Annotated in this window: 52 protein-coding genes, 1 tRNA gene and 1 pseudogene (1 of these 54 cut by a window edge); 28 read left to right on the top strand and 26 right to left on the bottom strand. The window is 71.6% G+C overall.

Annotated elements, in window-relative coordinates:
* On the top strand, window positions 1-1274 hold the 3' portion of the coding sequence (locus tag DEP02_RS13140; protein ID WP_112467500.1) for an LCP family protein. It extends 217 nt beyond the left edge of the window; the window shows 1274 of its 1491 coding nt (coding positions 218-1491); its start codon lies beyond the left edge, outside the window; its stop codon occupies window positions 1272-1274.
* Window positions 1275-1568: 294 nt separating this feature from the next.
* On the opposite strand, the gene DEP02_RS13135 is transcribed toward DEP02_RS13140, so the two are convergent.
* Window positions 1569-2126: an acyl-CoA thioesterase gene (locus tag DEP02_RS13135; RefSeq protein WP_112467499.1), complete on the bottom strand. Its 558-nt coding sequence runs from the start codon at window positions 2124-2126 to the stop codon at window positions 1569-1571.
* A 118-nt stretch (window positions 2127-2244) separates the two neighbouring features.
* On the opposite strand from DEP02_RS13135, the gene DEP02_RS13130 reads away from it, so the two are divergent.
* Complete coding sequence (locus tag DEP02_RS13130; RefSeq protein WP_112467498.1) at window positions 2245-3549, top strand: LCP family protein; 1305 nt, start codon at window positions 2245-2247, stop codon at window positions 3547-3549.
* Window positions 3550-3656: 107 nt separating this feature from the next.
* Here the strand turns inward: DEP02_RS13130 and DEP02_RS13125 are convergent, their stop codons facing one another.
* From DEP02_RS13125 to DEP02_RS13115, 3 genes are all read right to left on the bottom strand, one after another.
* Entirely contained in the window at window positions 3657-4019 is a 363-nt protein-coding gene (locus DEP02_RS13125) for a four-helix bundle copper-binding protein (RefSeq protein ID WP_112467497.1), read from the bottom strand.
* A 330-nt stretch (window positions 4020-4349) separates the two neighbouring features.
* Window positions 4350-5219, bottom strand: coding sequence for a serine hydrolase domain-containing protein (locus tag DEP02_RS13120; RefSeq protein ID WP_112467496.1), 870 nt, complete (start codon window positions 5217-5219; stop codon window positions 4350-4352).
* Window positions 5220-5273: 54 nt separating this feature from the next.
* The gene (locus tag DEP02_RS13115; RefSeq protein WP_112467495.1) at window positions 5274-6431 is read right to left on the bottom strand and encodes an acyl-CoA dehydrogenase; all 1158 of its coding nucleotides are present in this window, start codon (window positions 6429-6431) and stop codon (window positions 5274-5276) included.
* Window positions 6432-6617: 186 nt separating this feature from the next.
* On the opposite strand from DEP02_RS13115, the gene DEP02_RS13110 reads away from it, so the two are divergent.
* Window positions 6618-7961 (top strand): UDP-glucose dehydrogenase family protein, encoded by a 1344-nt coding sequence (locus DEP02_RS13110; protein WP_112467494.1) that lies wholly within the window; start codon window positions 6618-6620, stop codon window positions 7959-7961.
* 607 nt (window positions 7962-8568) lie between these two features.
* Here DEP02_RS13110 and DEP02_RS13105 read toward each other — a convergent pair.
* From DEP02_RS13105 to DEP02_RS13095, 3 genes are read right to left on the bottom strand one after another with little or no spacing between them, the layout of a single operon-like run.
* Complete coding sequence (locus DEP02_RS13105; RefSeq protein ID WP_112467493.1) at window positions 8569-9747, bottom strand: dipeptidase; 1179 nt, start codon at window positions 9745-9747, stop codon at window positions 8569-8571.
* A 5-nt stretch (window positions 9748-9752) separates the two neighbouring features.
* A complete protein-coding gene (purE, locus tag DEP02_RS13100; protein ID WP_112467492.1) occupies window positions 9753-10292 on the bottom strand; it encodes a 5-(carboxyamino)imidazole ribonucleotide mutase in 540 nt (179 codons plus the stop codon).
* Window positions 10289-11482 (bottom strand): 5-(carboxyamino)imidazole ribonucleotide synthase, encoded by a 1194-nt coding sequence (locus tag DEP02_RS13095; RefSeq protein WP_112467491.1) that lies wholly within the window; start codon window positions 11480-11482, stop codon window positions 10289-10291. The genes purE and DEP02_RS13095 overlap by 4 nt, the downstream gene beginning before the upstream one ends.
* A 257-nt stretch (window positions 11483-11739) precedes the next feature.
* Here DEP02_RS13095 and DEP02_RS13090 point away from each other — a divergent pair, with 257 nt between their 5' ends.
* On the top strand, window positions 11740-12303 hold the full coding sequence (locus DEP02_RS13090; protein ID WP_112467490.1) for a GtrA family protein: 564 nt from the start codon (window positions 11740-11742) through the stop codon (window positions 12301-12303).
* Window positions 12304-12411: 108 nt separating this feature from the next.
* On the opposite strand, the pseudogene DEP02_RS13085 reads toward DEP02_RS13090, so the two are convergent.
* From DEP02_RS13085 to DEP02_RS13075, 3 genes and pseudogenes are all read right to left on the bottom strand, one after another.
* A pseudogene (locus tag DEP02_RS13085) lies at window positions 12412-12864 on the bottom strand (GNAT family N-acetyltransferase); the annotation flags it as partial.
* A 38-nt stretch (window positions 12865-12902) separates the two neighbouring features.
* Window positions 12903-14174: a sensor histidine kinase gene (locus tag DEP02_RS13080; RefSeq protein WP_112467489.1), complete on the bottom strand. Its 1272-nt coding sequence runs from the start codon at window positions 14172-14174 to the stop codon at window positions 12903-12905.
* 53 nt (window positions 14175-14227) lie between these two features.
* Window positions 14228-14905, bottom strand: coding sequence for a response regulator transcription factor (locus tag DEP02_RS13075; RefSeq protein WP_112467488.1), 678 nt, complete (start codon window positions 14903-14905; stop codon window positions 14228-14230).
* Window positions 14906-15421: 516 nt separating this feature from the next.
* On the opposite strand from DEP02_RS13075, the gene DEP02_RS13070 reads away from it, so the two are divergent.
* Complete coding sequence (locus DEP02_RS13070; protein ID WP_112467487.1) at window positions 15422-16960, top strand: peptide MFS transporter; 1539 nt, start codon at window positions 15422-15424, stop codon at window positions 16958-16960.
* Window positions 16961-17071: 111 nt separating this feature from the next.
* Here the strand turns inward: DEP02_RS13070 and DEP02_RS13065 are convergent, their stop codons facing one another.
* Window positions 17072-17620, bottom strand: coding sequence for an ATP-binding protein (locus tag DEP02_RS13065; RefSeq protein ID WP_112467486.1), 549 nt, complete (start codon window positions 17618-17620; stop codon window positions 17072-17074).
* 256 nt (window positions 17621-17876) lie between these two features.
* Window positions 17877-18254 carry an STAS domain-containing protein gene (locus DEP02_RS13060; protein WP_112467508.1) on the bottom strand — a complete coding sequence of 126 codons (378 nt, stop codon included), beginning with the start codon at window positions 18252-18254 and terminating at the stop codon, window positions 17877-17879.
* A 251-nt stretch (window positions 18255-18505) separates the two neighbouring features.
* Here DEP02_RS13060 and DEP02_RS13055 point away from each other — a divergent pair, with 251 nt between their 5' ends.
* The gene (locus DEP02_RS13055) at window positions 18506-19444 is read left to right on the top strand and encodes an RNA polymerase sigma factor SigF (RefSeq protein WP_112467507.1); all 939 of its coding nucleotides are present in this window, start codon (window positions 18506-18508) and stop codon (window positions 19442-19444) included.
* 264 nt (window positions 19445-19708) lie between these two features.
* Window positions 19709-21262, top strand: a complete 1554-nt coding sequence (locus DEP02_RS13050; RefSeq protein WP_112467485.1) for an RICIN domain-containing protein — start codon at window positions 19709-19711, stop codon at window positions 21260-21262.
* A gap of 26 nt (window positions 21263-21288) precedes the next feature.
* Here DEP02_RS13050 and hutI read toward each other — a convergent pair whose 3' ends face one another.
* From hutI to hutU, 4 genes are read right to left on the bottom strand one after another with little or no spacing between them, the layout of a single operon-like run.
* The gene (gene hutI, locus DEP02_RS13045) at window positions 21289-22461 is read right to left on the bottom strand and encodes an imidazolonepropionase (RefSeq protein ID WP_112467484.1); all 1173 of its coding nucleotides are present in this window, start codon (window positions 22459-22461) and stop codon (window positions 21289-21291) included.
* Between the two features lie 26 nt (window positions 22462-22487).
* Complete coding sequence (locus DEP02_RS13040) at window positions 22488-23876, bottom strand: formimidoylglutamate deiminase (protein WP_112467483.1); 1389 nt, start codon at window positions 23874-23876, stop codon at window positions 22488-22490.
* Window positions 23873-25075 (bottom strand): allantoate amidohydrolase, encoded by a 1203-nt coding sequence (locus DEP02_RS13035; protein WP_112467506.1) that lies wholly within the window; start codon window positions 25073-25075, stop codon window positions 23873-23875. Before DEP02_RS13035 ends, DEP02_RS13040 begins: the two co-directional genes overlap by 4 nt.
* 59 nt (window positions 25076-25134) lie before the next feature.
* A complete protein-coding gene (hutU, locus tag DEP02_RS13030) occupies window positions 25135-26799 on the bottom strand; it encodes a urocanate hydratase (RefSeq protein WP_112467482.1) in 1665 nt (554 codons plus the stop codon).
* A gap of 219 nt (window positions 26800-27018) precedes the next feature.
* Here hutU and DEP02_RS13025 point away from each other — a divergent pair, with 219 nt between their 5' ends.
* The 5 genes from DEP02_RS13025 to DEP02_RS13005 all read left to right on the top strand — a co-directional run bounded on the left by DEP02_RS13025 (window position 27019) and on the right by DEP02_RS13005 (window position 30720).
* Window positions 27019-28416 (top strand): type III PLP-dependent enzyme domain-containing protein, encoded by a 1398-nt coding sequence (locus DEP02_RS13025; RefSeq protein ID WP_112467505.1) that lies wholly within the window; start codon window positions 27019-27021, stop codon window positions 28414-28416.
* A gap of 170 nt (window positions 28417-28586) precedes the next feature.
* Complete coding sequence (locus tag DEP02_RS13020; protein WP_112467481.1) at window positions 28587-28979, top strand: hypothetical protein; 393 nt, start codon at window positions 28587-28589, stop codon at window positions 28977-28979.
* Window positions 28976-29809: a MarR family transcriptional regulator gene (locus DEP02_RS13015; RefSeq protein ID WP_112467480.1), complete on the top strand. Its 834-nt coding sequence runs from the start codon at window positions 28976-28978 to the stop codon at window positions 29807-29809. Before DEP02_RS13020 ends, DEP02_RS13015 begins: the two co-directional genes overlap by 4 nt.
* A 13-nt stretch (window positions 29810-29822) precedes the next feature.
* Window positions 29823-30326, top strand: a complete 504-nt coding sequence (locus tag DEP02_RS13010; protein WP_112467479.1) for a roadblock/LC7 domain-containing protein — start codon at window positions 29823-29825, stop codon at window positions 30324-30326.
* A gap of 19 nt (window positions 30327-30345) precedes the next feature.
* A complete protein-coding gene (locus DEP02_RS13005) occupies window positions 30346-30720 on the top strand; it encodes a roadblock/LC7 domain-containing protein (protein ID WP_112467478.1) in 375 nt (124 codons plus the stop codon).
* A 21-nt stretch (window positions 30721-30741) separates the two neighbouring features.
* Here the strand turns inward: DEP02_RS13005 and DEP02_RS13000 are convergent, their stop codons facing one another.
* On the bottom strand, window positions 30742-31344 hold the full coding sequence (locus tag DEP02_RS13000) for a hypothetical protein (protein WP_112467477.1): 603 nt from the start codon (window positions 31342-31344) through the stop codon (window positions 30742-30744).
* A gap of 98 nt (window positions 31345-31442) precedes the next feature.
* Window positions 31443-32489: an SGNH/GDSL hydrolase family protein gene (locus DEP02_RS12995; protein WP_198668417.1), complete on the bottom strand. Its 1047-nt coding sequence runs from the start codon at window positions 32487-32489 to the stop codon at window positions 31443-31445.
* A gap of 161 nt (window positions 32490-32650) precedes the next feature.
* Between DEP02_RS12995 and DEP02_RS12990 the strand changes: the two genes are divergently transcribed.
* Window positions 32651-34036 (top strand): cystathionine beta-synthase, encoded by a 1386-nt coding sequence (locus DEP02_RS12990; protein ID WP_112467476.1) that lies wholly within the window; start codon window positions 32651-32653, stop codon window positions 34034-34036.
* 119 nt (window positions 34037-34155) lie between these two features.
* Here the strand turns inward: DEP02_RS12990 and DEP02_RS12985 are convergent, their stop codons facing one another.
* Window positions 34156-34584, bottom strand: coding sequence for a hypothetical protein (locus DEP02_RS12985; protein ID WP_198668420.1), 429 nt, complete (start codon window positions 34582-34584; stop codon window positions 34156-34158).
* Window positions 34585-34816: 232 nt separating this feature from the next.
* Here DEP02_RS12985 and DEP02_RS12980 point away from each other — a divergent pair, with 232 nt between their 5' ends.
* The 3 genes from DEP02_RS12980 (at window position 34817) to DEP02_RS12970 (ending at window position 38206) form a co-directional block, all read left to right on the top strand.
* Window positions 34817-35659: a MurR/RpiR family transcriptional regulator gene (locus DEP02_RS12980; RefSeq protein WP_112467474.1), complete on the top strand. Its 843-nt coding sequence runs from the start codon at window positions 34817-34819 to the stop codon at window positions 35657-35659.
* 222 nt (window positions 35660-35881) lie between these two features.
* Window positions 35882-37102, top strand: a complete 1221-nt coding sequence (locus DEP02_RS12975) for an acetyl-CoA C-acetyltransferase (protein ID WP_112467473.1) — start codon at window positions 35882-35884, stop codon at window positions 37100-37102.
* Between the two features lie 306 nt (window positions 37103-37408).
* Entirely contained in the window at window positions 37409-38206 is a 798-nt protein-coding gene (locus DEP02_RS12970) for a hypothetical protein (protein ID WP_112467472.1), read from the top strand.
* A 58-nt stretch (window positions 38207-38264) separates the two neighbouring features.
* Here the strand turns inward: DEP02_RS12970 and DEP02_RS12965 are convergent, their stop codons facing one another.
* A complete protein-coding gene (locus tag DEP02_RS12965; protein WP_112467471.1) occupies window positions 38265-38576 on the bottom strand; it encodes a hypothetical protein in 312 nt (103 codons plus the stop codon).
* Window positions 38577-38677: 101 nt separating this feature from the next.
* Between DEP02_RS12965 and DEP02_RS12960 the strand changes: the two genes are divergently transcribed.
* A complete protein-coding gene (locus DEP02_RS12960) occupies window positions 38678-38905 on the top strand; it encodes a DUF4287 domain-containing protein (RefSeq protein WP_111002953.1) in 228 nt (75 codons plus the stop codon).
* 103 nt (window positions 38906-39008) lie between these two features.
* On the opposite strand, the gene DEP02_RS12955 is transcribed toward DEP02_RS12960, so the two are convergent.
* Window positions 39009-39917 (bottom strand): Bax inhibitor-1/YccA family protein, encoded by a 909-nt coding sequence (locus tag DEP02_RS12955; protein WP_112467470.1) that lies wholly within the window; start codon window positions 39915-39917, stop codon window positions 39009-39011.
* Window positions 39918-40144: 227 nt separating this feature from the next.
* Entirely contained in the window at window positions 40145-41320 is a 1176-nt protein-coding gene (locus DEP02_RS12950; protein WP_112467469.1) for a 4-hydroxybenzoate 3-monooxygenase, read from the bottom strand.
* Between the two features lie 385 nt (window positions 41321-41705).
* Here DEP02_RS12950 and DEP02_RS12945 point away from each other — a divergent pair, with 385 nt between their 5' ends.
* The 8 genes from DEP02_RS12945 (at window position 41706) to DEP02_RS12910 (ending at window position 47085) form a co-directional block, all read left to right on the top strand.
* On the top strand, window positions 41706-42638 hold the full coding sequence (locus DEP02_RS12945; protein WP_112467468.1) for a hypothetical protein: 933 nt from the start codon (window positions 41706-41708) through the stop codon (window positions 42636-42638).
* Between the two features lie 215 nt (window positions 42639-42853).
* Entirely contained in the window at window positions 42854-43342 is a 489-nt protein-coding gene (locus DEP02_RS12940; protein WP_112467467.1) for a hypothetical protein, read from the top strand.
* Complete coding sequence (locus DEP02_RS12935) at window positions 43339-43593, top strand: monovalent cation/H+ antiporter complex subunit F (protein ID WP_112467466.1); 255 nt, start codon at window positions 43339-43341, stop codon at window positions 43591-43593. The genes DEP02_RS12940 and DEP02_RS12935 overlap by 4 nt, the downstream gene beginning before the upstream one ends.
* Window positions 43590-43919 (top strand): monovalent cation/H(+) antiporter subunit G, encoded by a 330-nt coding sequence (locus DEP02_RS12930; RefSeq protein ID WP_112467465.1) that lies wholly within the window; start codon window positions 43590-43592, stop codon window positions 43917-43919. The genes DEP02_RS12935 and DEP02_RS12930 overlap by 4 nt, the downstream gene beginning before the upstream one ends.
* Window positions 43916-44158: a Na(+)/H(+) antiporter subunit B gene (locus DEP02_RS12925; RefSeq protein WP_112467464.1), complete on the top strand. Its 243-nt coding sequence runs from the start codon at window positions 43916-43918 to the stop codon at window positions 44156-44158. Before DEP02_RS12930 ends, DEP02_RS12925 begins: the two co-directional genes overlap by 4 nt.
* Complete coding sequence (locus tag DEP02_RS12920; protein ID WP_112467463.1) at window positions 44155-44898, top strand: MnhB domain-containing protein; 744 nt, start codon at window positions 44155-44157, stop codon at window positions 44896-44898. The genes DEP02_RS12925 and DEP02_RS12920 overlap by 4 nt, the downstream gene beginning before the upstream one ends.
* Window positions 44898-45242: a sodium:proton antiporter gene (locus tag DEP02_RS12915; protein WP_198668416.1), complete on the top strand. Its 345-nt coding sequence runs from the start codon at window positions 44898-44900 to the stop codon at window positions 45240-45242. Before DEP02_RS12920 ends, DEP02_RS12915 begins: the two co-directional genes overlap by 1 nt.
* A 1-nt stretch (window position 45243) precedes the next feature.
* On the top strand, window positions 45244-47085 hold the full coding sequence (locus tag DEP02_RS12910; protein ID WP_112467462.1) for a complex I subunit 5 family protein: 1842 nt from the start codon (window positions 45244-45246) through the stop codon (window positions 47083-47085).
* A gap of 71 nt (window positions 47086-47156) precedes the next feature.
* Here the strand turns inward: DEP02_RS12910 and DEP02_RS12905 are convergent.
* Window positions 47157-47243: transfer RNA gene (locus tag DEP02_RS12905), tRNA-Leu, on the bottom strand.
* 403 nt (window positions 47244-47646) lie between these two features.
* Here DEP02_RS12905 and DEP02_RS12900 point away from each other — a divergent pair.
* Together DEP02_RS12900 and DEP02_RS12895 are read left to right on the top strand one after the other, a co-directional pair.
* Window positions 47647-48471 carry an ABC transporter ATP-binding protein gene (locus tag DEP02_RS12900; RefSeq protein WP_112467461.1) on the top strand — a complete coding sequence of 275 codons (825 nt, stop codon included), beginning with the start codon at window positions 47647-47649 and terminating at the stop codon, window positions 48469-48471.
* A 47-nt stretch (window positions 48472-48518) separates the two neighbouring features.
* On the top strand, window positions 48519-51047 hold the full coding sequence (locus DEP02_RS12895; RefSeq protein ID WP_112467460.1) for an ABC transporter permease: 2529 nt from the start codon (window positions 48519-48521) through the stop codon (window positions 51045-51047).
* Between the two features lie 62 nt (window positions 51048-51109).
* On the opposite strand, the gene DEP02_RS12890 is transcribed toward DEP02_RS12895, so the two are convergent.
* Window positions 51110-52420, bottom strand: coding sequence for an SAM-dependent methyltransferase (locus tag DEP02_RS12890; RefSeq protein WP_112467502.1), 1311 nt, complete (start codon window positions 52418-52420; stop codon window positions 51110-51112).
* 186 nt (window positions 52421-52606) lie between these two features.
* Between DEP02_RS12890 and DEP02_RS12885 the strand changes: the two genes are divergently transcribed.
* Window positions 52607-53047 carry a GNAT family N-acetyltransferase gene (locus DEP02_RS12885; protein WP_112467459.1) on the top strand — a complete coding sequence of 147 codons (441 nt, stop codon included), beginning with the start codon at window positions 52607-52609 and terminating at the stop codon, window positions 53045-53047.
* A 114-nt stretch (window positions 53048-53161) separates the two neighbouring features.
* On the opposite strand, the gene DEP02_RS12880 is transcribed toward DEP02_RS12885, so the two are convergent.
* Window positions 53162-54544: an NAD(P)/FAD-dependent oxidoreductase gene (locus DEP02_RS12880; RefSeq protein ID WP_112467458.1), complete on the bottom strand. Its 1383-nt coding sequence runs from the start codon at window positions 54542-54544 to the stop codon at window positions 53162-53164.
* Window positions 54545-55033: 489 nt separating this feature from the next.
* A partial coding sequence (locus DEP02_RS12875) for a YsnF/AvaK domain-containing protein (protein WP_117434522.1) occupies window positions 55034-55570 on the bottom strand: 537 nt, incomplete at its 5' end.

Here is a 55570-nt window from a genome sequence, read left to right as displayed (position 1 = left end):
TCGACCCCTTCAAGGACATGAAGAACCGCCCGCCGGCCGGTCACGGCATGAACGTGCTGCTGGTCGGCACCGACGGCCGGGACAGGATCAGCGAGCGGGAGCGGCTCCAGTACCGGCTGGGCGGCCACCCCTGCAACTGCACCGACACGATGATGATCGTGCACCTGTCGCAGGACCGGGAACGGGCCAGCGTGGTGAGCCTGCCCCGCGACTCCTACGCCGAACTGCCCGAGCACGTCGACCGGAACACCGGGCGACGGCACGGGCCGCACCCGGTCAAACTCAACGCGGCGTACTCGGAGGGCGGGCCCAACCTGACCGTGCGCACGGTCGAGAGCATGACCAACCTGAAGATCGACCACTACCTGGAGGTGGACTTCACCACCTTCATGCGGACCGTGGACGTGGTCGGCGGGGTGCAGATCTGCACCGCCGAACCGATGAAGGACAGCTACACCGGCCTGGACCTGGCCGCCGGTACACACACGCTCTCCGGCGGCCAGGCCCTGCAGTACGTCCGCTCCCGGCACGTCGACGGGGCGAGCGACCTCGGCCGGATGAAGCGCCAGCAGCGCTTCCTGGCAGCCCTGATCGAACAGGCGACCTCCTCCCGGGTGCTGCTGAACCCCCTCAAGTTCCGGGACGTGGCCGTGGCCGTACTGGGCTCGGTACGGGCGGACAAGGGCTTCCGCACCGACGAACTGCTGGACCTCGGGCGGGCGATGCGGAACTTCTCCCCCTCCTCCTCGGAGTTCACCACCGTCCCGATCGCGCAGACGGCCTACCCGGTCAAGGGCATCGGCTCCACCGTGAAGTGGGACCGGGCCAGGGCCGACCAGCTCTTCCGGGCGCTGCGCGAGGACCGGCCGCTGGCCTCGCACAAGCCCCGGCAGCCGAACCTTCCCGTGCCCGTCGAGGTCGCCCCGCAGCAGGTCCGCGTCCAGGTGGAGAACGGCACCGACACGAACGGGCTCGGCCGGCGGGTGGACACGGAGCTGGCGGCGGCCGGTTTCCTCACGACCAAGGCGCCCCTGGACGCCAAGGAACGGGGGGTCACGCGGACCGTGGTGCTCTACGACCCCCGCTGGGACCGCTCGGCGAAGTCACTCGCCGCCGCCCTGCCGGGCAGCGAGCTGCGTCCGGTGCCGGGGCAGGGCGCCACACTCCGGGTGATCATCGGCAGCGACCACCACCAGGTGCGCGGGGTCCGTGTGGAGAACCCGGCCCAGGCGGCCACCGCGGTAGTGAAGGGCGACGAGGTGACGTGCGGCTGACGGCGGGGGCGGCGAGGCGGTGCGCGGCCGACGGCCGGCACGGTGAGAGACCGTGTGCGGTCGGCCGCCGGCACGGTGAGAGACCGTGTGCGGTCGGCCGCCGGCACGGTGAGAGACCGTGTGCGGTCGGCCGCCGGCGCGGCAGGATCGTGTGCGGTCGGCCGCCGGCGCGGCAGGATCGTGTGCAGCGGGGTCATGAGCGATGGGGCCGTGCGCGGTTGACGGCCGGTACGGCGAGACCGTGAGCGGCCGGCGGCAAAGCCGCGACGGTACCGGTGGCGCCCGCCCCGGCCCTCAGTCCTCGTAACCCTCCGCCGCCCGCTTCTCCCGCAGTTCCTTGATGGCGCGGCGGCGGGCCAGGCGGTGGGTGCGGCGGATCTGGGCCTCCTGGTAGCGGCGCCGGTCCCGGTCGGTCCCCGGCAGGACCGGCGGCACCGGGCGCGGCTTGCCGTCGGCGTCCACCGCGGCGAAGACCAGGTAGGCCGAGGCGACCCGGGTGGTCGGGGTGGACTCGTTCCAGCGCTCGGCCAGGACCCGCACGCCGACCTCCATGGAGGTCCGGCCGGTCCAGTTGACCTGGGCCTTCACATGGACGAGGTCGCCGACCCGGACCGGTTCGAGGAACACCATCTCGTCCATGGACGCGGTGACCGCGGGCCCGCCGCTGTGCCGGCCGGCCACCGCGCCCGCCGCGTCGTCGACCAGCTTCATGATCACCCCGCCGTGCACCGTCCCCAGCAGGTTGGTGTCGTTGTGGGTCATGATGTGGCTCAGGGTGGTCCGGGACGCCGAGGTCGGCTTGCCCGGGATATCCGTCGTTCCGGATTCCGCGGTGGGGGCCTGGTCTGTCATGACCTCCACCTTATGCCGAGGTGGGACACGGGGAATTTGTGTCAGCTTGGCAACAGCGGTGACCTTATTCACCGACGCCTCTGTCAGGCACACGGCCCTGCCCTGCACACTATGGCGCATGAATGATTGGCCCGAGGGGTGGTCTGACGACAACCGCGGCCCGCGGTACGGACGCGGCGGTGCCGGCGCATGGCCGGAGGGCGCGCGTGTGGCGCGTCAGGTGCGGCGCGGCGGTCCGGCACCCGCCGGGTACGGGGGGCCGGGCGGCCCCGGTCCCTCGGCGCCGCCGTACGGGGTCCCGCAGCAGCCGTCGTACGTCGACGGCCGGGGCTACGGCGCCCCCGGCGGCGACCACGGGTACGACAACGGCTACAACACCGGCCAGGTCTACGGCAGGCAGGCCGGCGGGCCGGGCGACGGATACGCCCGCGGGTCCCACCCCGCGCCGAACTGGGGCCGTCGCATCAAACTGACCGCGATAACCCTGGTCACCGTGTTCCTGGTGACCACTGTCGCGACGTACTTCTGGGCCGACTCCAAGCTCAACCGCGAGGTCGACCTGTCCAAGGTCATCGACCGGCCGGAGAAGGGCGAGGGCACCAACTACCTCATCGTCGGCTCCGACAGCCGGGAGGGCATGTCGGCCGAGCAGAAGAAGAAGCTGCACACCGGGTCCGCCGCGGGCAAGCGCACGGACTCGATGATGATCCTGCACACCGGCAGCAACGGCTCCACCCTGATCTCCCTGCCCCGGGACTCGAACGTGGAGATCCCGTCGTTCAAGGGCTCCGACTCCGGCAAGGTCTACCCGGCCACGGGCCGGCAGGTGAAGCTCAACGCCGCGTACGCCGAGGACGGGCCCGAACTGCTGGTCCGCACGGTCGAGTTCAACACCGGCCTGCACATCGACCACTACGTGGAGATCGGCTTCGCCGGCTTCGCGAACATCGTGGACGCGGTCGGCGGCGTCGAGATCGACATCCCGCAGGACATCAAGGACACCAAATCCGGCGCGGACCTCAAGAAGGGCAAGCAGACCCTGAACGGCCAGGAGTCCCTCGCCTTCGTCCGCACCCGGTACGCGCTGGCCGGCTCCGACCTGGACCGCACCAAGAACCAGCAGAAGTTCCTGGCCGCCCTCGCCCACCAGGTGGCCACCCCGAGCACGGTCCTGAACCCGTTCAAGCTCTACCCGACGATGGGCGCCGGCCTGGACTCCCTGATCGTCGACGAGGACATGAGCCTGTTCGACCTGGCCCGCATGTTCTGGGCGATGAAGGGCGTCAGCGGCGGCGACGGCACCTCGATGAACATGCCCATCTCCGGTTCCTCCGGTGGCAACCTGATCTGGGACAAGGCGAAGGTGAAGCAGTTGGTGACCCAGCTGAACAACGACGAGAAGGTCACCGTCAAGGGCGACTGACCGCCCCCAGCCACGGAGAAAGCCCCGCGGTGCCTGTTCCTCGGCGACCGGCGGGGCTTCCTGGCCGTAGCGTCGTGGCTCCGTAGCGCCGTAGCGCCGGGTTCAGGTCACATCCTGGCGCCCGCCATCGTGCGGCACATCTCCGCACAGTGGCGACACGCCTCCGCACAGCGCATCATCATCTTGTCGTCGGGCATGGACATGCACGCCTCCGCGCCCATGTCACAGGCCTTGGCGCACATGCCGCACATCTCCGCCGCCAGCGGCGAGCGGCGCATCAGCATGTCCGCGCACATGCGGGTCGTCTCGGAGCAGTCCATGAGCGCACGCATGATCTGCATCTGCGCCTGGCCGCCCATCTGCATGCAGGAGCTCATGGTCTCCTCACAGATGGTGTGGCACGACATGCACGCCTGGACGCAGTCCTGCATCTCCTTGCTCATGGGGGTCGCGGTTCCGGGCTGGGTCATGGCTCCTCCTGGGGGACGCGGGGGCCCCGAAACGGTCCCCTTCCCCTTCCGTCGTACGCCTGCTCCCGGCCCGGCGCCATCCGGACCGACAGGGACTCCGCCACACCCGTCCGGCGTACTGCTCCGGCTCTCCGGCTCCCCGGTTCCTGGCTCCCCGGTCCACGACTTCCGGCCGATACCGCCGAAGTGGGTGACGTCGACGATCTCCGCCACCACCTCGTCTGCGTCCATGACGAAGTTCAGGGTGCCGGTGAGTAGAACATTGACGTGGACGACGTGATCCGCCGGACAGGTCCTGTCCTCGAACTCCTTTGCCTGCCGCGTACTTGTTCAACTCGGCGAATGCCCGGGACGTGTCTGCAGGAGCAGTCGGGCGCCGAGGCGGTCCGTCGTCCGCGGCCTTCCACCGAGTCGGTGCACCACCACCCACTCGCCGGTGTCGTCGAAGGCCCCTGCGAACACCGACGCGTCACGGGTCGCGCCGTTGTGCCACCGCACGTGGCCCGCCCGCTGCCAGGAGGCGGCCGGCTCACCCAGCCCGCGCTCCACCAACAGCCCGACGACCAGGGCGCCGATCGCCCGGGGAGTCGCCCAGAGCCCACCCGCCGGCAGGATCGCCCCGCTCATGGTCCACGGCGCCCGCGTCCGCCCGAACCACCCACGGGCGGTGAGCAGTCGACCGGTGGGCGGATCGGCCGTCACCTCATCGGCCAGACCCAGCGGCTCCAGAACATGAGTGCGCAGCAGCACCGGATACGGCTCCCCGGCCGCCTCCTCCAGCGCGGCCCCGAGCACGGCGTACCCGAGGTTCGAGTAGACGGTCTCCCGGCCCGCGGGATGCTCGACGACCTCATCGAGCCGCCCCACGAGCCGCCTCAACCGCTCCGGACCGAACCCCGCGTACGGGTCCCTGCTGAGCCCCCACACCTCCGGAGGGAGCCTGGGCAGACCCGAAGTGTGCTCCATCAGATGCCGCAAGGTGATACCCGTCCCGGATGCGACGGGCAGCCAACGCCGCACCGGGTCGTCCACGCCCAGGAGACCCGCCCGCGCCATGCGCACCAGCGCGGTCCCGGTGAGCACCTTGGTCAGCGACCCGATCTCGACGAACCGGCCGCCGTCATGCCCGTTCTCCGCCCGGACCTCCCGCCCCGACCCCAGCACACACACCGGCACGCCCCACCGCACGAACACCCTCATCGCCCCCCGCGAGGGTGCCCAGCTCCTGGGCACCCTCCTGCTGCCGGCCTGCCGTCACGGCAGGTTGCGGGCCATCACGATCCGCTGGACCTGGTTGGTGCCCTCGTAGATCTGGGTGATCTTGGCATCGCGCATCATGCGCTCCACCGGGTAGTCGCGGGTGTAGCCGTAGCCGCCGAGGAGCTGGACGGCGTCCGTGGTGACCTCCATGGCGACGTCGGAGGCGAAGCACTTGGCGGCGGCGCCCTGGAAGGTCAGGTCGCGGTCGCCCCGCTCGGACTTCGCCGCGGCCGCGTAGGTCAGCTGGCGGGCGGCCTCGATCTTCATGGCCATGTCGGCGAGCATGAACTGGACACCCTGGAAGTCGAAGATCGGCTTGCCGAACTGCTTGCGCTCCTTGACGTAGCCCTTGGCGTAGTCCAGCGCCCCCTGGGCGATGCCCAGGGCCTGGGCGGCGATGGTGATGCGGGTGTGGTCCAGGGTGCGCATCGCGGTGGCGAAGCCGGTGCCCTCGGCGCCGATCATGCGGTCCGCCGGGATGCGGACGTTGTCCAGGTACACCTCGCGGGTCGGGGAGCCCTTGATCCCGAGCTTCTTCTCGGGGGCGCCGAAGGAGACGCCCGGGTCCGACTTCTCCACGACGAAGGCGGAGATGCCCCTGGAGCGCTTGGCGGGGTCGGTCACGGCCATCACCGTGTAGAACTCCGAGACCCCGGCGTTGGTGATCCAGCGCTTGACGCCGTTGAGGACGTAGTGGTCGCCGTCGCGGACCGCCTTGGTCTTCATGCCGGCCGCGTCGGAGCCCGCGTCCGGCTCGGACAGGCAGTACGAGAACATCGCGTTGCCCTTGGCGAGCGGGGTCAGGTACCTCTTCCTCAGCTCCTCGGAGCCGGCGAGCATCACCGGCAGCGAGCCCAGCTTGTTCACCGCGGGGATCAGGGAGGAGGAGGCGCAGACCCGCGCGACCTCCTCGATCACGATGACCGTCGCGAGGGCGTCCGCGCCCGCGCCGCCGTACTCCTCGGGTACGTGCACGGCGTGCAGGTCGTTGGCGACCAGCGCCTCCAGGGCCTCCTGCGGGAAGCGGGCCTCCTCGTCCACCGCGGCGGCGTACGGCGCGATCTTCGCCTCGGCCAGCGAGCGGACGGCGTCCCGGAGCATGTCGTGCTCCTCGGACGGGCGGTACAGGTCGAAGTCAGCCGATCCGGCCAAGGTCTCTCACTCCAAAGAAGACGCACACTGACGCTAACTACCGTTAAGTAACTCAAATTTTACTGGCCCGCCCACGCTCGGTGATACGTGAGCTTGGTGACAGCGAGGACATTGCCCGGCGAAGGCCTTGCGCATGCCCCCGATATGCTCGGGCACCGCATCACCATCGTCCCTCCTGGAGCACCCATGAGCCTCAAGATCACCGTGATCGGCACCGGCTACCTCGGCGCGACACACGCCGCGGCCATGGCCGAGCTCGGTTTCGAGGTGCTGGGCCTGGATGTCGTCCCGGAGAAGATCGAGACGCTGCGCCGGGGCGAGGTCCCGATGTACGAGCCCGGTCTGGACGAGCTGCTGCGCCGGCACGTGGCCGGAATCGAGGGCTCGACCGGCCGGCTGCGGTTCACGACGGACTTCGCGGAGGTGGCCGCGTTCGGCGACATCCACTTCGTCTGCGTGAACACCCCGCAGAAGCACGGCGAGTACGCCTGCGACATGAGTTACGTCGACTCCTCGATCGCCTCCCTCGCCCCGCACCTGACCGGCCCCGCCCTGGTCGTCGGCAAGTCGACGGTGCCGGTCGGGTCGGCGGACCGGCTGGCCCGTACGATCGCCGAGCTCGCACCCGCGGGCGAGGACGCGGAGCTGGCCTGGAACCCGGAGTTCCTGCGCGAGGGCTTCGCCGTGAAGGACACGCTGCACCCGGACCGGATCGTGGTCGGCGTGCGCAGCGAGCGGGCGGAGAAGCTGCTGCGCGAGGTGTACGCCACGCCGATCGCCGAGGGCTCTCCCTTCGTGGTCACCGACTTCCCGACCGCGGAGCTGGTGAAGACCGCCGCGAACTCCTTCCTCGCCACGAAGATCTCCTTCATCAACGCCATGGCCGAGGTGTGCGAGGCCGCGGGCGGCGATGTCGCCAGGCTGGCGGAGGCGATCGGCCACGACGACCGGATCGGCAAGAAGTTCCTGCGCGCCGGGATCGGCTTCGGCGGCGGCTGCCTGCCCAAGGACATCCGGGCGTTCATGGCGCGCGCGGGTGAGCTGGGCGCCGACCAGGCGCTGACGTTCCTGCGCGAGATCGACTCGATCAACATGCGCCAGCGCGGGCAGATGGTGGAGCTGGCCCGGCAGGCGCTGGGCGGCGGGCCGTTCCTGGGCAAGCGGGTCGCGGTGCTGGGCGCCACCTTCAAGCCGGACTCGGACGACGTACGGGACTCGCCCGCGCTCAACGTCGCCGGGCAGATCCACCTGCAGGGCGGCCAGGTGACCGTGTACGACCCGAAGGGCATGGACAACGCCCGGCGGCTGTTCCCGACGCTCGCGTACGCCGGTACCGCGATGGAGGCCGTACGGGGCGCGGACGTGGTGCTGCACCTGACCGAGTGGCGGGAGTTCCGCGAGCTGGACCCGGCGGAGCTGGGCGAGGCCGTGGCGGCCCGGGTGATCCTGGACGGACGCAACGCGCTGGACCCGGAGCGGTGGCGTCGGGCCGGGTGGACGTACCGGGCGATGGGCCGCCCGACCGCGTAGCAGGACGTGACGGAGGACGCCGGTTCGGCCGAGGCTCAGTCGGCCGAACCGGCGTCCTCACGCATTCTGCCCCACCGGGCCGGGGCGTGCGGGAGGCACCCCTGGGGATCACCGTTCCTGGGCAGTGAGCGGGAGTGAGTCCGCGCACTGGCACGCCCCGAACGGTTGTGGGCGCACTGGTCGTCCGCTTTCGCATCCCGGGCGGCGACACGGATCGTGTCCGTGGTCCGGGCCGGACGGGCGGCCCGCAGCCGGAGGCTGCTGATGTACACGCCTCACGACCCGGCCTGTGGGAGCGGCCAGAGGCGACGGGGAGGCCCTGAACCATCCCGCTGGTGGAGCAGGGGCCCCGCACTCCCCCAGAGGGGGCACCCCCAGGCACCGCACCCGGCGTCCCAGATCGCACGGCAACGCTGCCCCGACCGGCCCAGCACACCGCAAGGCTGCCAGCCGACCATCACACGATCGAGCTAAACCAGCCTTATACACGCTCCCCGACGAGCAGTTGCCAACCCCTCTTTGGCCCGGTGGCGCCGCACCTTCGCGCGCGCCGCACACCTGCAAGGAGCACCAACGGCACCGGCCGTCCGGTTTCCGGTGCCGGATCTCACCCGTCCAGCTCCCCGATCGTCGCGTTGGACGGGCCGCGTGTGGCCCGCAGGTCGCGGGCGACGTCCTCGGCGGCGCCCAGGACCCGTACCGCGTTCTGCCAGGTCAGCTTGGCCAGGTCGGTTTTCGACCAGCCGCGGTCCAGGAGCTCGGCGATGAGGTTCGGGTAGCCGGAGACGTCGCTGAGGCCGTCGGGGGTGAAGGCCGTCCCGTCGTAGTCGCCGCCGATGCCGAGGTGGTCGATGCCGGCGACCTCGCGCATGTGGTCGAGGTGGTCGGCGACCGTGGCCACCGTGGCGACCGGGCGCGGGTTCGCCTCCTCGAAGGCTCGGTGGACCTTCATCGCCTCGGCGGTGGTGTCGAGGTGGTGGAAGCCGTGGGCGCGCATGTTCTCGTCGGCCGTGACCGTCCAGTCGACGGCGGCCTGGAGGACGAACTTCGGGACGAACGTCACCATCGCCACCCCGCCGTTCGCGGGCAGCCGCTCCAGCACGTCGTCCGGGATGTTGCGGGGGTGGTCGCACACGGCCCGCGCGGAGGAGTGGGAGAAGATCACCGGGGCCGTCGACGTGTCCAGCGCGTCCCGCATGGTCGTGGCGGCCACGTGGGAGAGGTCGACCAGCATGCCCAGGCGGTTCATCTCCTTCACCACCTCGCGGCCGAAGGCCGACAGGCCGCCCACGCCCGGCTCGTCCGTCGCCGAGTCCGCCCACGGCACGTTGTCGTTGTGGGTGAGGGTCAGGTAGCGCACGCCGAGCGCGTACAGCCCACGGAGCGTGCCGAGGGAGTTGGCGATGGAGTGGCCGCCCTCGGCGCCCATCAGCGAGGCGATACGGCCCTGCCCCCGCGCCGCCTCCATGTCGGCGGCGGTCAGGGCGGGGGCCAGGTCGGCCGGGTGGCGTGTGATCAACTGCCGTACGCAGTCGATCTGTTCCAGCGTCGCCGGCACCGGGTCCGGCAGGTCCGCGCGGACGTACACCGACCAGAACTGGGCGCCGACGCCGCCCTCGCGCAGGCGTGGGATGTCGGTGTGCAGATGGGCGCCCTGGTGGGTGGCGATGTCGCGGGCGTCGAGGTCGTAGCGGACCTGTTCGCGCAGCGCCCAGGGCAGGTCGTTGTGGCCGTCGACGACCGGGAACTCGCGCAGCAGCGCCCGGGCTTCCTCCAGTGCCGTCATCGGTGTCACTTCCCCGTGTTGAAGCCGAAGCCGCCGGCCGCGCCCTCGACCCTGGCGCGCAGCCGCTTGCCCTTCTCGGTGGCCTGTTCGTTGAGTTCCTGCTGGAACTCCCGCATCCGGCCGAGCAGTTCCCCGTCGTGCGCGGCGAGGATCCGGGCGGCGAGCAGGCCGGCGTTGCGGGCGCCGCCGACGGACACGGTCGCCACGGGCACCCCGGCCGGCATCTGCACGATCGACAGCAGCGAGTCCATGCCGTCCAGGTACTTCAGCGGGACGGGCACGCCGATCACCGGCAGCGGGGTGACGGAGGCGAGCATGCCGGGCAGGTGGGCGGCGCCGCCCGCGCCGGCGATGATCGCCTTCAGTCCGCGCTCGGCCGCCTGTTCGCCGTAACGGATCATCTCGCGCGGCATGCGGTGGGCGGAGACGACGTCGACCTCGTAGGCGATCTCGAACTCGTCGAGTGCCTCGGCGGCGGCCTCCATGACGGGCCAGTCGGAGTCCGATCCCATGACGATGCCGACAACGGGGCTGCTCTGGCTCATTCGGTGATGGTGCCTCTCAGGTAGCCGGCTGCGTGACGGGCGCGCTCCAGCACGTCGTCCAGATCGTCGCCGTAGGTGTTGACGTGGCCGACCTTGCGGCCGGGCTTCACGTCCTTGCCGTACATGTGGATCTTCAGCTGGGGGTCGCGGGCCATGCAGTGCAGGTACGCGGAGTACATGTCGGGGTAGTCGCCGCCCAGGACGTTCACCATGACCGTCCACCTGGCGCGCGGGCGGGGGTCGCCCAGCGGCAGGTCGAGGACCGCGCGGACGTGGTTGGCGAACTGGGAGGTGATCGCGCCGTCCATGGACCAGTGGCCGGAGTTGTGCGGGCGCATCGCCAGCTCGTTGACGAGGACACGGCCGTCGCGGGTCTGGAACAGCTCCACGGCGAGGTGGCCGACGACGCCGAGCTCCTTGGCGATCCGCAGCGCCATCTCCTCGGCCCGCAGGGCGAGGTCCTCGTCCAGGTCCGGGGCGGGCGCGACGACCGTGTCGCACACGCCGTTCACCTGCCGCGACTCCACGACCGGGTAGGCCACGGCCTGGCCGTGCGGGGAGCGTACGACGTTGGCGGCCAGCTCCCGGACGAAGTCGACCTTCTCCTCGGCGAGGACGGGCACACCGGCGCGGAAGGGCTCGGCGGCCTCCTCGACGGAGTTCACCAGCCACACGCCCTTGCCGTCGTAGCCGCCGCGGACGGTCTTGAGGACGACGGGGAAACCGCCCACCCGTCGCCCACCACCGCCCTTGCCGGAGGGCACTTCGTGCCCGCCCCTTTCGAGCTCCGCCGCGAACGCGGCCACGTCCCGCGGGTCGGTCACGATCCGGTGCCGCGGGCAGGGCACGCCGATCGCGTCGAGCTTCGCGCGCATCACACCCTTGTCCTGGGCGTGCACGAGCGCGTCGGGGCCGGGACGCACGGGGATGCCGTCCGCCTCCAGGGCCCGCAGATGCTCGGTGGGGACGTGCTCGTGATCGAAGGTGATCACATCGCAGCCCCGCGCGAACGCGCGCAGCGTCTCCAGGTCGCGGTAGTCGCCGACGACGACATCGCTCACGACCTGTGCCGCGGAGTCCTGGGGGGTGTCACTGAGGAGCTTGAACCTGATGCCCAGCGGGATGCCCGCCTCGTGTGTCATACGAGCGAGCTGGCCACCGCCGACCATGCCGACTACCGGGAACGTCACGCCTCCAAGAGTATCGGCCGCGCCACCCCGGCCGGATTCCGCGCCTGCACGGGGGCCGTGCCGGCCTGCGCACCGGCGCTCGTACCGGTTGGTTCCGACATCCCTTTCCTGCCATTTCCAGAGCCCTTTCCGACCTGTTTCCCGGCCGGAAGCCCGTCCACAGGCGCGGTCCTGAAGCGCTGGTTAGCATGGCGGAGTTGGCGAGATCAACCGAGACACCGACCGAGACACCGACCGAGACGGGGGCCTGCACGACCATGGGCCATGGTTCCTCAGGGCTTCGAGCCGCGCCCCCGGCGCACCACGGCGCGCTGCGCAGGCGCGTGGACCGGCTGTGGCGCGAGATCGTCAAGTTCGGCGCGGTGGGCGGAGCGGGGCTCCTTGTCAACCTGCTCGTGTTCAACCTGGTACGGCAGGTGACCGGTCTGCAGGTGGTGCGCGCGAGTGTCATCGCCACGGTCGTCGCGATCGTCTTCAACTACGTCGGCTTCCGCTACTTCGCCTACCGGGACCGCGACAAGAGCGGCCGCACCCGGGAACTGACCCTGTTCCTGTTGTTCAGCGTGGTCGGTCTGGTGATCGAGAACGGCGTGCTGTACCTGGCGACGTACGGTTTCGGCTGGAACAGCCCGCTGCAGAACAACTTCTTCAAGTTCCTCGGCATCGGCATCGCGACCCTGTTCCGCTTCTGGTCCTACCGCACCTGGGTGTTCCGCGCCCTGCCGGCCCGGGAGGCGGTGGCGGGCGCGGAGTCGTTCCTGCAGGCCGAGTCGGGACTGCGGACCGAGTCGGGGAAGTCGCGGTCGCGGGCCTTCCGCTAGCGGCCCCCGCCGCACCCCCCCGCCGCCGGGGAGGTTCGTCGCGAAGATCCAGTCGAGGCCGTCCTCACCGGGGCCGTCGAGGTGCGCGGCCCGGACCAGGCCGGCCCGGAGCGCCACGCGCTGGGAAGCGGTGTTGGCCGGACGGATCCGGGCGACCACGGGGAGCCGCGGCACCCGCCGGTCCGCCCAGGTCACGACCGCCGTCGCGGCCTCGCCGGCCAGGCCCCGGCCCCAGGTGGCGGGGTCGAAGCGGTAGAAGAGGTTGAGGGTCCGCAGACCCGCCAGGTCCATGGGCTTGACCCCGCAGAAGCCCAGCGTGCGGGCCGAACCACGGTGCCGGACCACCCAGTATCCGTAGCCGTGGCGCCGCCACTGGTCGTCCCAGCGCTGGTAGAGCTGCTCGGCCTCCGTCCGCTCGGTGAGGGCGTCGGAAGGGTTGTGGGCGCACGCCGCGGGGTCGCTGTGGATCGCGAGGATGGCGTCGACGTCGTCCGGCGTCGGGCGCCGCAGGGACAGCCGGGCGGTCGCCGGCTCCTCGTCGGCCGAGGTGTGCTCGCTCATGCCGTCCCCCCCCCCCGTTCGTCGTCGGTGCGCGCGGGTCAGCGTACCGTCGGCTGCCGCTCCGTCTGCTTCTTCGGCGGCGGGGTGCGGGAGAGGAACAGACCGAAGACCGGGGGCTGGGCCTGGAGGAGTTCCAGGCGGCCGCCGTCGGCCTCGGCGAGGTCGCGGGCGACGGCGAGGCCGATGCCGGTGGAGTTGCGGCCGCTGATCGTGCGCTCGAAGATTCGGGCGCCCAGGTCGGCGGGGACGCCGGTGCCCTCGTCGGTGACCTCCACGACCGCCTGGTTTCCGGTCACGCGGGTGCGCAGCGCGACCGTGCCGCCTCCGTGCATGAGGGAGTTCTCGATCAGCGCGGCCAGCACCTGGGCGACCGCGCCCGGCGTGCCCACCGCCCGCAGGTGCTGCTTTCCGGAGCTGACGATGGCGCGGCCGACGCTGCGGTAGGCGGGGCGCCACTCGGCGATCTGCTGCTGGATGACCTCGTCGAGGTCGAAGGAGACGGCGGAGCCGTTGCGCGGGTCGCGGGCGTTGGTCAGCAGACGGTCCACCACGTCGGTCAGCCGCTCGACCTGGGTGAGGGCGACGTTCGCCTCCTCCTTCACGGTGTCCGGGTCGTCGGTGAGGGTGATCTCCTCCAGGCGCATGGACAGCGCGGTCAGCGGCGTACGCAGCTGGTGGGAGGCGTCGGCGGCCAGGCGCCGCTCGGCGGTCAGCATCCGGGCGATGCGCTCGGCGGAATTGTCGAGCACGTCCGCGACCCGGTCCAGCTCGGGGACGCCGTAGCGCTTGTGGCGGGGGCGCGGATCGCCGGAGCCGAGGCGTTCGGCGGTCTCGGCGAGGTCGGTCAGCGGGGAGGCGAGCCGGTTGGCCTGGCGGACCGCGAGCAGCACCGCGGCCACCACCGTGAGCAGCGCGACCAGGCCGATGATCAGCAGCGTACGGCCGACCTCGCGGGTCACCGAGGAGCGGGACTCCTCCACCCGGACGGTCTCGCCCTGCTCGCCCCTGGCCGTGGAGTGGATCACGTCGCCGGACGGTTTGCTGCCGACCTCGATGGGCCGCTGCCCGGGAATGCCGATCACGGCGTACTGCTCGCCGGCCACCTGGTCGCGCAGGACCTCCGCGTTGACGGTCTCCGAGCCGAGCAGCCGGCTGTCGACGATGCTGGCCAGCCTGACCGCCTCGGAGTCGACCCGTTCCTGGGCGCTGTTGCTGATCGTGCGGGTCTCGACGATCACCAGGGAGAGGCCGAAGACGGCGATCACGACGAGCACCACGGCGAGCGTGGACTGGATCAGTCGACGGCGCATGTCCTCATTACCTGACGAAGGCCCTGGCGGTGGGGCTCGGCTCCCGGCGGGGCTCAGCTCTTCTCGAAGCGGAAGCCGACGCCGCGTACGGTCGCGATGTAACGGGGGTTCGCCGCGTCGTCGCCGAGCTTCTTGCGCAGCCAGGAGATGTGCATGTCGAGGGTCTTGGTCGACGACCACCAGGTGGTGTCCCAGACCTCGCGCATCAGCTGGTCGCGGGTGACGACCCGCCCCGCGTCCCGCACCAGCACCCGGAGCAGGTCGAACTCCTTGGCGGTGAGCTGCAGCTCCTCGTCGCCCATCCAGGCGCGGTGGGAGTCGACGTCGATGCGCACCCCGTGCGTGGCGGGCGGCTGCTGCGGCTCGGTGGCGCCGCGCCGCAGCAGGGCCCGGACACGGGCGAGCAGTTCGGCGAGCCGGAAGGGCTTGGTGACGTAGTCGTCGGCGCCCGCGTCGAGACCGACGACGGTGTCCACCTCGTCGGCGCGCGCGGTCAGGATCAGAATGGGCACCGTGTGGCCGTCGGAGCGCAGCCGGCGGGCGACCTCCAGGCCGTCCATGCCGGGCAGCCCGAGATCCAGCACGACCAGGTCGACACCGCCCTGCGTTCCGGCGTCGAGCGCGGCGGGTCCGTCCTCACGCACCTCGACCTCGTAACCTTCCCGGCGCAGTGCGCGGGCCAGCGGCTCCGAGATGGACGCGTCGTCCTCGGCGAGCAGTACACGGGTCATGAACCGATGGTAGTCCGCCGGCGCCGTCTGCCGGGGTGGTCCTGCAGCGTGATCGTCGCGCGGGCTTCCCACCTTCCCGTCCAGTGGTACAGACCAATGGCCGGGAAGTGTGACCCTTGAGGGGACTCCGCATGGACCTTGGAAAGGCCGGGCAGGGTTCCCCGGCCCCCTGTGATCCGCATCTCAAGTCCTTCCATATCCGGCACTGTCCTGCCGTATGGTGAGTTGAACGCCTGTAGCACGCAGCGGACCTTTGGCGCTCATCTCGACGCCGAAGGTCCTTTTTGTGCGCGGGCCGGCCCCGGCCGGCCCGGAAAGAAATGACCTAGGGCCGGGCCTCTACGCGTGTCGACACGGGCAGAGGCGTGGATCCCGGTGGCCGTCGTCCGCCGCTCCGTGATCCGGAGCGGGCTCCCCTGGGCGTGGGGTGGACCCCGGCCCCGCCGGTGCCGGCCGCCCCCCACACCGGGCGCGTGTCCGCTGATCGAAGCGCGTCCCGACCAGCAAGGAACGACCATGGCGTCCAGCCTGACGAAGGACTCGGTCCACCCGGGCACCCCCGGCTCCGAGAAGACCTTCTTCGGCCACCCCCGCGGCCTGGCCACTCTCTTCATGACCGAGATGTGGGAGCGCTTCAGCTTCTACGGCATGCGCGCCCTTCTCGTCGTCTACCTCCTCTCCGGCGGCCCCGACGCCAAGAAGGGGAGCATGGGCGGCGGGCTCGGCATGGATCTGGCCACCACCACCGCGATCTACTCCGTCTACATGTCGATGGTGTACCTGCTCGCCATGCCCGGCGGGTGGCTGGGCGACCGCCTCTGGGGTCCCCGCAGGACGGTGACGATCGCCGCGATCACGATCATGGCGGGTCACGCGGTGCTGGCACTGCCCGGCGGACAGACGCCCTTCTTCGCGGGTCTGGCGCTGGTCGCGCTCGGCTCCGGCCTGCTGAAGGCCAACATCTCCACCATGGTCGGCCACCTCTACGACGGCCCGGACGACCCGCGCCGCGACGGTGGCTTCACGATCTTCTACATGGGCATCAACATGGGTGCCTTCTTCGCCCCGCTGGTCATCGGCACCATCGGTCAGCAGGTCAGCTGGCACCTGGGCTTCGGCCTCGCCGCCGTGGGCATGGCGATCGGCCTCGCGGCCTTCCTCATCGGCACCCGGAACCTGGCCCCGCAGAGCAGCGTCGTACCCGAGCCGCTGGACGCCGCGGAGCGCGCCTCCTGGCTGCGCAGGGGTCTGACCTGGCTCGCCGTCGCCGCCGTCTTCTACGGCATCGTCGGCTTCACCGGTCACTTCACCCTGAACTGGGCGATGATCCCGCTCACCGTGATCGGTCTGGTCATCCCGGCCGGTGTCCTGCTGCGCATCAAGCGGGACAAGGAGCTGTCGGACGCCGAGCAGTCCAGGATGACCGGCTACATCTGGTTCTTCGTCGCGGCCGCCGTCTTCTGGATGATCTACGACCAGGGCGGTTCCACGGTCCAGGCGTTCGGTGAGACCAGGACCTCCGGCTCGCTGCTGGGCTTCACCTTCCCGTCCTCCTGGTACCAGTCGCTGAACCCGGTGTTCATCATGGCCCTGGCCCCGGTCTTCGCCTGGTTCTGGCTGTGGCTGAACCGCAAGGGCAAGGAGCCGAGCACCGTCGCGAAGTTCGCGGCCGCCCTGTTCTTCGTCGGCGTCTCGTTCTTCTTCTTCCTGCTGCCGCTGGGCATGGCCACGGGCGACGCCGTTGTCAGCCCGATGTGGCTGGTGGGCATCTACCTGATCCAGACCGTCGGTGAGCTGTGCCTCTCCCCGGTCGGCCTGTCGGTGACGACCAAGATGGCCCCGGCGAAGTACGCCAGCCAGATGATGGGCGTGTGGTTCCTCGCGGTCACCGCGGGCGACTCCGTCACCAGTCTGCTGTCCAACCCCGCCGTGGCCGGGGTCGACCTCAGCGGTACGGGAGCGGTCGCCGTGGAGGCCGCCCTCGCCGCCCTCGCCGGCTTCGCGATCTACATGTACCGCCGGAAGGTCAAGTCCCTGATGGGCGACGTGCGCTGAGCCCTGGCCGGCACGGCCTGGCCGGCCGGCACGGCTGACACGCCGAAGGGCCACCGCATCCTCGGGTGCGGTGGCCCTTCGGCATCCTCGGGCGCGGCGCCCCCGGCCGGCTCAGGCGGGCGCCCCCAGCTCGGCCCACACTCTCTTGCCCGTGACGCCCGGGGTGCGTACGACCCCCCAGTCCAGGCACAGTCGCTGGACGATGAACATGCCGTGGCCGCCGGGGCGGCCGGCGCGGTGCGGGGTGCGCGGGGCGGGCTGGCCGGTGCCCCGGTCGGAGACCTCGATGTGGATCACCTTGTTGTCACAGGTGATCTCCAGGTGGTCGGGGCCCTCGGCGTGCAGACAGGCGTTGGTGACCAGCTCGGAGACGACGAGGAGCACGTCCTCGGCGGCGGCCCGCTGGTCGGCGGTCGCGGCGGGCAGCCAGCCCCACTCGTACAGCGCCTGACGGGCGAAGTCGCGGGCGAGCGGCACGACGCCGCTCTGGCCGTCGAAGCTCAGCCTGCGGATCTGGCGACTCCCCGACGGAACCGCCGGCACGGCCGTCGCACCCCCTGTGGACGCCCCTCCCGCCGGTACGCCCCCCTCGGACGCCCCGGAAGCGCCGCTGGGCTCCGGGCCGCGGTCGCCCGGCGAGTAAGGCCGGGTGGTGCTCATCAGCGCTTCACCTCACCGATTCACCAGTTCACGATTCAAAAGTCACCAGTCACTTCGCACGTACACGGTTCAGTACGTCCGCACACACGCCGGAACCCCGGTCGCCGGATCCCGTGCGGGCGGCCGGCCCACTCAGGTTGTCTCCTGCCCGACCGATCCGGTGGAACACCCCCGTTTTCGGCCCGTGGGGCATGACGCCCGGTGCGCGCCGGGCGCGGGAGTTCGGAAAGGACACGTCGACGGTCCGGTGGCCGGCTCAGCCGGCCTCGTCGGCCAGAGCGTCCTCCAACGTGTCGTGCACGCTGAAGACCGCATCGGCTCCCGTGATCTCGAACACACGAGCCACCACCGGCAGCATCCCGGCGAGATGCACACCACCCCCGGCCGCCTCCGCCTTCAGCCGCGCGCCCAGCAGCACGTTCAGCCCCGTGGAGTCGCAGAACTCCAGGCGTGAACAGTCCACCACCAGTCGTGAACGCCCCTTGGCGAGGCACTCCTCAAGCGGTTCGCGCAGCAGGTCGGCCGTGTGGTGATCCAGCTCGCCCGCCGGAGTCACGACGGCACTGGAGCCCTCCTGCCGCACCTCCACCAGAAGCCGGCCCGACTGTGCGCTGCCGACCGTCCCGCGGTCCATGCCGTCTCTCTCTCCCAGGGTCTTGGTCCGATGCCTGACGCCCTCGAACACTACTGCTTCCATCGCCACTTCGACACCTGACAACCGCACACAAACGGACATACCCGCACGTAACGCACTTGCGGCGGTGTTGGGAAAGCGGGTAGGGCTAGTAGAGACCCGTACCCGACACGGCCGGCTTTGGAGGCGCCGCACACCGCAGTGCACGCACTGGCTTCGGCAGCCATATGCCGAAAACGATGGAGGACACCATGTCACCCCGGCTCGACGCATCGCATACCCAGAGGGCGACGTCGGCACCCCCGAAGGAGCACCCGGATCCCATCGAGCTTCACGACGTACGCGCCGAGCGAGCCGATCAGGCCCCACTGGCCCCACTGACCGGACTGGCCGGACTTCCGGACATACCCCCGTACGACGAAGTGGCCCCGGACGACGCCCGCGCGTTGTCCAGAACCCTCTTCGAGCGGCTGGAGTCCCTCGAGGAAGGCACCCACGAATACTCGTACGTCCGCAACACTCTCGTCGAACTCAACCTCGCGCTGGTCAAGTTCGCCGCCTCCCGCTTCCGCTCCCGCAGCGAGCCGATGGAGGACATCATCCAGGTCGGCACCATCGGCCTGATCAAGGCGATCGACCGCTTCGAACTCTCCCGTGGCGTCGAGTTCCCCACGTTCGCGATGCCCACCATCATCGGCGAGATCAAGCGCTTCTTCCGCGACACCTCGTGGTCCGTGCGCGTTCCGCGCCGGCTGCAGGAGCTGCGCCTGGACCTCGCCAAGGCCGGTGACGAACTGGCCCAGCGGCTCGACCGCGCGCCGACGGCGACCGAACTCGCCGAACACCTCGGGCTGTCCAGGGACGAGGTGGTCGAGGGCATGGCCGCCTCGAACGCGTACACCGCCTCCTCGCTGGACGCACAGCCCGAGGAGAACGACTCCGAGGGCGCCCTGGCGGACCGCATCGGCTACGAGGACCACGGGCTCGAAGGCATCGAGTACGTCGAGTCGTTGAAGCCGCTGATCGCCGAACTGCCCTCCCGGGACCGGAAGATCCTGTCCCTGCGGTTCGTGGCCAACATGACCCAGTCGGAGATCGGCGAGGAGCTCGGCATCTCGCAGATGCACGTCTCGCGGCTGCTGTCGCGAACGCTCGGCCGGCTGCGCAAGGGGCTGACGCTCGAGGAGTGACGGGGTGACAGGACGCCTCCGTCCGGTGTCGGAAGCGGCGCCGGGCGGGCCGCGTTCCAGCTCTCCCCGCCCTCACCCCGGGCCGTCGTCTCCACGCAGTCCAGGGCATTCACCGAAAAGCCGTCGGCGCCCCACTGGTTACCCCGGGAAACGTCTTTCCCCACGGGCTTCCTTGCACCACTATGGTCACCCCCAAACTGGCTGGTACGTCAGGAGTCCGGCGACGCTGCCGAGATGGGCGCCGGGGTGCGAGGAGGCGGGTGCATGGCTCGGGCCGACGGTACCGACAAAGGCGTCGAGACCGGGGACGCGGACGGCGGACCGCACGAGGGAGTGTCCGACATGCGGCTCACCGGGCTGCTGGGCGCCGACACACCGACCGTCTATCCGGCGCTGCGGGAACTGCGCGCCCGCCACCTCCCCTCCGTCCTCGCCTACGCCCGGCAGTGCACCACGAGCGAGTCGACCGCACGGCAGATCGCCGCACAGGCGTTCACCCTCGCCGCCCGCGAGACGGCACGCGGCGTGGACCCCGGCGTCCCGGTCCGACCGCACTTACTGCTGCTGACCACCCGGCTGGCCGCCGCCTGGGCACGCGACGAGCGGTCCGGCGGCGTGGACACCGGGCTCCTGCTGGTCCTGAACACGGCCGGCCCCGAGGGCCCCGTACCGCCCCTGCTCACCGCCTTCCAGTCGCTGCCGACCCGTACCCAGGGCCTGCTCTGGTACGGGGCCGTAGAGCAGGAGCCCGAGGACCGGACCGCCACGTTCCTCGGCGTCGGCCGCCAGGACGTGGCGTACGGCGTCCCGCAGGCGCTCAAGGCGATGGCCCAGGCCTCCCTGCGGTCCCGCCTCGCCGCCTCCGACGACCCGCGCTGCGGCGACTTCCGCCGGCTCATCGAGGAGGCGGTACGGCCCGACCACCCCCGTCCCAGCTCCGACCTGCACACCCACATGGCGCACTGCGGCCACTGCACGGCCGCCTTCGAGGAGCAGTCCGCCCTGCGCGACCACCCGCGCACCGCGCTGGCCGAGGGCCTGCTCCCCTGGGGCGGCACCGCCTACGTCACCCGGCGGCCGGCCGAACCGCGTCCGGGCCCCCGCGCGCGGGCTGCCGCCTGGTCGCCCTCCCGCCGCTACGCGCTGGCCTCGGCGGCGCTCGGCGTGGCCCTCGCACCGCTGCTGCTGTTCCTGGTCACCCCTGGCGGCGACCTCCAGGACCAGCACGCGGCGGGCGCCGCGCCCGCGCCCGCTCCGCCGGTGGAGGTCACGGTGACCGCGACCGTGCCGGTGACCCCGCCCCCGCCCTCCCCCTCCGCGACCTCCCGTCCGCCCTCGCCCAAGCCGACGCCGAGCCCCTCCAGGACGGCGCCTCCGAAGCCGGATCCCACCCCCACCCACACGCCCACGTACCCGCCGGGCGCGGCCTACGCCCAGGTGGTGAACGTCGCCACGGGCCGCTGCCTGGACGTGGCCGGTGACTTCGACAACGGCACGGACGTCGTCACCGCCCCGTGCGGGTCCGCGGCCACCCAGCGCTGGCGCGTCGACTCCTACCGCGGGGTGCTGCAGTCGGCGGCCGACCCCGACTTCTGCCTCGACAGCCGCGGCTCCGTGGAGAAGGGGGTCGGCATCTGGACGTGTTCCTCGGTGGAGGGCAGGAACGGCCGGAACCTGACATTCACCGTCGACCCGGACGGCGTGATCCGCCCGGCCGTCGCCCTCGCGACCGGCCTCGCCCCGAACGCCGACGGCGACCTCTCCCTCACCCCGCTGACCGGGAGCACGACACAGCGGTGGCGGGCGGGGGACGCCTGACCTCGGGCGGGGACGCGTGCGCCTGATCAGACCTCGCGCGTCCCCTTCCGCCAGACCTGGGTGACCAGGGGGACGCCCGGGCGGTAGGCCAGGTGGACGTGGCTGGGCGCGTCGAGGACGGCGAGGTCGGCACGGGCGCCGGGGGCCAGTCGGCCCACGTCGTCGCGGCGCAGGGCCCTCGCTCCGCCGGCCGTCGCCGCCCAGACCGCCTCGTCGGGCGTCATGCCCATGTCCCGCACGGCGAGCGCGATGCAGAACGGCACCGAGGACGTGAAGGACGAGCCCGGGTTGCAGTCGGTGGACAGCGCGACCGTGACACCGGCGTCCAGGAGGCGCCGGGCGTCGGGCCACGTGGCGCGGGTGGAGAACTCGGCGCCGGGCAGCAGCGTGGCGACCGTGTCGCCGCTCGCCAGGGCGTCGACGTCCGCGTCCGTCAGGTGGGTGCAGTGGTCGGCGCTGGCCGCGTCGAGCTCGACGGCGAGCTGGACGCCGGGGCCGTGGGTGAGCTGGTTGGCGTGGACGCGCGGGTGCAGACCCCTGGCCCTGCCCGCGGTGAGGATCGCGCGGGCCTGGTCGCCGTCGAAGGCGCCCTTCTCGCAGAACACGTCGATCCAGCGGGCGTACGGAGCGCAGGCCTCGAGCATCTCGCCGGTGACCAGCTCGACGTACGCCGCCGGGTCCTCGGCGTAGTCGGGGGAGACGATGTGCGCGCCGAGGTAGGTGACCTCGTCGGTGTGGCGGGCGGCGATGCGCAGGGCGCGGGCCTCGTCGGCGACGGTCAGCCCGTACCCGGACTTCGTCTCGAACGTGGTCGTGCCCTGGCGCAGGGCCTCGGCGAGGTAACGGGTGAGGTTGGCCTCCAGTTCCGCGTCGGTGGCGGCGCGGGTGGCGGCGACCGTGGTGCGGATGCCGCCCGCGCTGTAGGCCCGGCCGGACATGCGGGCGTTGAACTCCTCGGTGCGGTCGCCCGCGAAGACCAGGTGGGAGTGGGAGTCGACGAAGCCCGGGATCACCGTCCGGCCGCCGGCGTCGACCCGATTGTCAGTGGCGGGTGCTTTCCTGGATTCACCGGTCCACGCGATGCGGTCGCCGTCGATGACGACGGCCGCGTCCCGGACCAGTCCGAGAGGAGAACTGTCACCTGAGGAGGGGTCGTTGGTGACCAGCGTGGCGATGTTGGTGATGACGGTGCTGCTCATGGTGTCCTCGGCGTTGACGGTGGGGTTCAGCCGCGCAGGGCTTCGACGGCGTCCGCCAGCGCTGACGGCACATCGGGTACGAGGGTGTGGGCGCCGTCCCGTACGACGTGACGGCCGCCCACGACCGTATGGCGTACGTCCGCTGCCGTCGCCGCGAATACGGCCGTCTCGGCGCCGAGCCTGGGCAGCGTCCCCGCTGTTCTGACCGAGTCCAGCGCGATCGTCGTGAAGTCGGCGAGGGCGTCGGCGGTGAGGCTGCCCGCGTCGCTCCAGCCGAGGGCCGCGTGCCCGTCGGCGGTGGCGGCCCGCAGCAGGGCGGCGGCCGTCCAGTGGCCGCGGGCGCGGGTGCGCAGCCGCTCGTTCAGCTCCATCGCGCGGGCCTCTTCGAGCAGGTCGATGACGGCGTGGCTGTCGGAGCCGAGGGACAGCGGGGAGCCGGCGCGCTGCAGGGCCGGGGCGGGTCCGATGCCGTCGGCCAGGTCCCGCTCGGTGGTCGGGCACATGCAGGTGCCGGTGCCGGAGCGGCCGATGAGGGCGATGTCCTCGTCGGTGAGGTGGGTGTTGTGCACGCCGGTCGTGCGCGGGCCGAGGACGCCGTGGTCGGCCAGCAGCCGGGTGGGGGTGCACCCGTGGGCCGCCTGGCAGGCGTCGTTCTCGGCGGTCTGCTCCGACAGGTGCACATGGAGCGGGGCCCGCCGCTCCTCGGCCCACCGCACGACCGTCGCCAACTCCCGTGCGGGCACGGCCCGTACGGAGTGCACGGCGGCACCGATCCGTGCGTGATCCCGTTCCTTGAGAACTGAACAGCGTTCGGCCCAGGCCTCGGCCGCCCCGTCGGAGAAGCGGAGCTGGTGGGTGTCGGGCGGCTGCCCGAAGCCGGAGGACAGATAACAGGTGTCGAGGAGGGTGATGCGGATGCCGGCCTCGGCGGCGGCCTCGATCAGGGCCTCGCCCATCGCGTTCGGGTCGGCGTACCGGGAGCCGCCCGGCGCGTGGTGGACGTAGTGGAACTCGCCGACGGCCGTGATGCCGGCCAGCGCCATCTCGGCGTACACCGCGCGGGCCAGCGCGTGGTAGTTCTCCGGGGTGAGCCGGTCGGCGGTGGCGTACATGACCTCGCGCCAGGTCCAGAAAGTTCCGGAACCGACCTGGACGGTGCCGCGCAGGGCCCGGTGGAAGGCGTGGCTGTGCGCGTTGGCGAGACCGGGGATCGTCAGTCCTCGGAGGGGTTCGGCCCCCGGCGGCGGGGTGGGCACGCCGGTGCGGACGGCCGCGATGCGGCCGTCGCGCACGTCGAGCGCCACGCCCGGCTCGATGGGGGTCCCCCCTGCTCGAGCGCCGTCGAGAGCTTGGGGGAGGGTGCCGAGCCAGGCCTGCTCCAGCCAGTACGTCCGCGTCTGCCGGGTGGGGGTCATGTGCAGGCCAGCCCTTCCAGTACGTCGACGAGTGCGCGCACCCCGGCCAGGCAGTCGTCCTCGTTCGCGAACTCGGCCGGGGAGTGCGAGACACCGGTGGGGTTGCGCACGAACAGCATGGCGGTGGGGATGCTCCCGGACAGGATTCCGGCGTCGTGTCCCGCGCCCGTGCCGAGAACGGGCACCGTCAGGCCGGTGTCCTTGCCCAGGATGCGGGCCAGTTCGTCCCGCAGGGCGTGGTCGAACTCCACGACGGGCGTGAAGGACTCGCGCACCACGTCCAGGTCGACGCCGTGCGCCGTGGCGTACTCGCGGGCCGCCTTCTCGATGCCGGTGACCACGGTGTCGAGGGTCTGCTGGTCGGCGGCGCGGGAGTCGAGCCAGCCGCGCACCAGGGAGGGGATCGCGTTGACGCCGTTCGGCTCCACGGCGATCTTGCCGAAGGTGGCGACGGCACCGGCGAGCGCGGCCTCGCTCCGGGCGGCGAGCACCGTCTCGGCGTACGACAGCATCGGGTCGCGCCGGTCGGCCAGCCGGGTGGTGCCGGCATGGTTGGCCTCGCCCCGGAAGTCGAACCGCCACCGCCCGTGCGGCCAGATCGCACTGGCCACGCCGACGGCGTCCCCGGTGAGGTCGAGGGCGCGTCCCTGCTCGACGTGCAGTTCGACGAAGGCTCCGATGCGGGCGAGGCGCTCCGGGTCCGGCCCGATGGCATCGGGGTCGTACCCGGCGGCCTCCATGGCCCGGGGCAGCGTGATCCCGTCGCCGTCGGTGAGCCGGTGCGCCTGCTCGACGGTGAGCTGCCCGGCGGTCAGCCGCGATCCGACACAGGCGAGCCCGAACCGGGCGCCCTCCTCGTCCCCGAAGTTGACGACGGCGAGCGGCCGGGTGAACCGCGCGTTCCTGCTCCGCAACTCGTCGAGGGCGGCGAAGGCGGACACGACTCCCAGGGGCCCGTCGAAGGCTCCGCCGTCGGGCACGGAGTCGAGGTGCGACCCGGTGACCACGGCGTCCCCCTGGGCGGGGTCCCCGAGCCAGGCCCACTGGTTCCCGTTGCGGTCGACCTCGTACGCCAGTCCGCGGGCCCGGGCCTGCTCCTCGAACCAGGCCCGGCATTCGGCATCGGCGGCCGTCCACGCGAACCGGCGGTAGCCGCCGGACTCCGTGTGCCGCCCGACGGGAGCGAGTTCCCGCCACATCTCGTGGAAGGAACCGCCGCCGCCCGCCACGGGCTTGTGACCCTCACCAGAGAGCTGGGTCACCTGTCGTCCCCCTCACGCATGGGCACCCGTACTCCCCGCTCCCCCGCCACCGACTCCGCGAGGTCGTACCCGGCATCGACGTGCCGGATCACGCCCATCCCGGGGTCGTTGGTGAGCACCCGGCGGATCTTCTCGCCGGCCAGCGCCGTACCGTCGGCCACCGTCACCTGCCCGGCGTGGATCGACCGGCCCATGCCGACCCCACCGCCGTGGTGGATGGACACCCACGATGCCCCCGACGCCACGTTGACCATGGCGTTCAGCAGCGGCCAGTCGGCGATCGCGTCGGACCCGTCGAGCATGGCCTCGGTCTCCCGGTAGGGAGAGGCGACGGACCCGCAGTCGAGGTGGTCGCGGCCGATGACGACCGGCGCTCGCAGCTCGCCGCTCGCGACCATGTCGTTGAACCGCTCGCCGGCCTTGTCGCGCTCGCCGTAGCCGAGCCAGCAGATGCGCGCGGGCAGGCCCTGGAAGTGGACGCGCTCGCCCGCCAACCTGATCCAGCGGGCCAGGGACTCGTTCTCGGGGAACAGCTCCAGGATCGCCTTGTCGGTCCTGGCGATGTCGGAGGCCTCACCCGACAGCGCGGCCCAGCGGAACGGGCCCTTGCCCTCGCAGAACAGCGGCCGGATGTAGGCGGGGACGAAGCCGGGGAAGGCGAACGCCCGGTCGTACCCGGCCAGTTGCGCCTCGCCGCGGATGGAGTTGCCGTAGTCGAAGACCTCGGCGCCGGCATCCAGGAAGCCGACCATCGCCTCGACGTGCCTGGCCATGGACTCGCGGGCCCGGGTGGTGAACCCGGCCGGGTCCTTGGCGGCGGCCTCGGCCATGTCCTCGAAGTCGACGCCGAGCGGCAGGTACGACAGCGGGTCGTGGGCGGAGGTCTGGTCGGTGACGATGTCGATGGGCGCGCCCATGGCGAGCAGCTGCGGGACGAGTTCGGCGGCGTTGCCGAGGACGCCGATGGACAGCGGACGGCGGGCGTCACGGGCCTCGACGGCCAACTGGAGGGCGTGGTCGAGGGAGTCGGCCCTGACGTCCAGGTACCGGTGCTCGATGCGGCGCTCGATGGCGCGCGGGTCGCAGTCGACGCAGATGGCCACGCCGTCGTTCATGGTCACCGCGAGCGGCTGGGCGCCGCCCATGCCGCCGAGGCCGGCGGTCAGGGTGATGGTCCCGGCGAGCGAGCCGCCGAACTTCTTCGCGGCGACGGCGGCGAAGGTCTCGTAGGTGCCCTGGAGGATGCCCTGGGTGCCGATGTAGATCCAGGAGCCGGCGGTCATCTGGCCGTACATGGTCAGGCCGAGGGCCTCCAGGCGGCGGAACTCCTCCCAGTTGGCCCAGTCGCCGACGAGGTTGGAGTTGGCGAGGAGCACGCGCGGGGCCCACTCGTGGGTCTGCATGACGCCGACGGGACGGCCGGACTGGACGAGCATGGTCTCGTCGGCCTTGAGGGTCTTCAGCGTGTGGACCATGGCGTCGAAGGAGCGCCAGTCGCGGGCGGCCTTGCCGGTGCCGCCGTAGACGACGAGCTTGTCGGGGTGTTCGGCGACCTCGGGGTCCAGGTTGTTCTGGAGCATCCGCAGGGCGGCTTCCTGCTGCCATCCCAGGGCGCTCAGTTCCGTACCGCGCGGTGCCCGTACGGCGCGGGGTCCTGACATGGTCTGCCTCCTAGTGGATTGCTCCCAGCGGATCTGTTGCTGTCGTTATTCACATCCTGGACTGATGAATAGAGCTAGTCAATATGTCGCCGCCTGCCGACACGGACGCACCCCGGGTGTTTCGCTGGACGCATGACGGCAGGCAGCGACAGGACTACAGGGACGGCGACCGGGACGGCAGCGGAGACGGGGGACGACGGCATGGACTGCATGGACTGCATGGACGACAAGGGCCGCGAGGACCACAGGGACCACAGGGACCACAGGGACCACGAGCGGGCCGTCCGGCGGGACGCGGCGGTGCGGGCCGCGGTGGACCAGGGGCTGCTCGGGCCCGGCTCCCCCATCGTGGGCCTGCTCGACGTCACCGGCATCCGGGAGTCGGCGGCAGCGCTCCGGGCGGCGTTCGAGGCGGTGGCGGCGCCGGGCACCCCGGTGCTGCACGCCTTCGCGGTCAAGGCGACCCCGCTCGTGCCCGTGCTCCGGCTGCTGCACGAGGAGGGCATGGGCGCCGAGGTGGCGAGCCCGGGCGAGCTGGCGCTGGCACGGGCGGCGGGGGTGCCATCCGCCCGCACCGTCCTGGACTCCCCCGCCAAGACCCCGGCCGAGCTGCGCGAGGCGCTGGAGCTGGGCGTCGCCGTCAACGCGGACAACCCTCAGGAGCTGGCCCGCATCGACGCCCTCACGGGGTCCGCCGCCCCTCGCTCACCACTGGGGATCCGGGTGAATCCGCAGGTCGGCGGGGGTTCCATCGAGGCGCTGTCGACGGCCACGGCGACCTCGAAGTTCGGGGTGGGGCTGCGCGACGAGGGCGCGCGCGAGTGGGTCGTACGGGCGTATCTGGACCGCCCCTGGCTGACCAGGCTGCACGCCCACACCGGGTCCCAGGGCATCCCGCTCCCCCTGATGGCACAGGGCGTGGCGCAGACGTACGCGCTCGCGGAGGAGATCAACGCGCGCGTGGGGCGGCGGCAGATCGACACCCTCGACATCGGCGGCGGGCTGCCGGTGAACTTCGGCTCGGAGGCGACCGCGCCGACGTACGCGCGGTACGCGCGACTGCTGGGCGAGGTGGTGCCGGGGCTGTTCGACGGGCGGTACGGGCTGGTGACCGAGTTCGGGCGGTCGCTGCTGGCCAAGCAGGGCACGGTGGTGGCCCGGGTGGAGTACACCAAGAGCGCCGGTGGGCGGCCGGTCGCCGTGACCCACGCGGGCGTGCAGGTCGCGACGCGCACGGTGTACGCGCCGGGGGCGTGGCCGCTGCGCCTCGCCGCGTACGACGCGAAGGGACGGCCCAAGGCGGGGCCCGAGGTGGTGCAGGACGTCGCCGGGCCCGCCTGCTTCGCCGGCGACCTGCTCGCCGAAGGCCGCGCCCTCGCCCCGCTCGAACCGGGCGACCACGTGGCGGCACTGGACACCGGCGCCTACTTCTTCGCGCACCACTACGCCTACAACTCCCTGCCCCGGACCGGAATTTACGGCTTCGCCCCGGACGGCTCGGGAGGGATCGCCTTCGCGACCGTGCGCGAGCCGCAGACGGTCCGGGAAATCGTGGCGGAGGCGGGAGGGGAACACGCGCCGGCGCTCACCACCCTGCGCGCACCCGAGCGCGCTTGAGGTACGCCGAGCGCACCCGGCGCAACTGGTGGGAAAACCGGGTCAGTCGACCCACACTAGTCCCCCGATCGCATGTTCCACCGGAAAATGCCGTAACCCCCGCCGTCGCCACACACCGTGCGTAGCGTCTCCACCACTCAGCCGAAACCCCAGGCGGGAGGGGAACAACGGTGCCCGGAATCGACGAGTGCCTCCTGGAAGCCATGCGACTGCCCGGTGCGAGAGGCGCCGCGCTGGTCGACTGGACGAGCGGGCTTGCCCTGGGCACCGTCGGGGAGTCCCCGGGCAGCGACCACGAGACCACGGCGGCGGAGGCCGCCGAACTGGCCCGGCTGGCCGCCGAGCACGGGGCGTTCGCCTCCGCCGAGGACCCCGACGGCGAGCGGCCCCCGGTCGAGGACCTGATCGTCAGCAACCGCGACAGCTACCACCTGCTGCGGTTCGTGGACACGTCCTTCGACAGCAGCGTGTTCCTGCACCTGTGGCTGACCCGTACGGAGGGCAACCTCGCCCTGGCCCGCATACGCCTGGGCGAGATGGCCGAGCGGCTGGTGCTGGGATGACCGTGGTCGACACCCCGCCGCCCCGGCTGCCGGTGCGCGGCAAGCCGGCGGCCACCGACGGGTCCTGGGGCGGCGTCTCACCGATGCTGACCCGGCTCGCCGCCGAACACGCCACCGGCGTCCTGGTCCGCGAACGCGGCACGCTCTACCTCGCCGAGGGCCGCGTGGCGCACGCCGAGAGCCCCCTGACGCCCGGCCTGGACCTGCTGCTGACCGCCCACGGCACGCTGGAGGCCGAGGTGTGGCGGGACGCCGTGGCCCGGGCCGACGACCGGCACGGCGCGGCCCACCTGCTGCTGGACGGCGGCCATCTGACCGAGGGCGCCCTGGAGCTGTGCCACCTGGGCGCCCTGTACGACGCCGCCTACTTCGCGCTCGCCCCGAGCAGCACCCCGGGCCGCTTCCGCTACGGCATCGCCCACCGGCTCGGCCCCGTCCTGCCGGTCCCGGTGGCCGACCTGGAGCGCGAGACCCTGCGCCGGCGTGAGCTGCTGCGGCGCATCTGGCCCGACGCCAGGCCGGACAGCGCCCCGCTGGTGCGGACGTACGCCACCGCCGCACCGAAGCTCACACCCCGTCAGCACACGCTCCTGGAGCGGATCGACGGCGTCCGCACGGCCCCCGACCTGGCCCGGGAGCTGGGCCGGCAGGCGTTCCACACCCTGGTGGACGTACGGCGCCTGGCGGCCGCCGGGCTCGTCGCGCCGCGGGACGCTCCCGGGCCGGCCGACGGCGGACCGACACCCACGCTCACCGAGCAGTTGGCGTACACCACCGACCCCCACATCACGCTGCTGAAGAGGCTCAGGGATGCGCTGGAGGCCCTTTGAGAGGAGACACCGGATGGCGGCCGAGCCGGAAATCCTGGACGAACTACGCCGGTTGAGAGCCCGCGTTCCCCAGCTCACCGGCGCCCTCGCCGCGAGTGTCGACGGCCTCGTCCTGGCCCACGACACCCCGGGCGTGGAGCCGGAGAGCGTGGCGGCACTCACCGCGGCCGCGCTCGGCGTCGCCGTACGCATGGCGGACGCCACCGGCCAGGGCGATCTGCGCGAACTGCTCGTGCGGGGCGTCCACGGCTATGTCGCGACCTACGCGGCGGGCAGCACCGCGGTGCTGACCCTGCTCGCCCAGGACCGCGTCAACGTCGGCCGCCTCCACCTGGAGGGCCGCAGGGCGGGAGCCCGCATCGGGGAACTGGTCGACGCCGAAGCGGCGGCCAAGCCCCCCGGCAAGGCGCCCGCGAAGTCCGAGAAACCGGCCACCAGGACCGGCACCGCACGGACCAGAACCACGCGCGCACCACGCAGCACTGCCACCAACGCGCGTACCACCACCGAAAGTTGAGAGAACAAGGAGAGCCGTCATGGCCAACACCGAGACCTGCCTGAAAGAAGCGCTCGCCTCCATCGAGGGTGCGACCGGCGTCGCGCTCGTCGACTACACCAGCGGCATGGCACTGGGCACGATGGGCGGCAGCAAGAGCTTCGACCTGAACGTCGCCGCCGCAGGCAACACCGACGTCATCCGGGCCAAGATGCGCACCATGGAACACCTCGGCCTCAAGGGGCAGATCGAGGACATCCTGATCACCCTGTCCGACCAGTACCACCTGATCCGCCTGATCAGCGGGCGCGGCGGCAACGGCCTGTTCCTCTACCTCGTCCTCGACGCCAAGCGGGCCAACCTGGCGATGGCCCGCCACCAGCTGAAGAGGATCGAGGAGGACCTGGAGGTCTGAACCGCCGTCCCCGCCGGGACGTCACACGAGCGCCGCGGTGCGGCGGCGTGCCCCGCCCGGGGCCGCGTCGCCCGCCGCGAGGCCCGTGGTGCGGTAGGCGCGGACCGCCTTGCCCGCGGGGCGTCCGCCGCGCTTGCCGAGCCAGTCGACGCGCACCCACAGCAGGGCGTCCCCGGACTGCTCCAGCCGGCCGATCCAGGCGGCCTTCAGCCACAGCCCCGCGCCGGCACCGGCCAGCAGCATGCCGCCGGCCGCCGGCAGGGCGAAGGAGCTGCCCAGCGCGGCCACGAACGCCAGGAGCAGCCACCAGCGGTGCCCCCGGCGCCAGACCCGGACACTGACCGCCCGGTCCTGGAGCACGTCCTGCCGTCCCGCGCGGGACGCTCCGTGAGCGAGCGCCTGATACCGCCGGCGCCGTACGCAGGCCGCGACGGCCACCGTCACCAGAAACAGCGCGGCCCCCGCCAGAACGCCGATCCGGCGCCCGGTCAGCCCCGGCACCAGCACTCCGATGCCCGCCGCGAACACCCCGAGCCACCACAGCGGCGCCGCCCCGGCCCGTACCACGACGGCCACCCGGGCCAGGCCCTGGCCTCCACGACCCGCTCGACCTCCGCGTGCCACGCGCTGCCTCCTCGTCGTCCCGGCACACCCGTCAGTGCGGGCAGGGTAGCGGGCGTTCGTGAGACGAATCTGAGAGCGCCCCACAAGGGGATCCGCCCCTAGCTCTCCGAGCAGGAGGGCTCCCCGGACAGTCTGGAAGGGACGGGCTGAGGCTCCGGCACCCTCCTCCGCCGGCGCCGCTTGAGCAGTACCCACGGCCCCCGTGGCCCGGTGGGCATGGCGGCCGTGACCTCCGTACCCGCCTCCGCCGCCGCCTCCGCCGCCGCACGGGCCACCGGCAGGAAGCCCTCGCGCCGCGACGCGTCCGGACGTTCCTCCTCCGCCGGCCACAGCCCCAGCGCCGCGCACACCGTCGGCAGCACCGCCATCGCCGCCGTGGCGTACCCCTCGGCGGAAGGGTGGTAGTTGTCCGGCCCGAACAGCTCCCGCGGGTTCGCCTCGAACTCCGGGCCCAGCAGGTCGCCCAGCGACACGGTCCGACCCCCCTGCTCCACCACCCCGATCGTCTGCGCCGCCGCCAGCTGCCGTGAGGCCCGCCGGGCCAGCCACCGCAGCGGCTGCTGGACCGGCTCGATCGTGCCCAGGTCGGGACAGGTGCCCACGACGACCTCCGCCCCCGCCGTACGCAGCCGCCGTACCGCCGCCGACAGGTACCGCACCGAGCGGGTCGGCGGCATCCGGTGGGTCACGTCGTTCGCGCCGACCATGATCACGCAGATGTCCGGGACCTGCGTCGGATCGGCCAGCACCAGCGCCACCTGCCGGTCCAGGTCGTCGGACTGCGCACCGGGCACGGCGACGTTCCGCAGCCGCACCGGACGCTCCGCCACCGCCGCGAGCCCCGACGCCAGCAGCGCGCTCGGAGTCTGCCCGACCCGGTGGACGCCCTGGCCCGCGGCCGTGGAGTCACCGAGCATGACCAGTCTCAGCGGCGGCTCGCCGGGGATGTCGTACACCTGGCCGTACAGGCCGTCCGCGAACGGCACGTGACTGTCCGTGCCGTTGCCCACGTGTCGCTTGGCCATCTGCACCTCGGCCAGCAGCAGACCGACGGCGGCCGCGCCGACCAGGCCGAGCCCGCCGCCCCCGTACGCGGCACCGGCCGCGATCCGCCGGGCCACTCTCGCCCTCGACATGCTCGTCATGCCCGCCGCCACCTCCCGCATAGCCGTACACCCACTCCTTGCCCCGTACGGAGGGTGGTCCAATCTCGACAGGGAGTGAACGTCCGTCCCCGGCACCGCTCCCCTGGCCTACGCTGGCGGAACCACTACGACCACACCTTTTGCAGCAACCGGAGACAACGGTGCAATTCCACGACTCGATGATCAGCCTCGTCGGCAACACCCCGCTGGTGCGGCTCAACAGCGTCACCAAGGGGATCAAGGCGACCGTCCTGGCCAAGGTCGAGTACTTCAACCCGGGCGGGTCCGTGAAGGACCGCATCGCCCTGCGGATGATCGAGGCGGCCGAGCGGAGCGGGGAGCTCGAGCCCGGCGGGACGATCGTCGAGCCCACCAGCGGGAACACCGGTGTGGGACTCGCCATCGTGGCCCAGCAGAAGGGCTACAAGTGCATCTTCGTGTGCCCGGACAAGGTCTCCACCGACAAGATCAGCGTGCTGCGCGCGTACGGCGCGGAAGTGGTCGTGTGCCCGACGGCCGTCGAGCCCGAGCACCCGGACTCGTACTACAACGTCTCCGACCGGCTGGTGCAGGAGACGCCGGGCGCCTGGAAGCCCGACCAGTACTCGAACCCGAACAACCCGCTGTCGCACTACCACTCCACCGGTCCCGAGCTGTGGGAGCAGACCGAGGGGAAGATCACCCACTTCGTGGCCGGCGTCGGCACCGGCGGCACCATCTCCGGCACCGGCCGCTACCTGAAGGAGGCCAGCGACGGCAGGGTCAAGGTGATCGGCGCCGACCCCGAGGGCTCGGTGTACTCCGGCGGCTCCGGCCGGCCGTACCTCGTCGAGGGCGTCGGCGAGGACTTCTGGCCGACCGCCTACGACCGGACCGTGGCCGACGAGATCGTCGCCGTGTCCGACAAGGACTCCTTCCAGATGACCCGCCGCCTGGCCAAGGAGGAGGGTCTCCTGGTCGGCGGCTCCTGCGGCATGGCGGTCGTCGCCGCCCTCCGGGTCGCCGAGCGGCTCGGCCCGGACGACGTCGTGGTGGTACTGCTGCCGGACAGCGGGCGCGGGTACCTGTCGAAGATCTTCAACGACGAGTGGCTGGCGTCCTACGGGTTCCTGGAGGAGACGGGGCCGAACGCCCGCGTCGGGGACGTGCTGAAGCACAAGGAAGGCGCCATCCCCCAGCTGGTCCACATGCACCCGGAGGAGACGGTCGGCCAGGCCATCGAGGTGCTGCGGGAGTACGGCGTCTCCCAGATGCCGGTCGTCAAGCCGGGCGCGGGACACCCCGACGTCATGGCGGCCGAGGTGGTCGGATCCATCGTCGAGCGGGACCTGCTCGACGCGCTGTTCGCCCAGCGTGCCTCGCTCACCGACCCGCTGGAGAAGCACATGTCGCCCCCGCTGCCCCAGGTGGGTTCCGGTGAGCCGGTCGCCGATCTGATGGCGCTCCTGGGCGGTGCGGACGCGGCGATCGTGCTGGTCGAGGGCAAGCCGACGGGGGTCGTGACCCGCCAGGACCTGCTGGCCTACATGGCGCGCACGGAGCAGTGACCCGGGGGCGCCGCCGTTCCCCCGCCGCCGTTCCCCCGCCGCAGTGTCCGTCACCTCGTGGCAGTGGTACGAGGTGACGGACACAGCGGGGTACGGCGGTCCCCGCACATAGCTGCCGCTCAGTCCTCCCAGGCGTCGTCCTTGGCGGAGCCCCGGCGACGGCCCGTGAACAGACCGGGGTTGGTGCGGGCGGCCTGAACGGCGTTGACCCCGACGATGCCGAGCCAGACGACGATGAGGCCGGGCAGTTTGCTGATGCCGCCGCCGATCGCGGACAGCGGGACGGCCAGGACCAGGGAGACGATGCCGAAGCCGAAGCGCTCGCCCCAGGAGTCGGTGGCCTTCGGCGAGCGGGAGTCCCGGGCCGACGTCATCTGCTGCTCGGCGAGCTGCCGACGCACCCGGCGTTCGACGGCGCCGTCGATGCGCTGGTCGACCTTCTCCAGGAACGAGTCGACCAGCGCCGACTCGTACTCCTCGCCCAGCTCCCTGCGGGCCTGCAGGGAGGCGTTGAGTTCCTTCTTCAGATCGGCGTCCCGCGCGTCCATTCCGGTCATGCGGACCAGGCTAGGCAGCCGGGGGGTCCGCCGCACTGGGGGTAGCCCCCCTGTTCGACGGGGACAGGCCGCCGTCGGCGTCGCCGGGTGACCGTTCGGTGAGGCGTGGCCGGTCCCTTGCCGTGGCTGCATGACCTCATGCAGAGTTCTTGGTGTCTGAATAGGAACTGGTCGGGAAGGTAGCCTCCCGGGGCGTCGACTACTTCTGGAGGGGAAGCAGGCCATGAGCGGGACCGACAGCCCTGCCGCACGGCTGCAGGCGCTCTTCGAGGGACACCGGCTCACGCCGACCCAGCGGCGCATCGCGCACAGCATGGTGCGGCGGGCCGCCGACGTGCCGTTCCTGTCCAGTGTCGAACTGGCCGAGCTGGCCGGGGTCAGCCAGCCGTCGGTGACCCGCTTCGCGGTCGCGCTCGGCTTCGACGGCTACCCGGCGCTGCGCCGTCATCTGCGCGAGGTCGCGCCCGCCGAACCCGTGGACCGGCCGGCCCCGTACAACGAGTACCAGCAGGCGGTCGAGGCCGAGATCGAGAACCTGCGGCACCTGGCGGAGGCGCTGGCCGATCCGCGGCCGGTGCATCAGGCGGGCCGTGTCCTCGCCGCTTCCCGCCCGCTGCCCGTCCTGGGCCTGCGGGCCGCGGCCGCCCAGGCCTACGGCTTCGCGTACTTCGCGGGCAAGGTCCACCCCGACGTACGGCTGCTCGACGAGGGCGGCACGATGATCCAGGACCGTATCGACGGGGCCGTACGGGCCGGCGCCTCGGCGCTGCTGTGCTTCGCGCTGCCGCGCCATCCGCGCGAGGTCGTGGACACCCTCGCCTACGCCAAGGACGCGGGGCTGACCGTCGTCACGGTCGCGGACTCGGCCTTCGCACCGGTCGCCAAGTACTCCGACCTGCTGCTGCCCGCGGCGGTCGGCACCGGGCTCGCCTTCGACACCGCGTGCGCGCCGATGCTGCTGGGCCGGGTGCTCCTGGAGGCCATGTGCGACGACCTGCCCGATGCTCAGGCACGGCTGGAGGAGTTCGACGGGAAGGCGGCGGCGCGGGGGTTGTTCGTGGAATGACGCCGCTTTTGAGGTCCGGGGGCGAGGACTGAACAAGGGCGGGGGAACAAGAAAAGCAAGCGCTTAGAAAACTGCGGTCAGAGTCACACCGCACTTCCCGTGACCTTCACCATACGGACGGGTAATTTCCAAGCAGTCGCCCCTCGTCCATACGCCCACCCGTCACCCGGCCACCACCCCCCAACGAGGCGCTACGCGCCGCCCCACTGATATGGAGCCGTGATGCCCGAAGCCGTCATCGTCTCGACCGCCCGCTCCCCCATCGGCCGCGCTTTCAAGGGCTCCCTCAAGGACCTGCGCCCCGACGACCTCACCGCCACGATCGTCCAGGCCGCTCTCGCGAAGGTCCCCGAGCTGGACCCGAAGGACATCGACGACCTGATGCTCGGCTGCGGCCTGCCCGGCGGCGAGCAGGGCAACAACCTCGGCCGGATCGTCGCCGTACAGATGGGCATGGACCACCTGCCCGGCTGCACGATCACCCGCTACTGCTCCTCCTCCCTCCAGACCTCCCGCATGGCCCTGCACGCCATCAAGGCCGGCGAGGGCGACGTGTTCGTCTCGGCCGGTGTGGAGATGGTCTCCCGGTTCACCAAGGGCAACTCCGACAGCCTGCCGGACACGCACAACCCGCTGTTCGCCGAGGCGGAGGCCCGCACCGCGGCCAGGGCCGAGCAGGAGGGCACCACCTGGCACGACCCGCGCGAGGACGGCCTGATCCCCGACGCCTACATCGCGATGGGCCAGACCGCGGAGAACCTCGCCCGATGGAAGGGCGTCACCCGCCAGGAGATGGACGAGTTCGGCGTCCGCTCGCAGAACCTCGCCGAGGAGGCCATCAAGAACGGCTTCTGGGAGCGGGAGATCACCCCGGTGACGCTGCCCGACGGGACCGTCATCAGCAAGGACGACGGGCCGCGCCCGGGCGTGACCTTGGAGGGCGTGGCCGGTCTCAAGCCGGTCTTCCGCCCCGACGGGCTGGTCACCGCCGGCAACTGCTGCCCGCTCAACGACGGCGCCGCCGCGCTCGTCATCATGTCCGACACCAAGGCCCGGGAGCTGGGCCTGACCCCGCTCGCCCGGATCGTCTCCACCGGCGTCTCCGGCCTGTCCCCGGAGATCATGGGTCTCGGCCCGGTCGAGGCCAGCAAGCAGGCCCTGCGGCGGGCCGGGCTGACCATCGACGACATCGACCTGGTCGAGATCAACGAGGCCTTCGCCGCCCAGGTGATCCCCTCCTACCGCGACCTGGGCATCCCGCTGGAGAAGCTGAACGTCAACGGCGGCGCGATCGCCGTCGGGCACCCCTTCGGCATGACCGGCGCGCGCATCACCGGCACGCTGATCAACTCCCTGCAGTTCCACGACAAGCAGTTCGGTCTGGAGACGATGTGCGTCGGCGGCGGCCAGGGCATGGCGATGATCATCGAGCGCCTCAGCTGACGCTCCGCACGGCGGGACACACGGCCGCTTGAAGGACCGTCGGTGTCCGCCTTACCACTCGCTGTGACCGAACGGCCCGGATTCCAGGAAACGCCTGGAATCCGGGCCGTTCTGTGATCCAATCTCCTTCAGGATGTGACCTTTCTCCCTCGGCAGAGGGATCTTCGCAGGTCAGCGCGTTTCCCCAGGAAACCTACAGGCGGCTTCCCCGTCCGTTTCGTGACGTTACGCACTGACAACTGGATAGTCCGCCCTTCAAGCTGATGTAGGAAGTCGGGGATCGACCTTGAACCCGGGAGTACGTCAGTGAGCGCCATGCCGATCGCCCTGCTGCTCACCACGGCCGCCACCGGCGCCGTGGGCGTCGCCGTCCTGCGCACCCTTTTCGCCCTGCGGCGCCAGGTCACGGCTCTGCAGAAGCAGTTGGCGGAGAACCACGCCGCCACCGCGCGCGCCCTGCTGCCCGCCGCCCGCGGCCACACGGACGCGGAGCAGATACGTGCCGCCGTGGTCCAGGCGCTCGCCGAGGAGCGGGAGCGGGAGCTGGCCGAGGCACGGGCGTTCTGGGCCGCGCAGGAGGCCAGGGACGCCGCCGACGCGCCCTCCCTGCTCGGGCTGCCCGACAGCGAGCTGTTCCTGCCCCGGCAGGTCGACCTCTCGGGTCTCGACCATCTGGAGCCGGTGACCGAGACCGGCGTGGAGGCCGACGAGCAGGCCGCCTCCGGCGAGTCCCCGGAGCTGGCCGCCGCCCGCCGCCGGCACCCCTCGCACCCCGACTTCACGCCCCACCCCTCCCCGGCCGTGGGCGACCACGAGCGCACGGCGGTCACGCTGGAGGAGCTGGCCCGGACCCGCGTGGGGCTGACCGACGTCCGCCCGGGCCCGCTGGGCACCCTCGACGTCTACGTCTTCGCCGACGGTACGACCCTGTGCATGACCCCGGGCCACCAGGAGACCGCCGAGCGCCTGGCCGCCGCCCTGCGCGCGGGCGAGTCCCCGGTCCTGCTGGGCGGTTCGGGCGTCTCCGGCGCCTACACGCTCACTTTCGCCTGCGGCGAGGAGAACGTGTACATCCTGGCGGACCGCGTCATCGCCTCTCTGTAGCCGGGCTCCGTGACCGGGACCTGTGACCGGGACCTGTGACCGGGACCTGTGACTGAGGTCAGACCCCCGCCCGCCGCTGCGCCTCCTGCACCAGGCGTACGGCCTCCGACACCTCGTCCTCGGTTTTCAGTACGAGCGCCAGGTCGTGTCCGGCGACGGTGACCTGGTCCGCGGCCGCGAACATCCCCGCGTCCGGCATCTCCCGCGGCTCGGCCCCGGGGCACTCGGCGAGCTGGGCCCGCCGGGCGAACTCCCTGGCCAGCGCCAGTGCCTCGGCGGCGCCGGCCCGCTGCAACCGGCTCTGCGGCGCCGCCCGGAGGCGGTCGGCGAAGTGATCCACTGCCCGGGTCAGAGAAGTCGTGTCCACCACGCCGCGAGACTACGCGTCGCCCCAGGACTGTTGCCAACACGCGAACCCTCAGGCACGGTGACGTGAAGGACCGGCTTCATCGAACGCGTCCGGAGGCGCCGATGTCCCAAGTCTTCTCCGAAGAGACCCACCGCAATCTGCTCGCCCGCATCCCCCACTGCACCGGTCGTGAGATCTCCGACTGGCTGCGCACCGTCGAAGAAGGCCCCGCGCTCCGCTTCGAGGAGAAGGTCAGCTGGCTCCGCCACGAACACAACCTCGCGTACGGCCACGCCAAGGCACTCATCCACGAGTACGACCTGAGGAGGGCCGCGCGCAAACTGCTCTAGGCGCGCCCCCTCTCCACGACGAAGGGCCCCGGGAAGACCCGGGGCCCTTTCGCTCGGTTGTTCACTCGAATGTCTCTCGGCGTGTCGCTGGTGGACCAGTCGCTCAGTCGCTCTGGTTGAGGATCGCGATGATCCGCAGGAACTCCATGTAGATCCACACCAGCGTCAGCGTGAGACCGAAGGCCGCGAGCCAGGCCTCCTCACGCGGCGCGCCGTAGGCGATGCCGTCCTCGACCTGCTTGAAGTCCAGGGCGAGGAAGCAGGCACCGAGGATGATGCCGACGACACCGAAGAAGACGCCGAGCGGACCGCTGCGGAAGCCGAGGCCGTCACCGCCGCCGAACACGGCGAACAGCATGTTCACCATCATCAGCATCACGAAGCCGAGCGCCGCCGCCATCACGAAGCCGTAGAACCGGCGGTTGACGCGGATCCAGCCCGCCTTGTACGCCAGCAGGACGCCGACGAAGACCGCCATCGTGCCGAGCACGGCCTGCATGGCCGCGCCGCTGGCGATGTGGGTGTCGACGATGCTGGAGATGACGCCGAGGAACACGCCCTCGACGGCGGCGTAGGTCAGGATCAGCGCGGGCGAGGCCTTGCGCTTGAAGGACTGCACCAGGGCCAGCACCATGCCGAGCAGCGCGGCGCCGATCCCGATGCCGTAGGAACGGCCGATGTTGGCGGCGTCGACCGGCAGCAGCGCCCAGGCGAGCGCGGCCGTCACGACCAGTGTGCCGAGCGTGGACGCCGTGCGCAGGACGACGTCGTCCATCGTCATCCGGCCGGTGGTGGCCGGGGCCTGGGGCGCGCCGTACTGCAGGTCCTGCTGAGCGTAGGGGTTCTGCGCGTAGGGGTTGCCACTCGGCTGGGCGTACGGAGCGCCCTGCGCGTACGGATTGCCCTGCGTGCCGAGAGCGGGTCCCCCGGCCTGCGGCGCGGTGTTGAAGCCCGCGTAGCCGCTGTCGCGGCTGAACCCCCGTCGCGAGAAGACCGGGTTTCTGCTCCTCATCTCACTCCTCCATGGCCGCACGGCGCGGCCTTGGCCCAAGAGTAATGGAAAGGCAAAGGACAGGTCCTAGTACCTCGGAGGGATCTTTCCCTCCTCATGCTGCCGAACACGCTACGCGACCAGGTGATTCCCGTCAGCGGACGGTGTCATTCCTCACCAAGCCGGGACCCGTCCGGAACCGGCCGGAGACCACCGGGCGCCCGTACGGCCCCGCCGGTCACCTTCCGTCAGTCGAGCGGGAACCCGGTGTAGCCCAGGGCGAGGTCGGTCTCGGCCGCCCGGCAGGAGCTGATCCGGTCCAGGCGGGCCAGCTGCACGCGCCGGTCGAACGGGGTGGCGTCGGGGTCCCGGTGCAGCATCGCCGTCATGTCGTAGCTGAACCGCTCGGCCTGCCAGACGCGCCGCAGGCAGTTCGCCGAGTAGGCGTCGAGGAGCTCCGCGGACCCGGTCTCCCTCCGGTGCACCAGTGCCCGTACGAAGGTGACGACGTCCCCGACGGCGAGGTTCAGCCCCTTGGCCCCGGTCGGCGGCACGATGTGGGCGGCGTCCCCGGCGAGGAACAGCCGGCCGTGGCGCATGGGCTCGTGGACGTAGGAGCGCATGGGGGTCACCGACTTCTGGGTGATCGGCCCGCGCTGCAGGGTCCAGTCGTCGTCCGTCTCGAACCGCCGCTCGAGCTCGTCCCAGATCCGCTCGTCGCTCCACGACTCGGCGTCGGTGTCCACCGGCACCTGGAGATAGAGGCGGGAGACGGACGGGGAGCGCATGGACAGCAGGGCGAACCCGCGGTCGTGGCGGGCGTAGATCAGCTCGTCGTGCGAGGGGGGCACGTCGGCGAGGATGCCGAGCCAGCCGAAGGGGTACGTCCGCTCGAACGTCTGGGAGACCGAGGCGGGGATCGCCTTGCGTGCCACGCCCCAGAAGCCGTCGCACCCGACGACGTAGTCGCACTCGAGGACGTCCTCGCGCCCCTCGTGGCGGAACCGGATGGTGGGACGGTCGGTCTCGGCCCCCTCCACGGCCAGCGCCTCCGCCTCGAACAGCAGCGGGCCGCCCTCCTTGAGCTGCAGGGCGATGAGGTCCTTGCACACCTCGGTCTGGGCGTAGACCATCACGGACCGCCCGCCGGTGAGCGCGGGGAAGTCGACGCGGTGCCGGCGCCGGTCGAAGCGCAGTTCGATCCCGTCGTGCGGCAGCCCCTCACGGTCCATCCGCTTCCCGGCCCCGGCGGCGCGCAGCACGTCGACGGTGCCCTGCTCCAGGATTCCGGCCCGCTGGCGGTGCTCGACGTAGGCGCGGTCGCGGCTCTCCAGGACGACCGAGTCGATCCCGGCGTTGTGGAGCAGCCGGGCGAGGAGCAGGCCGGCCGGTCCGGCTCCGATGATGCCGACGGTGGTACGCATCGGTCGTTCCCTTCGGGTTGGCGTCGTTGCCTGGAGGCGGGTCGGGTCGCCCGCTCGTTCGCCTGGTGAAAAAATCTTCACTCAAGTGTCCCCTGAGTTTCCGTCCGGACTCACCCGATGTCAATGGTGTCCCCGCGGGCTCCGCCGGGATCTGCCGCTGGTCTCTCCCTGCCCGAAACCCGAAAGCCGCACGGCCCGGGCCCCCAGGGGGACATGTGTTGTTCGTGCATGGCGGGCCGACCACGGCCGTGGTCCGGAATCCCGCCGGAGACGCGATGGTCCCGCTGTCCGGCGAACTGCCCGAGGTGCTCACCGACGAGGGCTGACCGCACACGCCGCGGTTCGATCAAGGAACCGCATGCGCCGATCTGGCGTGAACATGAGAATGACACCGAAGAACGAGGCGGGGCTCGTCATCGCCCACCTGGCAGCCGTGTGGTTCATCGGCTCCGTCCTGACCGGTCTCCAGTTCTACGCGGTGATGATCGCCCTCTTCACCGACAACACGGCGATCGTCGCCGTCGTCCTCGCCCTCGTGATCTCCCTGGCGGTGGCCGCGTTCGCAGGCCTCGGTGCCATGGCCCACCCGATCATGCCGGTCACCCGGCAGGCACGCGGCCTGTGGCGATGGGCGTCGGGTGTGTACGGACTCGGCACGGCCGGCGCACTCGGGACCATCGTGACGGACGTGCAGGCCGACCACCACCTCCTGGAGAACAGCAGTCTGCTCTACCTGGCCGGCGGCATCTGGTACGCGGTCGCGGCCGCGTTCTTCCTGCCCGGCGCCCGGGCCAAGCCGGCCGCTCTCGGGGTGGCGACCGCCCTCGTGGCCGGCGCGGCGTACGCCGCCTGGGCCGCTGCCCAGCCCCCCACTCTCGACGAGTGGCTCACCGCCAACGGCGTGGACCGCGCCCTGCTCCGGGTCGGCGACCCGCCCCCCGGTTACACCCTGGAGTCCGTGGGCGCGAGCGAGGACGGCTTCGGCGCCGCCTACGAGCGGTCCGGCTCAGCGGGCCTGCACCTCGGCGTGGCACGCGCGGGACACGACACCCGGCGCGCCGACTCCCGCGGCTGCCCCGTCCCCTTCGGGGACCCGATCCACTGCACGGACGACGGCGGCGGCCGCCTGCTGGTGACCTACCAGGGCGGCTACGAACGCCAGGAACTGCGACTGCGCCGCACCGGTCTGGTCCACACCGTGACCGTGCAGGGCACCGGGGCCACCGACCTGCCCGCGGCCCGCCACATCCTGTCGACACTCAGACCGGCATCCGACACGGAGCTGGCCGGCCTGGTGGAGCTGCCGATGCGCCGTTGAACACCGCCGTCGCCGCGGCACTTGGCGATCGGACGGTCCACGAGGACTGACCGCCGCGTCCTCTTCCGCACCCTTCCCCGGGCCACCCCGCGAGGGCCCCGCCCCCGGTCCCGGAGTCGTGTCGGTGCGGCGGCCGCCGTGACCGGGATGCGAGGCTTGGGCGCATATCACCGCTTTCGTTCCTGCTCGGCGGTGTCGAGGAAAGGAGGCGGCCCGTGCAGCGGCGGTTGCTGGTCCGCACGGCCGCCACCGGTCTGGGCTGGGCGTGCGCGCTGTTTCCCCTCTGGTTCCTCTTCGCCGGCCAGTGGGACGTGTTCACCGCCCTGTGGGGCGCCGGTGCGTCGCTGCTGGCCGGTGCGGGGGCCGCGGTGGTGGCCTCCCGGGGGCTGATGCCGTGGGGGCTGCGGGCGCGGTGGCTGGGGGCCGTCCCCTCGCTCCTGTGGCAGGCCGCCGTCGACTTCGGCGTGATCACCGCCGTACTGGCGCGCAGCGTCGTGCGCGGCCGGCGCGACTCGGTGGGGAGCTTCGTACACCGCCGGACGCAGGCCACCGGCACCGACCGCCGTGCCGCGGCGCTCCGGGCGTGGCTGACGCTCGCGGCGACGTACTCGCCCAACGCCTACGTGATCGACATCGACCGCGCGACCGGGCAGGCGCTGCTGCACGACCTGCGGCCGATGCGCGCCTCGGAGGAGCCGCTGTGAGGACCGCCTACCTGTGGGCCGCGTTCGCCCTGATCTGCGGTCTGGGACCGCTCGCGGCGGTGTGCAGGGGGGCGAGGCCCATCGACGGCCTGGTCGCGGTGGAACTCGGCGGGGCGGTCACCACGCTGGCCCTGGTCTGCCTGGCGGTGGGCTACCAGTCCTCGGCGGCCACCGGGGCCGCGCTCGTCACGGCGGTCATGAGCTGGGTGAGCGGCATGGTCATGGCGCGGTTCCTGGACCGGCTGCCATGAGCGCGTCCGCGGCCGTCGCATACGCCCTGCTGGCCGCCGGTGTCCTGGCCGAGCTGATCTGCTGCGTGGGCGTGTGGTGGATGCGCGACGTCTTCGACCGGCTGCACTACTCCGGCGCGGGCAGCCTCGTCGGCCCGGTCCTGATCGGTGCCTCGGTGGCGATCACCGGGTTCTCCCAGCTGTCGGGGACGGTGCAGTCGCTGGCCGCGCTGGCCTTCCTCGCCGCACTGGGCCCGGCGCTCACCCACGCCACCGCCCGCTCCGCCCGGCGCCTGGTCCACCGGGACCTCGCGACCCGGGCCGACGACGCCGGGGAGGGCACATGACCGCGCTGACCGCGCTCGTGCTCACCGCGGTCGCCGTGCTCGGGGTGGCCGTCGTGCTCGCCCGCGACCCGCTGCGCCAGGTGATGCTCAACGGCCTGTTCGGGCTGTCCCAGGTCCTGCTGTTCACCGTGTTGCAGGCCCCGGACGTGGCCATCTCGATGGCGGTCGTCTCCACCGTGGCGTATCCGGCGGTGCTGCTGATGACCATCCACCGGGTCGGCCCGCAGGACCGTGGATGAACACCCGCACCCGAGCCCTACTGTTCCTGCCGCTGGGGGCCGCGCTCGCCGCCTTCCTGCTGTGGGGCCTGGCCGGCCTGCCCGACTTCGGCAGCACCCAGGGCCCCTACGCCCGCTACCTCGCCCGCCACGCCACCGCCCAGCGGCACGTCACCAACGTGCCCACCTCGATCGTCTTCGACTACCGCGCCCTGGACACCCTCGGCGAGGAACTGATCCTGTTCACCTGCGTGATGGGCACCGCCCTGCTGCTGCGCTCCTCCCGCGAGGCAGAGGAACAGCGGCCCTCGGACCGGCCGACCAGCGCCGCGCAGCGCCACCTGGTCTCCCTGCTGATCCCCGTCACGGTGCTGCTGGGCCTGTGGACCATCTCCTACGGCTACCTCACCCCGGGCGGCGGCTTCCAGGGCGGGGTGGTGTGCGGGGCCGCCGCGCTGATGCTCTGGGCGGCCGGCGGCTACCGCGACCACCGGGCACTGACGCCCACCGGACTGGTCGACGCCGCCGAGGGGCTGGGGGCGGCCGCGTACATCGGTCTCGGGCTCGCGGTGCTGGCCGCGGGCCATGCCTTCCTGGCCAACGTCCTGCCGCTGGGCAGCACGGGCACGCTGGCCTCCGGCGGCACCATCGCCGTCCTGAACTGGGCCACCGGCCTGGAGGTGTCCGCGGCGACGGTCCTGGTCTTCCACGAGTTCCTCAAGGAGTACGTCCAGACGCTCCCCGGCGCGGCGGAGGACTGATGGCCCCGTACCCGTACGCGGTGGCCGGAGTGCTGTTCGTCGCCGGCCTGTACGGCATCGTCAGCAGCCGCAACTACATCCACATGGCGGTGTGCCTGACCGTGATGCAGTCCTCGACCTACGTCACCCTGATCTGCGTCGGCTACCTGAACAACGGTCAGCCGCCCATCACCCAGGGGGCCCAGCCGGGCAAGCCGCTGGTCGACCCGGTCGTACAGGCGCTGACGCTGACCGACGTGGTCGTCAGTGTCGTGGTCCTCGCCCTGGTCCTCGCGCTGGCCCTGCAGGCGCACCGCCGGACGGGCTCCGTCGACCCGGACCGGCTGCGCGGGATGCGGGGCTGACATGGCCGCCGACCTGGTCCCGCTGACCGTCGCCGCGCCCCTGGTCGCCGCGGCCCTGCTCGCCGCGCTCGCCCAGTTCCTGCCGCGCTGGGTGCCCGACCTGACCGCCATCGTGGTGGCGGCGGGCGTGACCGCGCTGGGCGTGCTGCTGACGCTCGCCTCGCGCGCCCACCCGATCGTCTACTGGTTCGGCGGCTGGCGTCCCGCCGGGGGTACGGCCCTGGGCATCGACTTCGTCGTGGAACCCCTGTCGGCGTCCCTGGTCGCCCTCACCGGCCTGCTGACCACCACGTCCCTGGTGTTCTCCTGGCGCTACTTCGAGGAGGTCGGGCACCTCTACCACGCGCTGGTCCTCGCCCTGCTGGCCGGCATGGCCGGCTTCGCCCTGTCCGGCGACCTGTTCAACATCTTCGTGTGGTTCGAGCTGATGAGCGTGTCGGCGTACGCGCTGTGCGGCTACCAGATCCACCAGTCCGCCGTCGTCCAGGGCGCGATCAACTTCACCGTCGTCAACTCCACCGGAGCCTTCACCCTGCTCCTGGGGATCGTGCTGGTCTACGGCCGCACCGGGGCGCTGAACCTCGCCGAGATCGGCGAGGCCCTGGGCAGCCGGCCGCCGGACGGCCTGGTCACCGTGGCGTTCACCCTGATCACCACAGGGCTCCTGGTCAAGGCCGGGGCCGTGCCCTTCCACTTCTGGCTCTCCGACGCCTACGCGGTCGCCCCCGCCCCGGTCGGCGCGCTGTTCACCGGCATCATGAGCGACCTCGCCTACCACACCTTCGCCCGCGTCTACTGGGACGGCTTCTCCGGCGCCCTCGGCAGTGCCTCGGCCGCCGTCCGCGACGGCCTGCTCGCCCTGGGCGTGGCCAGCGCGGTGATCGGAGCGGTGATGTGCCTGCTCCAGGCGGACCTCAAACGCCAGCTGGCCTTCCTCACCGTCAGCCACGGCGGCGTCTTCCTCGCCGGCATCGCCCTGCTCACCCCGCGCGGCCTGGCCGGCGCCACCCTCTTCGTCATCACCGACGGGCTGCTCAAGGCCGCCCTGTTCCTGACGTTCGCCACCGTCGTCCGATCCCTCGGATCGGGCGACGAACTGGCCCTGCACGGCCGCGGCCGCACCCCGCGCGAGGCGCTCCCCGCCCTGATCTTCCTCTGCTGCGCCCTGGGCTTCGCCGCACTGCCCCCGTTCGGGACCTTCCTGTCCGCCGCCCTCATCCACGACTCACCCGGCCCCGGCTGGCCGTTCCCCGTCCTGGCCGCCTGCCTGGCCGTCACCTCCGCGGCCTTCCTGCGCGCGGGAGCACGGATCTTCCTCGGCTGGGGCCCGCGCCACGACCCGCTCCTGACGAGTGCACCCGGCAAACCCGGCGAGCCTGGCGAGCCGGGCGACGGCGAACCCGACCACGGCGGCGGCGGAGCGGCCCGCGGCCGCACCGCCCTGCTCATCCCCGCACTGGCCCTGGTGGCAGCCGCCTACGCCACCGCCTTCGTCCCCGGCGTCGCCGCCGAGTTCATCACCGCGTCCCACTCCTTCGAGCAGCCCCGCCAGACGGCCCACCAGGTCCTCACCGGCCACCTTCCCCCGAGTCCGCCCTCCGCCTCCTACACCCCCACCCCCGGAGCCTGGACGACCGCGGCCGCCGCGACAGCCGCCGCCCTGGCCCTGGCAGCCGTCTCCCTGCGCACCCCGGGCAGCCGCCCCGGCCGCCTGCGCCGCGTCCTCGTCCCCCCGGCCAAGGCCCTCAAATCCCTCCACGACGGCGAAGTCGGCGACTACACCCTCTGGTTCACGACGGGGCTGCTCGCCCTGGGCCTGGCCTGGACCCTGACACTGCGCTGACGCGCGACAGGAAGGACCCGGGCCGCGGAGGCCGTACTGACGGTTCACAGGGCCTGACCGTGGGTGATGGGTGGTGCCCGGAGCCGGACTTGAACCGGCACGCCCGCGAGGGGGCAGCGAGGTTTAAGCTCGCCGTGTCTGCTTTCCACCATCCGGGCAGGCCATGGGGTCCGCGCTGGGGGCTCCGAGCCTATCGGGATGCCTTCCCCAGGCAGCGGGTGGGTCGACTCATGTTGTCTTATTTCATGGGTAACTGAGGGAGCATCAGCCCCACCAGGTGCCCATCGGCACTTGCCAACAGCCTTGCGGGAAGTGGTCGGCCGCGTACGCGGAATGACGGGATTTCACCGTTCGGAACCAGGGCGCTCCACCTGTTTTGAACACCCTGTTCAGGGGACGCGTCTCAGGGGTGCTCGTCATCCCGAGGTATGACGCGCCCGGCCGCGGTCCGACCCGGGTCGGTCCCCGGAACCGGAACTGCGACTGACTCCACGGGCCGGATCCGCCGCGACGATGGTTCACGTCCCCGAGAACGTCGTCGTCCCGTCAGGAGCACCACCCGTGACCACCTCTTCCATCACCGGCCGGACCACCGCCGTGGCCGCGCGTGCCAGGGACCTGTCGAAGATCTACGGACAGGGCGAGACCCAGGTGGTCGCGCTCGACCGGGTCTCGGTCGACTTCCCGCAGGCCGAGTTCACGGCGATCATGGGGCCGTCCGGATCCGGCAAGTCCACGCTGATGCACTGCGTGGCGGGCCTGGACACCTTCTCCTCCGGTTCGGTGCGCATCGGTGACACCGAACTCGGCTCGCTGAAGGACAGGCAGCTCACCACGTTGCGCCGGGACAAGATCGGCTTCATCTTCCAGGCGTTCAACCTGCTGCCCACGCTCACGGCCCTGGAGAACATCACCCTTCCGATGGACATCGCCGGCCGCAGGCCGGACAAGGAGTGGCTGGACTCCGTGATCGGCATGGTCGGGCTCGCCGACCGGCTGGGCCACCGGCCCTCCCAGCTGTCCGGCGGTCAGCAGCAGCGTGTCGCCGTCGCCCGGGCGCTGGCTTCCAGGCCGGAGATCATCTTCGGCGACGAACCCACCGGAAACCTCGACTCGCGCTCCGGCGCCGAGGTGCTCGGCTTCCTGCGCAACTCCGTGCGCGAACTCGGCCGGACCGTGGTGATGGTGACCCACGACCCGGTGGCGGCGGCGTACGCGGACCGTGTCGTCTTCCTCGCGGACGGACGGATCGTGGATGAGGTGTACGGGCCGACGGCGGATGCCGTTCTGGACCGCATGCGGCGTCTTCCCGGGGGCGGCAACACCAGCGGCTCCGCCGCGCGGCCCCGGACCCCCGAGTTCGACGGCAAGCGCCGCACCAGCTGATCCCCCTCCCCAACACCACCTCATACACCCTGGACTGAGACACACCCATGTTCCGCACCGCCTTGCGCAACGTACTCGCGCACAAGGCCCGGCTCCTCATGACCGTGCTCGCCGTGATGCTCGGCGTCGCCTTCGTGTCGGGAACCCTGGTCTTCACCAACACCATCTCGAACGCGTTCCAGAACAGCTCCGCCAAGGGCTTCGGCCATGTCGACGTGGCCGTGGAGGCCGCGTACCAGGAGGGCAGGGGCGACCGGATCGGCAAGCGGGCCGAGCTGACCCAGGCGCTGCTGGACGACAGCGCCCGCGTACCGGGAGCCGCCTCCGCCGTCGGTGTCGTGCGGGGCTTCACCGCGATCGCCGACAAGGACGGCAGGCTGATCGGCGGCGGCTTCCAGTCCCAGGGCGGCAACTACTGGGGCAGCGAGGACCCCCGGTACCCGCTGCAGTCCGGCGCCGCCCCGCGCGGCGAGGGCCAGGTCCTCATCGACTCCGAGACCGCCCGCCGCGCCGGCTACGAGGTCGGCGACACCATACGCATCTCCGTGAACGGGCCCGTCCTGACGCCCACCGTCACCGGCGTCTTCACCACCGACGACGGCAACGTCGCCGCCGGTGGCAGCCTCGCCCTGTTCGACACGGCGACCGCGCAGAAGCTGTTCGGCAAGCCGGGCACGTACGACGAGATCGACGTGAAGGCGAAGGCGGGCACCAGCCAGGCGGCGCTGAAGGCGCAGCTGGACCGGGCGCTGCCGAAGGGGAAGACCGAGACGACCACCGGCGAGCAGCTCGCCGACGACCAGGCGCGGATGATCGCGGACTCGATGAGCGGACTGAAGCGGGGCCTGCTGGTCTTCGCCGGGATCTCGCTGTTCGTCGGTACGTTCATCATCGCCAACACCTTCTCCATGCTGGTCGCCCAGCGCACCAGGGAGCTGGCGCTGCTGCGCGCGGTGGGCGCCTCGCGCCGGCAGGTCACCCGGTCGGTGCTGATCGAGGCGTTCGTGGTGGGCGCGGTGGCCGCCGTGACCGGTCTGGTCGCCGGTGTCGGCATCGGCGCGGGGCTGAAGTCCCTGATGGGGTCGCTGGGCGCCACCGTTCCGGACGGGCCGCTGCTCGTCACGCCCGGCACGGTCGTCACCGCCCTGGTGGTCGGTATCAAGGTGACCATGGTGGCCGCGTGGCTGCCCGGCCGGCGGGCCGCCAGGATCCCGCCGGTGGCGGCGATGAGCAGCGTGCACGCCAAGGCCACCACCAGGTCGCTGGTGCTGCGCAACACCGTCGGCGCCCTGTTCTCGGCGGCCGGTGTCGTGGTGGTCCTGGCGGCCAGGACGATGGACGCGGACACCGCCCAGGCCGCCATGGGTCTCGGCGCGGTGCTGCTGATCATCGGTGTGTTCGTCCTGACGCCGCTGCTGTCCCGCCCGCTGATCGCCGCCGTGGCCCCGGTCCTGCGCACGTTCGGTGTGGCCGGCAAGCTGGCCCGGCAGAACGCGGTGCGCAACCCGCGCCGTACGGCGGCCACCGCGGCCGCACTGATGATCGGCCTGACCCTGATCACCGGTATGACGGTGATGGCGGGCAGCCTGCAGCACGCGATCGACAAGATGGCCTCGTCCGCGCTCCGCGCCGACTACGTGGTGTCGATGGCGAACGGCAACTTCCTCTCCCCGGAGGTCGACAGGAAGCTGCGCGCCGCCGAGGGTGTGACCGCCACCAGCCCGCTGCGCAACGCGCCCTCCCGCATCGAGGGCCGGACCGAGTACCTGACCGGTGTCAACGGCTCCGCGATCGGCGAGCTGACGGACTTGAAGGTCGAGGACGGCTCCTTCACGGTCGGCGGGACGAAGGTCGTCGTGGACGACGAGACCGCCAAGTCGCACCGGTGGAAGGCCGGTTCGAGTTTCACCGTCGCCTACGAGGACGGCCGGAAGCAGAAGCTGACGGTCGCCGGGGTCTACGAGGGCAACGAGATGATCCGCGGGATCATGCTGGACAACGCCACCCTCTCCCCGCACCAGTCGGACCCCACCGACATGCAGGTCATGGTCAGGACCGCCGACGGCGCGTCCGACGCGGCCAAGGAGAAGCTGGTCAAGGCCCTCGGCTCCAACCCGGCCATCCAGATCATGGACAAGAAGGACATCTCCAACAACATCGCGCAGATGTTCACGCTGCTGCTGAACCTGCTCTACGGCCTGCTCGCCATGGCGGTGATCGTGGCGGTCCTCGGTGTCATCAACACCCTGGCGATGTCGGTGTTCGAGCGCTCCCAGGAGATCGGCATGCTCCGCGCGATCGGCCTGGACCGCAGGGGCGTCAAGCGGATGGTCCGCCTGGAGTCCCTGGTGATCTCCCTGTTCGGCGGGGTCCTCGGCATCGGGCTCGGTGTGTTCTTCGGCTGGGCGGCCGGTGAACTGCTCGGCACCAGAATGGCGACGTACGAACTGGTCCTGCCCTGGGGGAGGCTGGCCGTCTTCCTGCTGCTGGCGGCGACGGTCGGCGTGCTGGCGGCCCTGTGGCCGGCCCGGCGCGCGGCCCGCCTGAACATGCTGCAGGCCATCAAGTCGGAGTAGCGGCACCGGCGTCGGAGGGTCCCCCGTTCCTCAGCGGAACGGGGGACCCTCCGACGTGTCCGTCACACAGCCGGTGCGCCCCACGTACGGGCCCGCAGCGGCATCCCCGAGTCGCCGGACTCGGGGGTCCGCACGGCCAGGACCTGGTTGACGCCGATGCGGTTGCGCTCGAAGGCGACGGCCGAGGCCGCCATGTACAGCTGCCAGACGCGGGTGCGGCCGGGGCCGGCGAGCCGTACCGCGCGGTCCCAGTGCGTCTCCAGGTTGGTGACCCAGCGGCGCAGGGTGAGCGCGTAGTGCTCACGGATCGACTCCACGTCGCGCACCTCGAACCCGGCGCGCTCCAGCTGGGTGACGGTGGTGCCGATGGGGGCGAGTTCACCGTCGGGGAAGACGTAGGCGTCGATGAAATCGTCCACCTGGTACGCCGTCTCGTCGCGCTGCGGGCGGCGGCCGATCTGGTGGTTGAGGAGCCGCCCGCCGGGCCTGAGCAGGGTGTGCAGGACCTTCGCGTACTCCAGGTAGCGGGCGGCGCCGACGTGTTCGGCCATGCCGATGGAGGAGACGGCGTCGTACGGTCCGTCGTCCACGTCCCGGTAGTCCTGGACGCGGATCTCCACCCGGTCGGTGAGCCCTTCGTCGGCGACGCGTTTACGGGCGTACGCGGCCTGTTCCTGGGACAGGGTGACGCCGACGGCGCTCACGCCGTGCTCACGGGCCGCGTGGATGACCATGGAGCCCCAGCCGCAGCCGACGTCGAGGAGGCGCCGGCCGGGTTCCAGGTCCAGCTTGCGGGCGATGAGCTCGAGCTTGTCGCGCTGGGCCTGTTCGAGGGTGGCGCCGGGTTCGGGGGCCGGCCAGTAGGCGCAGGAGTACACCATGGACGGGCCGAGGACGAGTTCGTAGAAGTCGTTGCCGACGTCGTAGTGGTGGCTGATGGCGCGCCTGTCGCTGTGCCTGGTGTGCACGGGGCCGCGGCGCCGGCGGACCTCCTCGCGGGGCGGGGCGGGCGGCAGCGGGGGCCCGGCCAGCCGCACCAGTCCGCGCACGGCGGCCCGCGCCTCGGGATCGCGCAGTGCCCGGGTGAGCCCGGGGGCGTCCTCCCCGCGCTCCCAGATGAGGCCGGCGATCAGGTCCAGGGCGGTGTAGAGGTCCCCCTCGACGGTCAGGTCCCCGGCCACCCAGGCGCGGGCCAGGCCCAGTTCACCGGGTTTGAACAGCAGCCGTCGCAGGGCGCGGCGGTTGTGCACGACGAGCATCGGTGCCCCGGGCGGCCCGGCCTGCGAGCCGTCCCAGGCGCGGATCCGCACCGGGAGCGGGACCCCCACCAACTGTTCGAGAAATCTCGTGAGCCGCTGCGCGGCGTCGGGCATGGTGAACACCTCCGTGACGACGAACGCCGGAATGTCATCCACCACGTAAACACCGGGACGCCCGCAATGCAGTCCCGCAATGGGGTTACAACTGGGCAAACCACGTGCCGCGGCGGCGCGTCCGCCCCCTGGAGGGCTCCGCCCTGCGGCCCGAGGCCCTGGGCGGCACCTCGGTAGGCTCGGCGAATGAAGATCATCGTACGGCCGGCCACCGGGGCCGACCTGTCGGCGCTGCTGGCCCTCTACAGCGAACTTAACCCCGATGACGTGCCGTTGCCCCGTGCCTCGGCGGAGGCCGTCTGGGCCGCCATGTCCGGGCAGCACGGCCGGACCGTCCTGGTCGCCGACGCCGGGGGCGCGGCGGCCGGAACCGCGGACTGCATCGTCATGCCGAACCTCACCCGCGGTGGCCGGGCCATCCTGTTCGTGGAGAACGTCGTGGTGGCCGGCTCCTTCCGGCGGCGGGGCGTCGGGCGGCGGCTGATGGAGGCGGCCGTACGGCTGGGTGAGTCGGCCGGCTGCTACAAGGTCCAGCTGCTGGCCGCGGACGACGCGTACGTCCACGCCTTCTACGAGGCGTGCGGCTTCCGGCCCCTGGCCGAGGGCTTCCGCCGCTACCTCGCGTAGCGCAGCTCCGGGGCGTACGGCCCCGCACGCGCCGAAGGGGCCGCCCGCACCACGGATGGCGGGCGGCCCCTTCAGGGCGGTTCGGTGACCGGAGGTCAGGAGGCTGACCCGGGGTCAGGAGGCCTTGGCCTTCTCCTCGGTCTTCGCCGCGGCGGCGACCGGGGCCGGCTTGGCGGCCTCGTAGAACTCCTCGCGGGGGTTCTCCATCGCGCCGAGGGAGACGACCTCGCGCTTGAGGAACATGGCGAGGGTCCAGTCGGCGAAGATGCGGATCTTGCGGTTCCAGGTCGGCATCGCCATGCCGTGGTAGGTGCGGTGCATGTACCAGGCGAGACGGCCCTTGAGCTTGATCTTCATCTTGCCCATGGCGATCAACGCCACGCCCTTGTGGAGGCCGAGGCCCGCGACCGCGCCCTTGTTGGCGTGCTCGTACTCCTTCTGCGGGAAGCCCCGCATGCCGGAGACCACGTTGTCGCCGAGGACCTTGGCCTGGCGCAGCGCGTGCTGGGCGTTCGGCGGGCACCAGGCGTTCTCGTTGCCCGCCTTGCGGCCGACGAGGTCGGGCACCTGGGCGTTGTCGCCGGCGGCCCAGATGTAGTCGGTGCCGGTGACCTGGAGGGTGGGCTGGGTGTCGACGTGGCCGCGCGGGCCGAGCGGCAGGCCGAAGCGGGCCAGCGCCGGGTTCGGCTTGACGCCGGCGGTCCACACGATCGTGTTGGAGTCGACCTCGAGCCCGTTCTTCAGCACCACGTGGCCGTCGACGCAGGAGTCCATGGAGGTGGAGAGGTAGACCTCCACACCGCGGCTCTCCAGGTGCTCCTTGCCGTACTGGCCGAGCTTCGGGCCGACCTCGGGGAGGATCTTGTCGGCGGCGTCGACGAGGATGAAGCGCATGTCCTCGCGGGACACGTTCCGGTAGTACTTGGCCGCGTCCCGGGCCATGTCCTCAACCTCGCCGATGGTCTCGGCGCCGGCGAAGCCACCGCCGACGAAGACGAAGGTGAGCGCCTTGCGGCGGATCTCCTCGTCCGTGGTGGAGTCGGCCTTGTCGAGCTGCTCCAGGACGTGGTTGCGCAGGCCGATGGCCTCCTCGATGCCCTTCATGCCGATGCCCTGCTCGGCGAGTCCGGGGATCGGGAAGGTCCGGGAGACCGCGCCCATCGCGATGACCAGGTAGTCGAAGGGAAGTTCGTAGGACTCGCCGACCAGCGGGGCGACCGTGGCGACCTTGCGGTCCTGGTCGATGTCGGTGACCCGGCCGGTGAGGACCTCCGCCTTGGGCAGTACGCGCCGCAGCGGGACGACGACGTGCCGGGGGGAGATGTTGCCGGCGGCGGCTTCGGGGAGGAAGGGCTGGTAGGTCATGTACGACCGGGGGTCGACGACCGTGACGGTCGCCTCTCCGTAGCGCATCTTCTTCAGGATGCGCCGAGCTGCGTACAGGCCTACGTACCCACCGCCTACTACGAGGATCCTGGGACGCTCCGTGGTGCTCATGGCATCGAGTATCCCCCCACTCCAGGTGGGGGGCTCGTGCGCCCCTTCACAAGCTTGGGCGGGGCCTGTGTTATAGTTCGCGCCCCGCTTTGCGCAGGCCCCGTCACCGGACGGCGGGCGCCGTCCGGTTCGGCCCGTTGTCAAAACCGTGTGAGCTGCTCCTCTGCCCTGCCGGAGGGCCCGCGAGGAGGGGCCGAACGGCCCTTGCGGAACCCCTGCCCGGCGCCTCCCCGAGCACCGTTTCGCGCCCGCTGAGCCCCCGAATGGGCCTACGGAGGCCGTTTTGCCCTCAGACCGGGCCGGTTTCCTTGTGAAGAACTTCACGAACCTTCTGGCAGAACGTCGGCCGACGACCCGCAGAACCCGGCCGCGGAGCCGCTCATGCGTTCGTTTTTCCTGCTCAGAGATGTTACCGGACGGTAGCAAAAACTGCCCGCGCGGGGTGCCGACGGCCTCCGCCGACACCCTCGCGCAGCGTGGTTCGCGGACCTACCGGCGACGGCCCCGGCCCTCGCCCCGACCCTCGCCCCGGCCCCTGTCTTCGATCTCGTCGACCCCCTCGGCCTCACCCTCGATCCGCTCCTTGCGGACCTTGCCCCGCACCGTCTCCTGTTCGGTCCGCTCCTCGGTGGTCAGCCGGACGCGTTCGACGGGAACGGTCTCGGTCTCCACCACCGGGCGCTCCTCGTGCAGGGTCACCTCGTGCTCGGCCTCGGAGATCTCGGGGCCGGACAGGGCGGCGTCACGGTTGGCGTCCGTGATCGGCTCCCGCTCGACGCGCACCTCCTCGTGGCGCACCGGCACGGTCTGCTCGACATCCTCGGTGACGACGTACTTGCGCAGCCGCGCCCGGCCCGCCTCGCGGCGCTCGACGCCGACGTGCATGCGCTCCTCGGAGCGCGTCATGGCGTCGTCCTCGGTGCGGGACCGGTCGCCCGCACGGGCCCGCTCTCCGGCGCGCGAGCGTGCGGCCGCTCCGGCCGCCGTACCCGCCGCCGCGCCTCCGGCCGCTCCGGCCGCCGTGCC

Origin of the sequence: Streptomyces triticisoli (assembly GCF_003270085.1) — a bacterium.
GTDB classification, from domain to species: Bacteria; Actinomycetota; Actinomycetes; order Streptomycetales; family Streptomycetaceae; genus Streptomyces; species Streptomyces triticisoli.
This window is presented reverse-complemented; position numbering and strand designations above follow the sequence as displayed.

Coding starts and splice junctions, on each gene's coding strand:
- DEP02_RS13090 (WP_112467490.1), top strand. CDS start 11,740: ATGGGCCATGGTTCCTCAGGGCTTCGAGCCGCGCCCCCGGCGCACCAC.
- DEP02_RS12950 (WP_112467469.1), bottom strand. CDS start 41,320: ATGCGTACCACCGTCGGCATCATCGGAGCCGGACCGGCCGGCCTGCTC.
- DEP02_RS13130 (WP_112467498.1), top strand. CDS start 2,245: ATGAATGATTGGCCCGAGGGGTGGTCTGACGACAACCGCGGCCCGCGG.
- DEP02_RS13080 (WP_112467489.1), bottom strand. CDS start 14,174: ATGCGCCGTCGACTGATCCAGTCCACGCTCGCCGTGGTGCTCGTCGTG.
- DEP02_RS13055 (WP_112467507.1), top strand. CDS start 18,506: ATGTCACCCCGGCTCGACGCATCGCATACCCAGAGGGCGACGTCGGCA.
- DEP02_RS12910 (WP_112467462.1), top strand. CDS start 45,244: ATGGCCGCCGACCTGGTCCCGCTGACCGTCGCCGCGCCCCTGGTCGCC.
- purE (WP_112467492.1), bottom strand. CDS start 10,292: ATGAGCCAGAGCAGCCCCGTTGTCGGCATCGTCATGGGATCGGACTCC.
- DEP02_RS12925 (WP_112467464.1), top strand. CDS start 43,916: ATGACCGCGCTGACCGCGCTCGTGCTCACCGCGGTCGCCGTGCTCGGG.
- DEP02_RS12930 (WP_112467465.1), top strand. CDS start 43,590: ATGAGCGCGTCCGCGGCCGTCGCATACGCCCTGCTGGCCGCCGGTGTC.
- DEP02_RS12955 (WP_112467470.1), bottom strand. CDS start 39,917: ATGAGGAGCAGAAACCCGGTCTTCTCGCGACGGGGGTTCAGCCGCGAC.
- DEP02_RS13050 (WP_112467485.1), top strand. CDS start 19,709: ATGGCTCGGGCCGACGGTACCGACAAAGGCGTCGAGACCGGGGACGCG.
- DEP02_RS12880 (WP_112467458.1), bottom strand. CDS start 54,544: ATGAGCACCACGGAGCGTCCCAGGATCCTCGTAGTAGGCGGTGGGTAC.
- DEP02_RS12890 (WP_112467502.1), bottom strand. CDS start 52,420: ATGCCCGACGCCGCGCAGCGGCTCACGAGATTTCTCGAACAGTTGGTG.
- DEP02_RS12985 (WP_198668420.1), bottom strand. CDS start 34,584: ATGGACGCGCGGGACGCCGATCTGAAGAAGGAACTCAACGCCTCCCTG.
- hutI (WP_112467484.1), bottom strand. CDS start 22,461: ATGAGCAGCACCGTCATCACCAACATCGCCACGCTGGTCACCAACGAC.
- DEP02_RS13035 (WP_112467506.1), bottom strand. CDS start 25,075: ATGTGGCGGGAACTCGCTCCCGTCGGGCGGCACACGGAGTCCGGCGGC.
- DEP02_RS13015 (WP_112467480.1), top strand. CDS start 28,976: ATGACCGTGGTCGACACCCCGCCGCCCCGGCTGCCGGTGCGCGGCAAG.
- DEP02_RS12895 (WP_112467460.1), top strand. CDS start 48,519: ATGTTCCGCACCGCCTTGCGCAACGTACTCGCGCACAAGGCCCGGCTC.
- DEP02_RS12920 (WP_112467463.1), top strand. CDS start 44,155: ATGAACACCCGCACCCGAGCCCTACTGTTCCTGCCGCTGGGGGCCGCG.
- DEP02_RS13110 (WP_112467494.1), top strand. CDS start 6,618: ATGAGCCTCAAGATCACCGTGATCGGCACCGGCTACCTCGGCGCGACA.
- DEP02_RS12885 (WP_112467459.1), top strand. CDS start 52,607: ATGAAGATCATCGTACGGCCGGCCACCGGGGCCGACCTGTCGGCGCTG.
- DEP02_RS13040 (WP_112467483.1), bottom strand. CDS start 23,876: ATGACCCCCACCCGGCAGACGCGGACGTACTGGCTGGAGCAGGCCTGG.
- DEP02_RS12995 (WP_198668417.1), bottom strand. CDS start 32,489: ATGACGAGCATGTCGAGGGCGAGAGTGGCCCGGCGGATCGCGGCCGGT.
- DEP02_RS13010 (WP_112467479.1), top strand. CDS start 29,823: ATGGCGGCCGAGCCGGAAATCCTGGACGAACTACGCCGGTTGAGAGCC.
- DEP02_RS13065 (WP_112467486.1), bottom strand. CDS start 17,620: ATGAGCACCACCCGGCCTTACTCGCCGGGCGACCGCGGCCCGGAGCCC.
- DEP02_RS12945 (WP_112467468.1), top strand. CDS start 41,706: ATGACACCGAAGAACGAGGCGGGGCTCGTCATCGCCCACCTGGCAGCC.
- DEP02_RS13125 (WP_112467497.1), bottom strand. CDS start 4,019: ATGACCCAGCCCGGAACCGCGACCCCCATGAGCAAGGAGATGCAGGAC.
- DEP02_RS12975 (WP_112467473.1), top strand. CDS start 35,882: ATGCCCGAAGCCGTCATCGTCTCGACCGCCCGCTCCCCCATCGGCCGC.
- DEP02_RS13135 (WP_112467499.1), bottom strand. CDS start 2,126: ATGACAGACCAGGCCCCCACCGCGGAATCCGGAACGACGGATATCCCG.
- DEP02_RS13025 (WP_112467505.1), top strand. CDS start 27,019: ATGGACGACAAGGGCCGCGAGGACCACAGGGACCACAGGGACCACAGG.
- DEP02_RS13105 (WP_112467493.1), bottom strand. CDS start 9,747: ATGACGGCACTGGAGGAAGCCCGGGCGCTGCTGCGCGAGTTCCCGGTC.
- DEP02_RS13075 (WP_112467488.1), bottom strand. CDS start 14,905: ATGACCCGTGTACTGCTCGCCGAGGACGACGCGTCCATCTCGGAGCCG.
- DEP02_RS12980 (WP_112467474.1), top strand. CDS start 34,817: ATGAGCGGGACCGACAGCCCTGCCGCACGGCTGCAGGCGCTCTTCGAG.
- DEP02_RS12960 (WP_111002953.1), top strand. CDS start 38,678: ATGTCCCAAGTCTTCTCCGAAGAGACCCACCGCAATCTGCTCGCCCGC.
- DEP02_RS13060 (WP_112467508.1), bottom strand. CDS start 18,254: ATGGACCGCGGGACGGTCGGCAGCGCACAGTCGGGCCGGCTTCTGGTG.
- DEP02_RS12915 (WP_198668416.1), top strand. CDS start 44,898: ATGGCCCCGTACCCGTACGCGGTGGCCGGAGTGCTGTTCGTCGCCGGC.
- DEP02_RS13120 (WP_112467496.1), bottom strand. CDS start 5,219: ATGAGGGTGTTCGTGCGGTGGGGCGTGCCGGTGTGTGTGCTGGGGTCG.
- DEP02_RS13070 (WP_112467487.1), top strand. CDS start 15,422: ATGGCGTCCAGCCTGACGAAGGACTCGGTCCACCCGGGCACCCCCGGC.
- hutU (WP_112467482.1), bottom strand. CDS start 26,799: ATGTCAGGACCCCGCGCCGTACGGGCACCGCGCGGTACGGAACTGAGC.
- DEP02_RS13005 (WP_112467478.1), top strand. CDS start 30,346: ATGGCCAACACCGAGACCTGCCTGAAAGAAGCGCTCGCCTCCATCGAG.